This window comes from Actinoplanes siamensis, from assembly GCF_016862395.1.
In the GTDB taxonomy this organism is placed as follows: domain Bacteria; phylum Actinomycetota; class Actinomycetes; order Mycobacteriales; family Micromonosporaceae; genus Actinoplanes; species Actinoplanes siamensis.
The window spans coordinates 1-57,162 of record NZ_BOMW01000005.1; the positions used below are offsets into that span (position 1 = coordinate 1).

51 protein-coding genes (1 of these 51 only partly in view) are annotated in these 57,162 nt (G+C 71.7%); 29 read left to right on the forward strand and 22 right to left on the reverse strand.

Annotation, left to right across the window (positions count from 1 at the left end):
- The coding region (locus tag Asi03nite_RS01510) for a HAMP domain-containing protein (protein WP_203676475.1) at positions 1–704 on the reverse strand (704 nt) is incomplete at its 3' end.
- Positions 705–885: 181 nt separating this feature from the next.
- Between Asi03nite_RS01510 and Asi03nite_RS01515 the strand changes: the two genes are divergently transcribed.
- Together Asi03nite_RS01515 and Asi03nite_RS01525 are read left to right on the forward strand one after the other, a co-directional pair.
- Positions 886–1,314, forward strand: a complete 429-nt coding sequence (locus tag Asi03nite_RS01515; protein WP_203676476.1) for an ATP-binding protein — start codon at positions 886–888, stop codon at positions 1,312–1,314.
- A 292-nt stretch (positions 1,315–1,606) separates the two neighbouring features.
- Entirely contained in the window at positions 1,607–4,546 is a 2,940-nt protein-coding gene (locus Asi03nite_RS01525; protein ID WP_373872074.1) for an FG-GAP-like repeat-containing protein, read from the forward strand.
- 344 nt (positions 4,547–4,890) lie between these two features.
- On the opposite strand, the gene Asi03nite_RS01530 is transcribed toward Asi03nite_RS01525, so the two are convergent.
- Positions 4,891–6,105, reverse strand: a complete 1,215-nt coding sequence (locus Asi03nite_RS01530) for an MFS transporter (protein ID WP_203676480.1) — start codon at positions 6,103–6,105, stop codon at positions 4,891–4,893.
- 65 nt (positions 6,106–6,170) lie between these two features.
- Between Asi03nite_RS01530 and Asi03nite_RS01535 the strand changes: the two genes are divergently transcribed.
- The 3 genes from Asi03nite_RS01535 to Asi03nite_RS01545 all read left to right on the forward strand — a co-directional run bounded on the left by Asi03nite_RS01535 (position 6,171) and on the right by Asi03nite_RS01545 (position 8,751).
- The gene (locus tag Asi03nite_RS01535; protein WP_203676482.1) at positions 6,171–6,602 is read left to right on the forward strand and encodes a MerR family transcriptional regulator; all 432 of its coding nucleotides are present in this window, start codon (positions 6,171–6,173) and stop codon (positions 6,600–6,602) included.
- Between the two features lie 230 nt (positions 6,603–6,832).
- Complete coding sequence (locus Asi03nite_RS01540; protein WP_203676484.1) at positions 6,833–7,978, forward strand: IS701 family transposase; 1,146 nt, start codon at positions 6,833–6,835, stop codon at positions 7,976–7,978.
- Between the two features lie 32 nt (positions 7,979–8,010).
- Complete coding sequence (locus tag Asi03nite_RS01545; RefSeq protein WP_203676486.1) at positions 8,011–8,751, forward strand: response regulator transcription factor; 741 nt, start codon at positions 8,011–8,013, stop codon at positions 8,749–8,751.
- On the opposite strand, the gene Asi03nite_RS01550 is transcribed toward Asi03nite_RS01545, so the two are convergent.
- Entirely contained in the window at positions 8,670–9,437 is a 768-nt protein-coding gene (locus Asi03nite_RS01550) for a maleate cis-trans isomerase family protein (protein ID WP_203676488.1), read from the reverse strand. The genes Asi03nite_RS01545 and Asi03nite_RS01550 overlap by 82 nt on opposite strands.
- 198 nt (positions 9,438–9,635) lie before the next feature.
- Here Asi03nite_RS01550 and Asi03nite_RS01555 point away from each other — a divergent pair, with 198 nt between their 5' ends.
- From Asi03nite_RS01555 to Asi03nite_RS01620, 14 genes are all read left to right on the forward strand, one after another.
- The gene (locus Asi03nite_RS01555) at positions 9,636–10,763 is read left to right on the forward strand and encodes a hydroxymethylglutaryl-CoA lyase-like TIM-barrel protein (RefSeq protein ID WP_275409301.1); all 1,128 of its coding nucleotides are present in this window, start codon (positions 9,636–9,638) and stop codon (positions 10,761–10,763) included.
- Between the two features lie 28 nt (positions 10,764–10,791).
- Positions 10,792–10,977 (forward strand): hypothetical protein, encoded by a 186-nt coding sequence (locus Asi03nite_RS01560; RefSeq protein WP_203676490.1) that lies wholly within the window; start codon positions 10,792–10,794, stop codon positions 10,975–10,977.
- Positions 10,977–11,825 (forward strand): ATP-grasp domain-containing protein, encoded by an 849-nt coding sequence (locus Asi03nite_RS01565; protein ID WP_203676492.1) that lies wholly within the window; start codon positions 10,977–10,979, stop codon positions 11,823–11,825. The genes Asi03nite_RS01560 and Asi03nite_RS01565 overlap by 1 nt, the downstream gene beginning before the upstream one ends.
- Positions 11,822–12,889: an N-acetyl-gamma-glutamyl-phosphate reductase gene (argC, locus tag Asi03nite_RS01570; RefSeq protein WP_203676494.1), complete on the forward strand. Its 1,068-nt coding sequence runs from the start codon at positions 11,822–11,824 to the stop codon at positions 12,887–12,889. The genes Asi03nite_RS01565 and argC overlap by 4 nt, the downstream gene beginning before the upstream one ends.
- Positions 12,886–13,719, forward strand: a complete 834-nt coding sequence (locus Asi03nite_RS01575; RefSeq protein ID WP_203676496.1) for an amino acid kinase family protein — start codon at positions 12,886–12,888, stop codon at positions 13,717–13,719. Before argC ends, Asi03nite_RS01575 begins: the two co-directional genes overlap by 4 nt.
- A complete protein-coding gene (locus Asi03nite_RS01580; RefSeq protein ID WP_203676498.1) occupies positions 13,695–14,258 on the forward strand; it encodes a type 1 glutamine amidotransferase in 564 nt (187 codons plus the stop codon). The genes Asi03nite_RS01575 and Asi03nite_RS01580 overlap by 25 nt, the downstream gene beginning before the upstream one ends.
- 26 nt (positions 14,259–14,284) lie before the next feature.
- A complete protein-coding gene (locus Asi03nite_RS01585) occupies positions 14,285–15,400 on the forward strand; it encodes a Glu/Leu/Phe/Val dehydrogenase dimerization domain-containing protein (protein WP_203676500.1) in 1,116 nt (371 codons plus the stop codon).
- Positions 15,397–17,052, forward strand: coding sequence for an AMP-binding protein (locus Asi03nite_RS01590; protein ID WP_203676508.1), 1,656 nt, complete (start codon positions 15,397–15,399; stop codon positions 17,050–17,052). The genes Asi03nite_RS01585 and Asi03nite_RS01590 overlap by 4 nt, the downstream gene beginning before the upstream one ends.
- Positions 17,053–17,055: 3 nt before the next feature.
- Positions 17,056–18,345, forward strand: a complete 1,290-nt coding sequence (locus tag Asi03nite_RS01595) for a pyridoxal phosphate-dependent aminotransferase (protein WP_203676510.1) — start codon at positions 17,056–17,058, stop codon at positions 18,343–18,345.
- A gap of 13 nt (positions 18,346–18,358) precedes the next feature.
- Positions 18,359–19,231: a hypothetical protein gene (locus Asi03nite_RS01600; RefSeq protein ID WP_203676512.1), complete on the forward strand. Its 873-nt coding sequence runs from the start codon at positions 18,359–18,361 to the stop codon at positions 19,229–19,231.
- Positions 19,232–19,294: 63 nt separating this feature from the next.
- Positions 19,295–20,629, forward strand: a complete 1,335-nt coding sequence (locus Asi03nite_RS01605) for an NtaA/DmoA family FMN-dependent monooxygenase (RefSeq protein WP_203676513.1) — start codon at positions 19,295–19,297, stop codon at positions 20,627–20,629.
- Positions 20,626–21,915: an LLM class flavin-dependent oxidoreductase gene (locus tag Asi03nite_RS01610; protein ID WP_203676515.1), complete on the forward strand. Its 1,290-nt coding sequence runs from the start codon at positions 20,626–20,628 to the stop codon at positions 21,913–21,915. Before Asi03nite_RS01605 ends, Asi03nite_RS01610 begins: the two co-directional genes overlap by 4 nt.
- A gap of 253 nt (positions 21,916–22,168) precedes the next feature.
- A complete protein-coding gene (locus Asi03nite_RS01615; RefSeq protein WP_203676517.1) occupies positions 22,169–22,534 on the forward strand; it encodes a hypothetical protein in 366 nt (121 codons plus the stop codon).
- Between the two features lie 123 nt (positions 22,535–22,657).
- On the forward strand, positions 22,658–23,323 hold the full coding sequence (locus Asi03nite_RS01620) for an HAD family hydrolase (RefSeq protein ID WP_203676519.1): 666 nt from the start codon (positions 22,658–22,660) through the stop codon (positions 23,321–23,323).
- Positions 23,324–23,518: 195 nt separating this feature from the next.
- Here the strand turns inward: Asi03nite_RS01620 and Asi03nite_RS01625 are convergent, their stop codons facing one another.
- The 3 genes from Asi03nite_RS01625 to Asi03nite_RS01635 all read right to left on the reverse strand — a co-directional run bounded on the left by Asi03nite_RS01625 (position 23,519) and on the right by Asi03nite_RS01635 (position 27,443).
- A complete protein-coding gene (locus Asi03nite_RS01625) occupies positions 23,519–24,151 on the reverse strand; it encodes an ATP-binding protein (RefSeq protein ID WP_203676521.1) in 633 nt (210 codons plus the stop codon).
- 255 nt (positions 24,152–24,406) lie between these two features.
- Positions 24,407–26,029, reverse strand: a complete 1,623-nt coding sequence (locus tag Asi03nite_RS01630; protein WP_203676523.1) for an ATP-binding protein — start codon at positions 26,027–26,029, stop codon at positions 24,407–24,409.
- Positions 26,030–26,237: 208 nt separating this feature from the next.
- Positions 26,238–27,443 (reverse strand): MFS transporter, encoded by a 1,206-nt coding sequence (locus Asi03nite_RS01635; RefSeq protein ID WP_203676525.1) that lies wholly within the window; start codon positions 27,441–27,443, stop codon positions 26,238–26,240.
- Positions 27,444–27,610: 167 nt separating this feature from the next.
- Here Asi03nite_RS01635 and Asi03nite_RS01640 point away from each other — a divergent pair, with 167 nt between their 5' ends.
- Entirely contained in the window at positions 27,611–28,510 is a 900-nt protein-coding gene (locus tag Asi03nite_RS01640; RefSeq protein ID WP_203676527.1) for an endonuclease/exonuclease/phosphatase family protein, read from the forward strand.
- Between the two features lie 105 nt (positions 28,511–28,615).
- On the opposite strand, the gene Asi03nite_RS01645 is transcribed toward Asi03nite_RS01640, so the two are convergent.
- Entirely contained in the window at positions 28,616–28,855 is a 240-nt protein-coding gene (locus Asi03nite_RS01645; protein WP_203676529.1) for a PfkB family carbohydrate kinase, read from the reverse strand.
- A 182-nt stretch (positions 28,856–29,037) separates the two neighbouring features.
- Between Asi03nite_RS01645 and Asi03nite_RS01650 the strand changes: the two genes are divergently transcribed.
- Complete coding sequence (locus tag Asi03nite_RS01650) at positions 29,038–30,516, forward strand: methyl-accepting chemotaxis protein (protein WP_203676531.1); 1,479 nt, start codon at positions 29,038–29,040, stop codon at positions 30,514–30,516.
- 123 nt (positions 30,517–30,639) lie between these two features.
- Here Asi03nite_RS01650 and Asi03nite_RS01655 read toward each other — a convergent pair whose 3' ends face one another.
- The 3 genes from Asi03nite_RS01655 to Asi03nite_RS01665 form a co-directional block, all read right to left on the reverse strand.
- The gene (locus Asi03nite_RS01655; protein ID WP_203676532.1) at positions 30,640–32,433 is read right to left on the reverse strand and encodes a glycoside hydrolase family 15 protein; all 1,794 of its coding nucleotides are present in this window, start codon (positions 32,431–32,433) and stop codon (positions 30,640–30,642) included.
- Between the two features lie 7 nt (positions 32,434–32,440).
- Positions 32,441–32,833 (reverse strand): hypothetical protein, encoded by a 393-nt coding sequence (locus Asi03nite_RS01660; protein WP_203676534.1) that lies wholly within the window; start codon positions 32,831–32,833, stop codon positions 32,441–32,443.
- Positions 32,834–32,952: 119 nt separating this feature from the next.
- On the reverse strand, positions 32,953–34,890 hold the full coding sequence (locus Asi03nite_RS01665; RefSeq protein ID WP_203676537.1) for a putative bifunctional diguanylate cyclase/phosphodiesterase: 1,938 nt from the start codon (positions 34,888–34,890) through the stop codon (positions 32,953–32,955).
- Positions 34,891–34,997: 107 nt separating this feature from the next.
- Between Asi03nite_RS01665 and Asi03nite_RS01670 the strand changes: the two genes are divergently transcribed.
- Together Asi03nite_RS01670 and Asi03nite_RS01675 are read left to right on the forward strand one after the other, a co-directional pair.
- On the forward strand, positions 34,998–36,299 hold the full coding sequence (locus Asi03nite_RS01670; RefSeq protein ID WP_239102292.1) for a PP2C family protein-serine/threonine phosphatase: 1,302 nt from the start codon (positions 34,998–35,000) through the stop codon (positions 36,297–36,299).
- Positions 36,300–36,390: 91 nt separating this feature from the next.
- A complete protein-coding gene (locus Asi03nite_RS01675) occupies positions 36,391–37,008 on the forward strand; it encodes an SGNH/GDSL hydrolase family protein (RefSeq protein WP_203676538.1) in 618 nt (205 codons plus the stop codon).
- A gap of 155 nt (positions 37,009–37,163) precedes the next feature.
- On the opposite strand, the gene Asi03nite_RS01680 is transcribed toward Asi03nite_RS01675, so the two are convergent.
- Positions 37,164–37,586 carry an Hsp20/alpha crystallin family protein gene (locus Asi03nite_RS01680; protein ID WP_203676540.1) on the reverse strand — a complete coding sequence of 141 codons (423 nt, stop codon included), beginning with the start codon at positions 37,584–37,586 and terminating at the stop codon, positions 37,164–37,166.
- 219 nt (positions 37,587–37,805) lie between these two features.
- Here Asi03nite_RS01680 and Asi03nite_RS01685 point away from each other — a divergent pair, with 219 nt between their 5' ends.
- On the forward strand, positions 37,806–38,084 hold the full coding sequence (locus Asi03nite_RS01685; RefSeq protein ID WP_203676542.1) for a hypothetical protein: 279 nt from the start codon (positions 37,806–37,808) through the stop codon (positions 38,082–38,084).
- A gap of 120 nt (positions 38,085–38,204) precedes the next feature.
- On the opposite strand, the gene Asi03nite_RS01690 is transcribed toward Asi03nite_RS01685, so the two are convergent.
- Positions 38,205–38,717: a LytR C-terminal domain-containing protein gene (locus Asi03nite_RS01690; protein WP_239102293.1), complete on the reverse strand. Its 513-nt coding sequence runs from the start codon at positions 38,715–38,717 to the stop codon at positions 38,205–38,207.
- 302 nt (positions 38,718–39,019) lie between these two features.
- The gene (locus tag Asi03nite_RS01695) at positions 39,020–40,558 is read right to left on the reverse strand and encodes a DHA2 family efflux MFS transporter permease subunit (protein WP_203676544.1); all 1,539 of its coding nucleotides are present in this window, start codon (positions 40,556–40,558) and stop codon (positions 39,020–39,022) included.
- 257 nt (positions 40,559–40,815) lie between these two features.
- Here Asi03nite_RS01695 and Asi03nite_RS01700 point away from each other — a divergent pair, with 257 nt between their 5' ends.
- Both Asi03nite_RS01700 and Asi03nite_RS01705 read left to right on the forward strand, forming a co-directional pair.
- Positions 40,816–41,172 (forward strand): VOC family protein, encoded by a 357-nt coding sequence (locus Asi03nite_RS01700; protein WP_203676546.1) that lies wholly within the window; start codon positions 40,816–40,818, stop codon positions 41,170–41,172.
- A gap of 275 nt (positions 41,173–41,447) precedes the next feature.
- A complete protein-coding gene (locus tag Asi03nite_RS01705; RefSeq protein ID WP_203676548.1) occupies positions 41,448–42,674 on the forward strand; it encodes a vanadium-dependent haloperoxidase in 1,227 nt (408 codons plus the stop codon).
- Positions 42,675–42,756: 82 nt separating this feature from the next.
- Here Asi03nite_RS01705 and Asi03nite_RS01710 read toward each other — a convergent pair whose 3' ends face one another.
- The 4 genes from Asi03nite_RS01710 to Asi03nite_RS01725 are packed head-to-tail and all read right to left on the reverse strand — an operon-like array spanning position 42,757 to position 49,126.
- Positions 42,757–43,248 carry a MarR family winged helix-turn-helix transcriptional regulator gene (locus Asi03nite_RS01710; protein ID WP_239102294.1) on the reverse strand — a complete coding sequence of 164 codons (492 nt, stop codon included), beginning with the start codon at positions 43,246–43,248 and terminating at the stop codon, positions 42,757–42,759.
- Positions 43,249–43,264: 16 nt separating this feature from the next.
- Positions 43,265–44,374, reverse strand: coding sequence for an enolase C-terminal domain-like protein (locus tag Asi03nite_RS01715; RefSeq protein ID WP_203676550.1), 1,110 nt, complete (start codon positions 44,372–44,374; stop codon positions 43,265–43,267).
- Complete coding sequence (locus tag Asi03nite_RS01720) at positions 44,364–47,357, reverse strand: FAD-binding and (Fe-S)-binding domain-containing protein (RefSeq protein WP_203676552.1); 2,994 nt, start codon at positions 47,355–47,357, stop codon at positions 44,364–44,366. The genes Asi03nite_RS01715 and Asi03nite_RS01720 overlap by 11 nt, the downstream gene beginning before the upstream one ends.
- Positions 47,354–49,126, reverse strand: coding sequence for a thiamine pyrophosphate-dependent enzyme (locus Asi03nite_RS01725; RefSeq protein ID WP_203676554.1), 1,773 nt, complete (start codon positions 49,124–49,126; stop codon positions 47,354–47,356). Before Asi03nite_RS01725 ends, Asi03nite_RS01720 begins: the two co-directional genes overlap by 4 nt.
- Before the next feature lie 234 nt (positions 49,127–49,360).
- On the opposite strand from Asi03nite_RS01725, the gene Asi03nite_RS01730 reads away from it, so the two are divergent.
- The 3 genes from Asi03nite_RS01730 (at position 49,361) to Asi03nite_RS01740 (ending at position 51,756) form a co-directional block, all read left to right on the forward strand.
- Positions 49,361–50,224, forward strand: coding sequence for an LLM class F420-dependent oxidoreductase (locus Asi03nite_RS01730; RefSeq protein ID WP_203676556.1), 864 nt, complete (start codon positions 49,361–49,363; stop codon positions 50,222–50,224).
- A gap of 241 nt (positions 50,225–50,465) precedes the next feature.
- Entirely contained in the window at positions 50,466–51,212 is a 747-nt protein-coding gene (locus Asi03nite_RS01735) for a hypothetical protein (protein WP_203676558.1), read from the forward strand.
- A 253-nt stretch (positions 51,213–51,465) separates the two neighbouring features.
- Positions 51,466–51,756, forward strand: a complete 291-nt coding sequence (locus tag Asi03nite_RS01740; protein WP_203676560.1) for a hypothetical protein — start codon at positions 51,466–51,468, stop codon at positions 51,754–51,756.
- A 44-nt stretch (positions 51,757–51,800) separates the two neighbouring features.
- Here Asi03nite_RS01740 and Asi03nite_RS01745 read toward each other — a convergent pair whose 3' ends face one another.
- The 5 genes from Asi03nite_RS01745 to Asi03nite_RS01765 form a co-directional block, all read right to left on the reverse strand.
- A complete protein-coding gene (locus tag Asi03nite_RS01745; protein ID WP_203676568.1) occupies positions 51,801–53,162 on the reverse strand; it encodes a family 43 glycosylhydrolase in 1,362 nt (453 codons plus the stop codon).
- 241 nt (positions 53,163–53,403) lie between these two features.
- Positions 53,404–54,597, reverse strand: coding sequence for a glycosyltransferase 87 family protein (locus Asi03nite_RS01750; protein WP_203676570.1), 1,194 nt, complete (start codon positions 54,595–54,597; stop codon positions 53,404–53,406).
- A 117-nt stretch (positions 54,598–54,714) separates the two neighbouring features.
- A complete protein-coding gene (locus tag Asi03nite_RS01755) occupies positions 54,715–55,935 on the reverse strand; it encodes an ABC transporter permease (protein WP_203676572.1) in 1,221 nt (406 codons plus the stop codon).
- Entirely contained in the window at positions 55,932–56,639 is a 708-nt protein-coding gene (locus Asi03nite_RS01760) for an ABC transporter ATP-binding protein (RefSeq protein ID WP_203676574.1), read from the reverse strand. The genes Asi03nite_RS01755 and Asi03nite_RS01760 overlap by 4 nt, the downstream gene beginning before the upstream one ends.
- Positions 56,639–57,162: the final stretch of a peptidoglycan-binding protein gene (locus Asi03nite_RS01765; RefSeq protein WP_203676576.1), read on the reverse strand. Its footprint extends 640 nt past the window's final position; the window shows 524 of its 1,164 coding nt (coding positions 641–1,164); the start codon falls outside the window, past its right edge; it ends in the stop codon at positions 56,639–56,641. Before Asi03nite_RS01765 ends, Asi03nite_RS01760 begins: the two co-directional genes overlap by 1 nt.

Sequence of the window (57,162 nt, forward strand, 5' to 3'; positions counted from 1 at the left end):
AGCTCCAGGATCTCACCGCGGGCGTCGACGGTGATCTTCTGCGACAGGTCGCCGCGGGCCACCGCCGTGGTCACCTGCGCGATGTTGCGGACCTGATTCGTCAGGTTGCCGGCCATGAAGTTCACCGAATCGGTCAGGTCACGCCAGGTGCCCGCGACCCCGGGCACCTCCGCCTGCCCGCCGAGCCGGCCCTCGCTGCCGACCTCCCGGGCCACCCGGGTCACCTCGTCGGCGAACGACGACAGCTCGTCGACCATCGTGTTGATGGTGTTCTTCAGCTCAAGGATCTCGCCGCGGACGTCCACGGTGATCTTCTGCGACAGGTCGCCCCGGGCCACCGCCGTGGCCACCTGCGCGATGTCGCGCACCTGGTCGGTGAGGTTGCCGGCCATCGCGTTCACCGAGTCGGTCAGGTCCTTCCACGTGCCGGAGACCGCCGGCACCTCCGCCTGACCGCCCAGTTGGCCCTCCGTGCCCACCTCCCGGGCCACCCGGGTCACCTCCGAGGTGAACAGCGACAGCTGGTCCACCATGCCGTTGAAGACGGTGGCGATCTCCCCGAGCAGGCCGTCGCCGTCCTCGGGCAGCCGGGTGCCGAAGTCGCCGTCGCGCACGGCGGTCAGCCCCGCCAGCAACTGCCGCAGGTCACGATCGGCCACCGCGGCGCCCGCCACGGAATCGGGCAGGGTCAGGTCGTCGCCCACAGAATCTCTCCGCCACTCGTCGCATGCCCACCTCGCCGCTGCCCGGGTGGTGGCCGGCGTAAGTATGCATGCAGCGTTCCGGGTTCGCACAGGCGTTCGCCCACGCCAGGACGCCGAGCATCGGTGGAAGTTCACCGCGGCGGTCCGTGTAGTCTGCGGCCATGAACGCCGGCGAGCACCCGTGAGCGGAGCGGGCCCAGCCACCGAGCTGATCGATCGACGGTTCGCCCGGGATCAGATCACCACGCTGCGCCGCGACGTCACGCTGGCGGCACGGTCCGCCGGGCTCTCCGGTGATCGGCTCAACGGCTTCGTGCTCGCGATCCACGAACTGGTCACCAACGCCGTGCGGCACGGCGGCGGTCACGGCCACCTGATCCTGCGCCGGGAGGCGCACCTCCTGTCGTGCGACGTGACCGACCACGGTCCCGGCCTGGCCGACAGCACCCCCGGCCTGCCCGGCGCCGACTCGCCGGGCGGGCGCGGGCTGTGGCTGGCCGATCAGCTCTCGGACGCGTTGCGCCTGGCGGTGCGCGCCGACGGGCTCACCGCCTCCGTCCTGGCCTACGTCGACACGACCGCCGCGGAACCCGCGCCGGGCGACAGCTGACGGTCGTCCTCGGCCGGCGCCTCTGACGCCGCTCCCCGGAACAGCACCACGACGAGCAGGGCGGTGACCACCCTGGACGGCCTCGCCCGCGCGCTCGACGCCGAGGACATGGTGATCTGCGACGAGACCGACCCGATCTCGCTGGCCGCGGTGACGGGCGGCGAGACCGGCGAGTGGCGGGAGGGCGGCGCTTCAACCAGCGGAGGGGCCCGCGGCTTCTGCCGCGGGCCCCTCCGCGTCAGCGGCCGGTTGCTAATGTCGCCCGGTTCATCAGCCACCGGGGAGATGTCAGATGCGTATTCGTTCGTGGTTGGCCTGCTTGGCGATCACCCTTCTAGGGATCGCCGGGCTCGGCGTCGGCCCCGCCGAGCCCGCTCAGGCGGCGACGTCCGCACCCTTCCGGATCTTGACCTTCAACGTCTGCGGTGGCAACGCGCCGGGTGAGTACACGGGCCCCCGCCAAGAGGGCTGCATGTACCGCACAGGTGGCCTGGCCGACTCCAAGGCGTGGGTCACGCGGCTCAAGACCCAGATCCTCACCGAAGGCGGCGCCACCACTCCGGACGTCATGATGTTCCAGGAGATGTGTGCCGGCCAGCGTGACCTGATCCGCGCCCAGCTCAGCGGCTATCAGGTCGCCTGGCTCAAATTCCGCGACGTCGGCTACGCCTGTCACCACTGGGACGACGCCAACGCGGACAAGAGCTTCGGCACGGCGATCTTCTACAAGGGAAGCGCCGCGACGCCGCTCACCAAGGTGCTGCGAGCCACCCACTATTCGGAATTCAGCGCGGGCGAATGGCACCCGATGGGCGACCTGCGCGGGCTGCTCTGTGTCCCCGCGCCGGTCGGCGGACGCCAGGCTCTGGTCTGCAACGTGCACAACGACTCCGTGCTGGCCGACGAGGGCGCCCATGAGACCGTCGCGCAGATTCAGCGCTGGGCGGCCGGCCGGCCGGTGATCCTCGGCGGCGACTTCAACGCCGACCCCTTCGATCCCCAGCTCAACGCCTATTACGGCATCGGCGGCGGCGACGGCCGGTTCACCGAGGTCGACCAGGCCAATCGCCGGTACTTCACCGACAGCTGTCGCCGGCTCGCGGCGTGCCGGACGGGTGAACCGACCACCGGCGACACCATCCGCAAGTTCGACTACCTGTTCGCGAGCTCGGCCAGCATCTCGTGGAGCGGTCGCCGGGTGATCACGCCCATCGACGGCACTCTCACCCGGATCCCGGATCACCGCGCGTTGCGCGGCGACGGCGTGTGGGTGGACGCGGCCCAGCCGTCCGCGCCGGACGTGCGCCAGGTCCGTCCGCTCGGCTGGTTCGGCACCGCCGACAGCCACGGCTGGCGCGGCGTGCGGGACATGTCGCTCGGGCGCTTCACCGGCAAGGACCAGGTCGCAGACGTGCTGGTCCGGCGCTGGACCGGCGACGTGCAGGTCTACCCCGGACTCGGCGGCGGCCGGCTGGGGCGGCCCGTCACGCTCGTGCCCGCGGATCAGGGCTGGTCGGACGGTTTGAAGATCGTCACCGGCGACTTCGACGGGGACCAGGACGACGACGTTGCCATTCTCTGGAGCTCGGGCACCATTTTCGTGTATCCGGGCGACAACGACGGTCATCTCTCCGACTGGACCATGCTCAAATCCAACAATTTCTTCTCGGACGCCCGGGACCTCGCCGTCGGCGACTTCAACGGCGATGAACGCGACGATCTGCTCGTCGAATGGAGCCGGGGCAGTCTGTACTTCTATCCGGGCCTGGACACCGGGATCGGCCTCGGGGACTCGCTTCCCCTCATGGGTGTCGGCACGCTGTACGACGCGTCCGCCCCCGTCAACGATCCGAAGAACTTCGCGAAGGCCCGGCCGAACGGCCTGCTGGCCGGCGACGTGGACCACGACGGCCGGGACGACATCGTCGTGCGCCACAGCATCGGCGACCTGGTCAGCTACAAGCTGACGGTCAGCCCGCCGACGACGGTCCCGGCGACGCTCACCCTGGGCGAGCCGGTCACGATCCAGCAGCAGCAGACCCCCGCGCCGATCTGGGCGGTCAACGATGTCGTCGGCGACCTCAGCGGCGACGGCCAGGACGACCTCGCGGTCCGCTGGAGCAACATCGACGCCAAGGCCCCGCAGAACGCCGGCCTGCCCGATGCCCGCAAGGACGACCTGTTCATCTACAGCACCCCGGGCGGCGGCATCAACCCCACCAGCCCGTCCGGTTTCATGCGGGTCGACGGGTTCGGCGCCGGCCTGGAGGACACGGCCGACGTCATCGCCGGCGATCTCCTCGGCGACGACGGTCGTGACGACCTGCTGATCCGAAGGGAGTCCAGCACGCTCTCCGCTTATCGCGGCACCGAATCCGGTTTCGCCAGCTCCAGCGTGCAGATCGGGGCCGGCGCTTTCTGGAAGAACGCCCGCGACCTGGTGGCCGGCGACTACAACGGTGACGGCCACGACGACATCGTGGCGCGCTGGGCGGACGGCTCGGTCACGCTGTCGCCTGGTGACGGTGCTGGGCATCTCGGCACGCAGACCGTCATGCGTTCGGCCGCCGAGGGCTGGTCCGACGCGGTGGAGATGGTCGGCGGCGGTGACCTGACCGGCGCGGACGCGAAGGGCAACAAGTACGACGATCTCGTCGTGCGCTGGACCGCGGGCAGCGTCTACCTGTATCCCGGAAACGGCACCGGTGGGCTCGGCAACAGCGTCGTGCTGCGCACCGCTGACGGAGGAGGATGGTCGGATTCGGTCGGGATGACGGTCGGCCGTTTCGCCGGCGATCCCCTCGACGACCTCGCGGTCCGCTGGCGAGCAGGCAGCGCGTTCGTCTACCCGCGCGTCGCGGACGCCACGGTCGGCGGCTCGCAGCCCTATCGGGCCGCCGGGACGCTCACCGCCGCCGAAGGTCTGGCCGCCGGATCCTTCACACAGACCGGCACCGGTCCCCGTGATGTCGTCGCGCTCTGGGACGACCACACCGTGCAGCTCTACCCGGCCGATCCCGCACCGGGTGACGTGCTGTCGCTGCGTTCGACCGGCGGCGCCGTCGACCACTTCGAGTACGCGTTCGACGGCACCACCACCTGGACGAAGGTGGCCGCTGTGCGTGGGGTGGCGAGCGTGAGCCCGCTATCGGGAGCGAAGCAGGTCCAGGTGGTGGCGGTGGACCGGGACGGAAACCGGTCCGCGCCCACCTCCTATCAACTGCCTGCCTGACCCCGTTCACCGATGGCCCCGCCTCGACTGGCGGGGCCATCGGCCGTCCGGGCCACGGACTGCCGGCTCAGCCGCCTACCTGCCGCCACATCACGGACCGGCAGATGGGTGAGTGGACGGCCATCGGTTCGGTCGAAGGGCGGAACTGGCGCCCGCGACGCCGTAAAACTGTTCGATGATGCGACGCGGCCGGGCCTCGCTCCGCCGGTCTCGCGCGGGGCGAGGCCGTGGTGCGTCGGCGGCCGCGGACGATGGTCCGGGCTGAGCCGGCGCGGTACGCAACCGCGCCGGCTCGCTGAGCGCCCCACCGACGCCGGGGTGTCGGGTCGGTGCGGCGTGGCCGCTCAGCTGTTCGGGCGTGCGGCCGGGAAGCCGTGCCGGCGCGCCGCGACGACGATGATCAGGACCGGTGCCAGCAGCAGCAGCACGCTGCCGGGGAACGAGCCGGCGCCGAGGGTGTCGAGCAGGATGCCGCCGATGATCCCGCCGGCGGCCATGGCGACGTTCCAGAGGGTGACGAGCATGGCCTGGGCGGAGTCGGCGGCCTCGCCCCCGGCGTCCGCGGCGGCGGTCTGGAGCAGGGTGGGTACTCCGCCCCAGCCCAGGCCCCACAGCGCGGCCGCCACGTAGACGAGGGCGTCGCTCTCCGCCAGGGTGCCGAGTATCGCCGCGGCGACCCCGATCAGCAGGACGCTGGCGATGCTCAGCGCACGCAGGCGCCGGTCGATGTGGGCGCCGGTGAACCAGATGCTGGCGAGGGACGCGATCCCGAAGGCCAGGAGCACCACGTCCGTGGCGTCGGCCATCCCGACGTGCTGGAGGAACGTGGCGACGTAGGCGTACAGGATGGTGTGTGCCAGCACGAAGACGAGGGTGACGACCAGGACCGGCACGACGCCGGGGACAGAGAGCGCGCGCAGCATCGGTGTCCGTGCGTCGGCGTGCTGGCCCGCGAAGTTGGGAACGGCGACGGTGATCCAGAGCAGCAGGAGCAGGGTGAGTGCGGTCATCGCGAGGAAGGCCGCCCGCCAGCCCAGCGTCTGGCCGATGAAGGTGCCCGCCGGGACGCCCAGGGAGAGAGCGACGGGTATGCCGGCCATGGCGATGGCGACTGCCTTGCCCTGCAGGTTCGGCGGGACGAGGCGGCGGGCGTAGCCGGCGAGCAGGGCCCAGGCGAGCCCGGCGGCCACCCCGGCGACGAACCGGGCGACCATGGTCAGTGGATAGTTGGAGGACACGGCGGTGACCGTGTTGGCGACGGCGAACGCGGCCATCGCGGTGAGCAGCAGGTGCTTGCGGCGCCAGCCGGCGGTGGCGGCGGTCAGCGGTATGGCGGTCGCGGCGGTGCCGAGCGCATAGATCGTCACGGCTTGGCCCGTGGCCGACTCGCTCACGTCGAGGCTGTCGCTCATCGCGGGCAGGACGCCGGCGGGCAGCGTCTCGGTCAGGCTGGTGATGAAGACCGCGGTGGCCAGCGCGAGCAGCGCGGACATCGGGAACGTCCCGGGCCGGGCCGGCGCACGGGACTCGAGTGTCAGGTCGGTGCTTTCCGTTGCCATGCCCGGTATGCTCAAACCTTCACACAAGTGTGAAGGTCAACGCCCCCTGATGCGAGGTGCATCACATGCGAATTGGTGAGCTTTCCGCCCGAACCGGCACCTCGCGGCGCCTGCTTCGCTATTACGAGGAGCAGGGCCTCATTGTTTCGCAACGGTGCGCGAACGGCTACCGCTCTTACGACGAGCGGCTCGCCGACCGTGTGCTGCAGATCCGGGGCCTGCTCGACGCGGGCCTGCCGACCCGGGTGATCAAGCAGATCCTGCCCTGTCTCGACAAGCCGCGAGTCATCGTGTTCTCCGACGCGACCCCGGAGATCATCGACACGCTCGGACAGGAGCTGGACCGGATGAACCGGCGCATCGACGCCCTGGTTCGTAATCGGGACGCCGTGGCGGAGTACCTGGCGGAGGTCCGCTCCCAGGTGCGGCCGACATCGGCCGAGCTGGCGGAGCCGGTGGTCCCGGCCGCCGTTCACGAGACGGTCACCGCGCGTTGACAGTGTCGTCGTTCTGACCGTCCTTGCTGGTCCTCCGCTTGATCAAGCACGACGTTCGCTCTCCCCGACCGGTCCGATAGGGATTGTTTGCCCTGGTGAAGGAGGGACTTCTCGAATCCCGTCACCAGCCCTGGAAATTGACCTTCACAAAGGTATTTTTCTCCAGGGGCGCGCATCGTGCCTTGAAGGTCACTCATGGTGGCGGGGGTGTGGACCGGATGGTTGCCGAGATGCGTGACGGGGAGATCGGCGCCCTCTGGCAGCAGACGTTCCTGGAGGGGGTTTTCCAGCCGCTGCCGCGCGCCGATCAGCGGCACTGGGCCCGCACGTACCTGCGCGGGCTGCTGAGCGCCCCGCACGGAGCGACCCCCCGGCAACTGGCCGCGGCGCAGTCGCTCCCCGCCGCCGCCGCGCACCGGCTGCACCAGTTCGTCAACGTGAGTTCCTGGGCGTGGGAGCCGGTGCGCCAGGCGCTGGCCCGGCAGATCTGCGCCCACACCATGCCCGCCGCGTGGACGGTGACCGAGCTCTTCCTCCCGAGGCAGGGGCCCAGCGTGGTGGGCGTGCACGACACCGTGGACACCGGAACCGGGCGCCCGGTCAGCGGGCAGCGGGCCTTCGGCCTGTTCCTCTCCACCGAGCGGGACAGTTTCCCGGTGAGCTGGCGGCTCCTGCTGGGCGACGCCTGGGTCAAGGACCGGCAGCGTCGGCAGCGGGCCCGCATACCGAAGGACGTGACGGCCCGGGCCCGGTGGGCGTACCTGATGGAGTTCGTCGGCGAGGTCACCCAGGGACAGCTGCCGAATCTGCCGTGGATCTTCGCGGTGCCCCTCGCGCCGCCGGACGTCTCCGGCGTGCTCGCCGCCCTCGCCCACTGCCGTCTGGACGTGGTCTGCGAGGTCACCCCGGAGCAAGAGGTGACCCCGGAGCGGCAGACCCGTTCCGGTGGCGGCAGCGCCGCCGCGGTGCCGGTCGGTGACCTGCTGAGCCGGCGACCCGCTCGCACCGGATCCGGCTCGGTCCCGCCCGCACGCCGGACGCCGCCGGTCTCCGCGACGGTGCGCCTGGGCGGGCCCCGGCAGGCAGACGCCGAATCGCGTACTTATCAGGCGATGGAGTGGGCGGGCCAGGACGGTCGGGGGCCGGTCCGGTACGTATTGACCACCCTCACGCCGCGGCGTGCCGCACGGGCACTCGCCGGCGCCGCCGAGGACACCCGCGCCGCCGCGGCCGCGATGAGCCGCTGCTTCGGGGCCCGGGACTTCCTGGGCCGGTCCTTCCCGGGCTGGCATCACCACATGACGATGGCCTCGGCGGCATACGCGTATCGACGCCTGACGACCGCACCCCCGGAGGCCACCGCGGCCTGCTCCTGAACCGCCCACGTTCCGTCGAGTCCGTCCGCGAGGTGGAAATCGTTGTGTCCGATGCGACGAAAGTGCTCGTGGTTGCGCAGACCGCAGCCGCCGAAGCGTTCGCCAAAAATTTGAACAAACGCCGGTACGCCATTCGCAGCGCCAATAGCGGGGCGGAGGCCCTGCGCATTCATCGGGATGTCGATCTGGTGATTCTGAGTCTCGATCTGCCGGATATGGACGGCCTCGAGGTCTGCCGTTCCATCCGCTCGGAAGGAACCGCCGGCATCATCGCCTTGGCGGAGCAGGGTGACGAGTTGGAGCGCATTCTCGCGCTGCAGGCGGGCGCCGACGACTGTGTACCCCGGGTCTGCGGGTGGCGGGAGCTCATCGCCCGCGTGGAGGCGGTGATGCGCCGGGTCAATCCGCGGCCGGCGGCGCCCGAGACGATCTCCCTGCCACCCCTGTACCTGGATCGCACCACCCGCGACGTGCGGCTGAGCGGACACCGCGTCGACGTCACGTCCAAGGAGTTCGACCTGCTCTACGCCCTGGCCGCGAGAGCCGGGACGGTGGTGTCCCGCAGGGAGCTGATGACCGGGGTCTGGGGTGACCACTGGGCCACCACCAGCCGGACCATCGACACGCACGTCAGTAGTCTGCGCGCGAAACTCGGATGCGGGCAGTGGATCGTCACCGTACGCGGTGTGGGCTACCAGATCGGGCGGGGCTGCGCCGAGCTGGAACCGGCGGCCACCCGGGAGACCGGCGGCAACCGGCGCAGCAGGGGGTGACCGGGCTCCTTGCCGAGCACGCGGGACGTCCACCACGCGCCGGCCAGGTTCGAGCTCAGCAGCACCTGGCCGGTGGTGCGGGCGAGCGCCTCCAGGGCCGGCAGGGTGCCCATTCCGGTGCCCGTGAACAGCAGCGCGGCGTCGTCGCGCAGCCGGTGCCGCCGGATGCGACCGAGGATGTCGGCGGTGGTCACCCGGTACGGGTCGAAGCCGTCGGCGGCCGGCACCGGCACGACGCCCACGACGTCGAGGCCGGCCTGCGTCCAGAACGCCCGCGACGTCTCGGTCAGCCACGGCTCGTACGGTGACACCAGGGTCAGGCGTTCCACCCCCGACGCCTCGCACGCCGCCAGGATGGCCTGGGTCGAGGACTGCACCGGAAAGCCGGCGCTCTGGCTCAGGCGGTCGCAGAACGCGCGGTCGCCGCGCGGCGAGAGCAGGTAGTGCGACGCGCTGCAGGCCACGATCGCGGCGTCCAGGCGCATGCCGCCGAACTGGGCGAGCGTCTGCGGCAGCGCGTCGTTCCACGCCTGCAGGGTCTCTCGGAGGCCGGCTCCGCGGGCGCCGGGGAAACGGGCCGCGTAGACGTTCACGCCGGACCCGAGGAGCTGGTTGAACTCGGGCTCGGCCGTGGGATTCTCCGGCGGCACGACGACGCCGAGTCGCGGCAACGCGACGAGGTCCATTGTCTTCCCCATTCACTGTGATGAGTTCGACGGCCACCGTAACCCGCATTCGCGGCCGTGCCGGATTTTTTGCATTCATTTTCTGCGACTGCGCCTCCCTGAACGTTCTTGACAATCCCTGACGTTCCGCTCGTTGACCCGATGCGGGTGTGCGGGAGAGGCTGAATGCAGTCCGCTGCTCTGGGAGGATAGACAGCAATGTCCGAAAACTTGCCGCACATATCCGATGCCACATTGCGTGATTCCGCGCACATGGCGGGCGTGGAATTCGGCCCGAAGGACGCGGCGTACATCGCGGATCTTCTGGTTCGCACCGGTGTCGAGCTGGTCGAGGTCGGCATGATCTCCGGGCCGTCGTCGAAGGACGCGGACCTCATCACGGCGGTCCACGAGGCGGTGGGACCGGAACGCAGCCTGTCACTGGTCGTGGTCCGGGACCGCCAGCAGGTCGCGACGGCGCTGGACGAGGCCGCGCGGCTCGGCGTGCGATCGGTGATGCTCTCCATCCCGACCTCCGCCCGGCACGCGGAGCTCAAACTGGGCTCACCGAGCCTGAAGCTGCTGACCGCGGTGGCGCGCGCCGCCATCATCGCGGCCAAGGACCGCGGGTTCCACGTCACCTTCAGCGGCGAGGACGGCGCGCGCACACCACGGGAACGGCTGGTTCCCTACGTCACGGCCGGCTTCGCGGCGGGCGCCGACCGGTTCCGGCTCGCCGAGACGGTGGCGTCCCTGTCACCCTGGCAGATGGAAGAGGTGGTCGCGGATCTCACCGCCGTCGAGGGCTCCGAGATCGAGATCCACTCGCATCACATGCTCGGCATGGCGGTGGCCAACTCGCTCGCGGCGTACCGGGCCGGAGCGGCCTGGATCTCCGCGACCGTGGGCGGCATCGGCGAGCGCGGCGGCAACGCTCCCCTGGCCGAACTGCTCACCTCGCTGCGGGTCATCCACGGCGACGAACGCTTCGACCTGTCCCACCTGACCGAGCTGTCGCGGGCGGCGCTGCGGGGCGCGCGGCTGGGTGACGCGTTCCAGCCCGGACCCACCTCCCCGCAGGCGTACGCCTACGAGCTGCCCGGTCAACTCACCCACCCGGACGCGTACGAGACGCTGCCCCCGGACGTGGTGGGCAACAAGCGGGACCTGCGTGTCCGGACTCGCCTCACGCCTCCCCTGGTCCAGTGGGCCCTCGCCGACTCGGGCATCAGCGTCGACGTCGACGCCTTCACCTCCTGGCTGACCGCTCGTCAGGAGCGGGCCGGTGGGCCGGCACTGGACCGGGACGGGGTTCGCAAGGCCGCCGTCGACTTCCAGTCTCTCTGACCACCACAGACAACCGCGGGAGAACACCATGTCCACGATCCTGCTCAACGGCGTGTGCCCGGAGTGCGAGACCGAGCTGAGCACGCCACCGATCGTTCCCGGAGAGACGCTCTCCTGTCCCGAATGCCTGCTCACCCTGCGGGTCGAGGAGATCAGCGACGGCCGTCTGCGGCTGCGGATGGTCGAGGTCCAGCTCCGTGACTGGGGCCAGTGATGCGTGACATAGCCCTCGTCGCCGATCGGATCGGCTGGGAGGAACGCCTGCTGATCGAGGCCGCGGCCGCCCACGGGCTACGGCTGATCTGGGCCGACGACGGAGCGCTGTGCGTGGGTGAGCCGGCGTCGGGGGCGTTGCGGGGCGTCGACGCCGCCCTGATCCGCAGCCGCAGCTACACCCGCGGTGGCCTGATCGCCACCGCGGCCGAGGCGGCGCGGATCCCCGTGCTGAACTCGGCGAGGGCCATCCACGCCTGCGAGAACAAGCTGTCCCTGCGCGTCCTGCTGGGATCGGCGGGCCTGCCGGTACCGGACTACCGCCTCGTGCTGTCCCGCGCCGACTTCACCAAGGCGCTGGCGGCCATGCCGCTGCCCCTGGTGCTCAAGCCCGTGTTCGGCGGGATGGGCAAGCGCGTCACCCTGCTGCGTGACGCCGACACCGCGCAGTCGGTCTACGACTACATCGAGGATCTCGGGCACGGCTTCGAGCAGGCGAGCCTGGTGGAGCCGTTCCTGGACGGCGGGTCGTCGGTGCGCTGTTTCGTCGTCGGGCGCCAGTTGGTCGCCGCGGCGCAGTTCCGCAGCGCCGGCGGGGACTGGCGCAGCAACGCGGCGCTCGGCAACCGCAACCGCCGTGTCGCCCACCGCCCCGAGATCGACAAGGTCGTGGACGGCGTGGTCGATGTGCTCGGCGAGGGCGTCTACGGCATCGACCTGTTCCAGACACCGGACGGCTTCGTCGTCAACGAGGTCAATCACGCACCGGCGTTCCGGGCCATCGCGGCCAGCAGCGAGCTGGACATCCCGGCCGCCATCGCCCGCTACCTGCAGGAGGTGATCGGATGATCAGGGTCGGCGTGATCGGCGCCGCCGGGCTCGCCGGCGGTGAGCTCATCCGCCTGATATCTCAGCACCCGGAACTGGAGCTGACCTTCCTCGGCGGCTCGTCGCACGTCGGACGGCGACCGGCCGAACTGCACCCCGGCCTGCGGTTCGACGTCGGGCTGACGGTCGAATCGGTGTCCGGCGACATCGCCGACGACCTGGCGCGCCGCTGCGACGTGGTCCTGCTGGCGACCCCCGCGCCGGTGTCGGCGGATCTCGCGGCGCGGCTGGCCGACCGCGTGCCGTGCCTGATCGATCTCAGCGGCGCCTTCCGTATCCGCGATCCCGAGCTGCACCGGCGCTGGTACCCCTCCGTGCATCGGCTCGACGGGCTGGCCGACCGGTTCGTGTACGGCGCGCCGGAGCTGATCGGCGACCAGCTGCCGGGCGCCGCGCTGATCTCCCTGCCCGGGTGCTACGCCACCGCGATCACGCTGGGGCTGGCCCCGCTGGTGTTCGGCCTGGGGCTGACCCTGCGCACGGTGGTCGTCGACGGCAAGAGCGGCTCCAGCGGAGGTGGCCTCCAGCTGAGGACCGCCGACCTGCATGCGCTGCGGCACGGAGCCATCGCCCCGTATGCGCCGACCGGGCATCGGCACTCGGCGGAGGTCAGCGACTTCCTGGATCGCGGCAAACCCGGGCGGATCGGCACGTTGGCCATGTCGGCCTACGGGGTGGCCCAGGTTCGGGGACTGCTCGCCAGCTGCTACGTGTTCACCGACGACGACGTGGATACGCGCCTGCTGCAGCGTACGTACGTGCGGTTCTACTCCGGCCACCGTTTCGTCCGCGTCCGCCGCCACACCGAGACGCTGATCCCGGTGCCCGACCCCCAGGCGGTGCTCGGGTCCAACTACTGCGACGTGACCGCGATGCACGACCCGGACGGCGGCCGGATCGTCGTGCTGGCCGCCCTGGACAACCTGGTCAAGGGCGCCGCCGGACAGGCGGTGCAGGCGCTCAACCGGCGCTTCTCCCTGCCGGAGGAGACGGGCCTGACGATGCAACCGGTGATGCCGGCATGATCGGTCCGCGCCCCCTGGTGGTCAAGCTCGGCGGCTCCACCCTGGAGGCGATGCCGGCCCCCTGGTGGGACGACCTCGCCGCGCACGCGGGCGATCATCCGCTCGTCCTCGTGCACGGCTGGTCCAAGCCGCTCAAGCGGCTCCGGCCGGAATACGCCGAGCCGTCGGCGATCCTGCGGGACCGCTACGGCAATCAGAGCCGGTGGACGACGCCGGAGGTGATCGCCGACATCAGGACGGTCAGCACCACACTCGCCGAGCAGGTCGCCGGTCTGCTGACCGCCCGGGGCGTCGCCACCACGCACGTGTTCGGCAGCGACGGCCTGGTCCGCGCCGGTGAGGGCGAACGCTGGTGGTGGCGCGGCAAGCAGCTCGTCGAGCTGAGCAACCTGGTCGGGCCGATCACGGCGGTGGCTCCCGGCACGTTGACGGACCTGCGGCCCGGGCACTGCCACGTGCTGACCCCCCTGGCGCTGAACCCCGCAGGTCAGGAGGTCAACACCGACGCCGATCGGGCCGCCGCGGCGGTCGCCGGAGCGCTCTCGGCGCCGGCGCTCGTGCTGGTCACCGATGTCGCCCACCTGCTGATCGACGGGCGTCCCGTGTCCCGCATCACGGCCGGGGACGCCGCCGCCTTCCGGGACCGCGGCGCCACCGGCGGAATGCGCAAGAAGCTGCGTGCCGCCGGTGAAGCCCTCGACCGCGGCGTCGGCAAGGTCGTCATCGGCAGCGCCTCGGTCTCCGAGCTGCTGGCCGAACGCACCGGCACGGTCATCACCGGCACCGAGCGAGAGGAGCGGGCCTCGTGGCGCCATCCCGAGTTCTCGTGATCAACAACGGCACCCTGTCGCTGCCGCAACTGCGGCGGCGTTTCGAGGCCCTGGGCTCGGAGACGGACACGGTGGACGCGGCGTCGGTGCCGGACCGTCTCGGCTCCCGCTACCAGGCTCTCGTCCTGAGCGGGACGAAGGTCCGTGCCTTCGACCAGGACCATTACCGGCCGCTCGTCGACCTGGTGACGGACGCCGACATCCCAGTCTTCGGCATCTGCGGCGGCATGCAGATCATCGCCGTCGCCCACGGGGCACGGCTGGCGGAGGGGCCGCAACGCGTCGGCGGTTACGAGGTGCAGGTCGATGTCGCGGACCCCTTGTTCGCATACGTCAAGCCGACGGTGACGGTCTTCCACCGGCACACCCTGTACGTGCGGCAGGCGCCTCCCGGGTTCCGCGCCATCGGTCGCTCCGGGCACGCCCCGGTGGAGTTCCTGCGCTCCGACGACGGACGGGTCTACGGATCGCAGGCCCACCTCGAGTTCCGCACCGACGGCATGGAGATCTTGCGGGGCTTTGCCCAGCTTTATCAGTAATCATCGATCGATCGAGAGGTTCTGGCATGAGTTCTCCGGAAAGCGCCGAGCCGGCGTTCGTCGTCACCCTCAACGGCAGCGGCGGTCCGCTGCGCGGCTGGGTCGTGGTCGACACGCTCGTCGACGGGCTGGCCATGGGTGGCGTCCGCATGACCGGCAACGTCACCGAGCAGGAGGTCCGCGGCCTCGCCCACGGCATGACCGAGAAGTTCGTCCTCGCGGGCCTGCGCATCGGCGGCGCCAAGGGCGGCATCGTCTCCACCGGGCAGCACCGCGAGCAGACCTTCCGCACCTTCGGCCGCACCGTGAAACCACTGCTGCACGGCGGCATCCACCTCGGCATCGATCTGGGCGTGACACCCGCGGACCGGGCCGTGTTCTTCGCCGAGGCCGGTTACGACCCGCGCCGCCGAGCCGGCGTCGCGGACATGCCGATGGACTGGCGCACCTACTACGAGCCGCTGGTCGACTGCACCGGTCACGGCGTGGGGGTGGCCGCCGTCACCGCCCTGCGAGCCGCGCAGCACCGCGGCGCGTCCCGGGTCGTCATCCAGGGCTTCGGCACGGTGGGACGGGCGGTGGCCCGGTTCCTGGAGGACCGCGGCCACCACATCGTCGCCGTGGCCGACGTGCACGGCACGGTCAAGGCCGACCGGCTGCCGGTGGCCGACCTGATCGCCGTCACCGACGACCTCGGGCACATCGACCGCTCCCGCCTGCCGCAGCACGTCACCGTCTCCGCCGAGCCGGACGGCTGGCTGGACGTCGACGCCGACCTGCTCGTGCTCGCCGCGAACAAGGACGCCCTGCACGCCGACAACGCGCCCCGTCTGCGGGCCCCGCTGGTGGTCGAGGGCGGCAACCTCTGCTCCACCACCGAGGCCCGGCAGAAGGTGGCCGCGGCCGGCGGGTCCCTCATCCCGGACGTCGTCGCCAATGTCGGCGGGGCGGCGGCCGCGGCTCTGGCCGTGACCCGGACGGTGCCCTTCGAACTGCCCGCCGAGGAACGCAAGCGGTGGGTCTTCGACTGGGTCGCCGACCGCGTCCGGCGCAACACCACGGACCTGCTGGAGATCGCCGCGGCCACCGCCGGGGACCCGCTGCCCGAACTTCTCGCCGTCCGGCGCCAGGAGCTGCGGTGACCGCGCCGGCCGGCGTCCTGCCGGATGCGCCGGGCGCGGACGAGTTCCGCCGGCGCGGCTGGTGGCGCGACACCACCTTCCTCGACGACCTGCGGCGTCAGGTACGCGAGCGGCCACATCGGCTCGCCGTCGCGGGGCGGCGGGTCGCCGCGGCCCGCACCGACACGCTCGACTACGCCGAGCTGGCTCAGCTGACCGAGCGCTTCGCGGAAGCCCTGCACGCGCTGGGCGTCGGGCGCGGCGACGTCGTGGCCGTCCAGCTGCCCAACCGCTGGGAGATGGTCCCGCTGATCTTCGCCAGCGCGCGGGTCGGGGCGGTCATCTGCCCGATCTCGCCGATCTGCCCGCCGGACGAGCTACGGCACCGGCTGGCACTGACCGAAGCCAGGATCTGCATCACGGTGCCGGAGTGGTCGGGTTCGCCGCTGGCGTCGATCGCCCGGGACCTGGCGGCCGACCTCCCCGCACTGGCGCACGTCGTGGTGGTGGACCGGCCCGACCAGGACGGCACCCTGGGCTTCTCCGGCCACTTCGTGGACGTGGCACGGGAACGGGACCCGCGGCTCCCCGCCGACCGGCAACTGACCCCCGACGAGCCGTTCGCCGTGCTGTTCACCTCCGGCACCACCGGCGAGTCCAAGGGGGTGGTGCACAGCCAGAACACCATCCACGCGGCGATCCGCGGCTATGTCGACGCTCTCGGGCTCGCCGACGACTTCGTGGCGGCCGTCTCCACGCCGCTGTGCCACTACTCCGGATTCGCACAGGGCATCCTCGCCGGCGTACTGGTCGGCGGAACCGTCGCCTTCCAGGACGTCCGCCGCAACGAGGTGCTGCTCGACCTGGTCGCGCGGTACGGCGCCACCCTGCTGTACGGCCCGCCGGCGACGGTGTCCGACGTCTGCGCCTCCCAGCGTGACCACCGGCGCGACGTCCGCACGCTGCGGCATGTGGTGGTGGGTTCCGCCCCGGTGCTGCAGCACCTCGTCGACGACGTACGCGAGGCCCTCGGCGCCCGCACCTACTCGCTGTGGGGGATGACCGAGAACGGCCCGGTGACCTTCACCCGGCCGGAGGAGCCGGAGGACCACGCGGCGCACAGCAACGGGCGGCCCATCGACGCGATGCGGACACGGATCGAGCCGCTCGCCGGCGTCGAACCGGGCGTGGGCCGGCTGCGTGTCCGCGGCGCATCCCTGTCGCTGGGCTACCACAGGCGCGCCGACCTGTACGCGGCGGAGTTCAGCCCCGACGGCTGGTTCGACACCGGCGACCTGGCACGCGACGACGGGCACGGCGGCATCCGGATCCTCGGCCGGGCCCGCGACGCCATCGTGCGCGACGGCGCCGTGGCGCCGGTGACCGAACTGGAGGCGGTCATCGGCAGTCACCCCGCGCTCGTCGAGGCGGCGGTGCTGGAGCTGCACGGGGAGCAGGGCGGCGACATCTGCGCGGTGGTGGTCGCGCGTGCTGCGCGACATGTGGAGCTCGACGAGATCCAGGCCCGCGTGGTGCGCGCCGGCCACGACGCCCGCTTCCTGCCGCAGCGGCTGGAACACGTCGACGCCCTGCCGAAGACGCTCACCGGCAAAGTACGCAAGGCCGAGTTGCGGCAGCGCTACTCTGCCCGGCCCGGCGCCTCGGCGGTGTGACCGGTGTCCGAGCGTGCCACGGTCACCATGTCCGCCACCCTGGCCGCGGACGAGGCGCTGGCTCGGCGGCGCAGCGCCGGCGAGCAAGTGATCAGCATGGCCAGCGGCGAGATCGGTCTGCCGGTCCATCCCGCCCTGCAACGGATGCTGGCCGGCGCGGCGCAGCTCAACGCGTACGGCCCGGTGCCGGGCGGCAGCGCGCTGCGCGAGGCCGCTGCCGGCTACTGGCAGCGGCGCGGCCTCGACACCGATCCGGAGCTGGTCGTCGCCGGGCCTGGGAGCAAACCCCTGCTCTTCGGCCTGCTGCTGGCCATCGGCGGGGACCCGGTGGTGCCGGTGCCCGGCTGGGTCAGCTACGTGGCCCAGGCCCGTCTGGCCGGGTCGCAGCCCATCGGTGTCCCGATCCTGCCCGGCGAGGGCGGCGTGCCCGACCCGGCGGCCCTGCGCACGGCGGTCACCCGGGCCAGGGCGGCCGGGCGCGATCCTCGATGCGTGGTCGTCACGGTGCCGGACAACCCGACCGGGACGGTGGCGTCGGGCGATACCCTGCGGCGTCTCGGCGAGACGGCCCGGGACCTCGATCTGGTCATCGTCTCCGACGAGATTTACGGTGACCTGGTCTTCGACGCGGCCGACCCGGCCGTCTCGCCCGCCCGGTACGCGCCGGAGCGGACGGTGACGACCACCGGGCTCACCAAGAACCTCGCCCTCGGCGGCTGGCGGATCGGCGTGGCCCGGTTCCCGGACGGCGACCTCGGCCGCGATCTCCGTACCGCTCTGGTCCGGGTGGCCAGCCAGATCTGGTCCAGCCCGGCGGCGCCCGTGCAGGCGGCGGCCGCGTACGCCCTCGGGGAACCCGCGGAGATCACCGCGCACGTCGCCGCCAGCCGTCGGCTGCACGAGGCGGTGGTCCGCACGGTGGCCGACCGGTTCGGCGCCGTGGGGGCGCTGCTCACCCCGGTCCGCGCCACCTGCTACCTCTACCCGGACCTGGAGCCGTTGCGGGCGCCCATCGGCCGGGGGTACGACCTGCACACCGGCGACGACCTGGTGCGCCTGTTGCTCGATCGCTACGGGATCGGCGTGCTGCCGGCGAGCGCCTTCGGCGAGCCGGCCATCCCGTTGCGCCTTCGGCTGGCGACGAGCCAGCTGTACGGCGAGACCGACGAGCAGCGCTGGGCGGCGCTGGCCGCCGACGACCCGCTGACCCTGCCGTGGATCCGGTCGACAGTGGACCGGATCGAGGAAGTCCTGGCCGACCTCGCCGGGCCGGCCCACCACGTCCATCCCTGAAGGGGGCGAGCGCATGTCCATCCTGTTCCAGTGCGAGTACCGCGGCGGGCACCACGTCGGCTTCGGCATCCCGGCCGAGGGCGACCAGGTCACCCTTCACCGGGTGACGGAGCGGCGGCTGCGGGAGGTGATCCTGGCGGCCGGCGATCTCCTGGACGTTCCGGCGGCGCTCGCCGGGGCGGCGCCGACGGTACGGACGACCTTGGCGGATCCCGATCTGCGTCTTCGCCCGCCGCTGCTGCCCGGCACCGGCGATCAGGCGCTGGTGAGCGGCTTCATGGGGACGCACAAGTCCAAGCCCGCCGAATTCGATCCGCCGAAGTGGTTCTTCAAGGGCCTCGGTTCCTGGCTGCGCCTTCCCGGTGAGCCGCTGGCCGTGCCGGCGGCGCCGGTCGCGCTGATCGAGGAGCCTGAGGTGGTCCTGGTGTACCTGAACGACGCCGAGGGAGTTCCGCGCTACGCCGGATACACGTTCGGCAACGACCTGTGCGATATCGGTCTGCACCGCCGCGACCCGGGCTACAACCCGTACTGCAAACTGTGCGACACGGCGATCGCGCCGTGGCTGTTCCTGGGGGAGCCGCCGCGCACCGCGTCCGGGCGCACGATCATCGAACGCGACGGGGTGTCCGCCTGGGAGGGCGACTTCGACTGCGGCGGCGACGCCCTGCACCACCGCATCGCGGACATGACCGGCCACCTGTTCACCTATCCCGCCCTGCGTCGTCCGGGACTGGTGAACTACCTGCTGCTCGGCGCGGACCAGGCCAGTTTCCACACCGGATTCCGGATCGCCGACGGCGACCGCATCCGCATCGAGGTCAAGACGCACGGCGTCGAGCTGACCAACCGGGTACGCTTCGACACCGCCACCTCGGGAGTTTGAGCGCCACGCGGCCGCCCCGGGGCGCGAGCGCCGGGCGGCCGCCTCGACACAGGAGGACACGCCGTGCACTTGGCAGCGCAACTGCCGGGCATCCACAACGTCACCGTCTGGTCCGACCCACGGTCGCGCAGCCAGATCGGCGTCGACTCGTTCATCCACCTCGCACAGACAGCCGAGCGCGGCAAGTTCGACTTCTTCTTCCTCGCCGAAGGGCTGCGGCTGCGCGAGCACAAGGGCCGGATCTACGAGCTGGACGTCGCCGGGCGGCCCGAGTCGCTGACCGTGCTCTCCGCCCTGGCCGCGGTGACCACGCACCTGGGTCTGGCCGCGACCGTCAACGCCACCTTCAACGAGCCGTACGAGGTCGCGCGCCGCCTCGCCACGCTGGACCTGCTCAGCGGCGGCCGTGCCGCCTGGAACGTGGTCACCAGCTTCGACGCCTTCACCGGCGAGAACTTCCGGCGTGGCGGCTTCCTGGACGAGGCGGACCGGTACGACCGCGCCGCGGAGTTCCTCCAGGTGGCGCGCCGGCTGTGGGACAGCCTGAGCCCGGCGGACATTCCCGCCGATTCCGGGACGGGCGAGTTCATCCGCCCCGGGGCGGGCGCCTTCACGCACGCGGGACGGCACTTCGACATCTCCGGCCGGTTCACCACGCCGTCCGGGCCGCAGGGCCACCCCGTCGTCATCCAGGCGGGCGAGTCCGCCGAGGGGCGCGAGTTCGCCGCCGCGGAGGCCGACGTCATCTTCAGCAAGTACAACCGGTTGCCGCAGGCCCGGGCGTTCTACCAGGACGTCAAGGGGCGGCTGGCCAAGTACGGCCGGAGCCCGGAGGACTTGAAGATCATCCCCACCGCGACCTGCGTCGTCGCCGACACCGACGAGGAGGCGGCCGAGCTGGCAACCGAGATCACCCGGGCCCAGGTCAGCCCGCAGACCGCGATCGCGCACCTGGAGGCGGTGTGGGGACGCGATCTGTCCGCGTACGATCCCGACGGTCCGCTGCCGGAGGTCGAACCGCTCCCGGGCAACCTGCTCCTCAAAGGCCATTCGGTCTTCCGCGGTGACCGGGCCGCGACCGCCCGCCGCTGGCGGGAGATCGCCGAGGCCCGGGGTCTGAGCATCCGCGAACTGGTCATCGCCGTCGGTGACGGGCAGACGTTCGTCGGCAGTCCGGGCACGGTGGCCACCGCGATGGAGCACTTCGTCACGACCGGCGGCGCCGACGGTTTCGTTCTCGTGCCGCACACCACACCCGGCGGCCTCGACGACTTCGTGACCCGGGTGGTGCCGCTGCTGCAGGAGAGAGGTGCCTTCCGCGCCGACTACGAGGGAACCACGTTGCGGGACCATCTCGGCCTCGCGCACCGCCGCACCTCCCGGGAGGCAGTCCGATGATGCACCTCGCGGTAGCCCTCGACGGCGCCGGCTGGCATCCGGCGGCGTGGCGCTCCAGCGGGGCCCGGCCCCGCGGGCTCTTCTCCTCCGGATACTGGTCCGAACTCGTCGTCGAGGCGGAACGGGGCCTGCTCGACTTCGTGACGCTGGAGGACGCTCTCGGCCCGCAGTCCGCCGCGTTCCACCTGCCGGACGAGCGGACCGACCAGGTGCGCGGAAGCCTGGACGCCGTGCTGCTCGCGGCCCGGCTCGCGCCGCTGACCTCGGCCATCGGACTGGTGCCGACGACCGACGTCACCCACACCGAGCCGTTCCACCTGGCCATCGGCATCGCCACGCTCGACCACGTGAGCCGGGGGCGAGCCGGCTGGCGGCCGCGGATCTCGTCGCGCGCCGCCGACGCGCTGCACTTCGGCCGCCGGACGACACCCCAGCTGACCGACGAGGACGTCCGCGATCCGGAGTCGATCGCCCGGCGCCTGCGCCCGTTGTTCGACGAAGCCGCCGACGTGGTCGAGGTCGCGCGCCGCCTCTGGGACAGCTGGGAGGACGACGCGGAGATCCGCGACGCCGCGACCGGCCGGTTCCTCGACGCCGATCGGGTGCACCACATCGACTTCCGGGGCGAGCACTTCGCCGTCAAGGGCCCGTCCATCACCCCCCGGCCGCCGCAGGGCCAGCCCGTTGTCACCAGCCTCGCGCACGCTTCCCGTCCGTACACGTTCGCGGCTCAGGCATCCGACGTCGTCTACCTCACCCCGCACTCCCGCGAAGAGGTCACGGCCGTTCTCGGCCAGGTCAGGGACGCGGCCGCCGCAGCGCGGCGACCGGCCGGGCACCCCCTGCGCACCTTCGCCGACCTGGTGGTGTTCCTCGACGGGGACGCCGGCCGCGCCGGAGCGCGCAAAGCCCGCCTGGACGAACTCGACGGCGCGGCGCTGGCCTCCGACGCGAAGATCTTCACCGGTACGCCCGGAGAACTGGCCGACCTGCTGGACGGCTGGCACAGCGCCGGGCTCGACGGCTTCCGGTTACGGCCGGGGGTGCTCCCGTACGATCTCGGCGCCATCACCCGTGGCCTGGTACCGGAGTTGCAGAGGCGTGGATCGTTCCGCACCGCCTACGAGTCGGCGACGCTGCGCGGGCACCTCGGCCTGCCCCGGCCGTCCAGCCGCTATCGCCGCACCGGCACGGGCGGAGCCAGCGGAACGGCGGCTCCCGCCACTCGCCGAGGCCAAGCGCCGGAGCGCGTGGAACCCGGAGAACGAGCACCCGGCCGCGTCTGAGGATCAGGGGCGGCCATGGCGGGGCAGCTCCCGCCAACCGGCGACGTGCCGCCGCAGCGCCGGGAACGGCGAGGCGGCGGGCGTCGCGGGACTGGCCGCCGGCTGACACACGAGCCAGTACGGATAATCCCGGCTATTGGCATGAATCGGCGGATACCGGGAACTTCTCCATGCTCCCCCGCGACTGTTGCGGTGACACCGACCGCCGGTGTCGCCCGCGCCGGGGGAACGCGAAGGATTTGGAGGGTTCCTGGTGCCACTTCCCGATCTGTCCGAGTACGTGCTGCAGCGCTCGACCGAGAACGCCACCTTCGAGGGCACCGCGGTGCCGGGGCTACGCGCCGACTTCTACCACCGGACCGACGGTGAGCGGGTCGCCTCGGTGGGCCGGTACTCGTACGCCGGCGCCGACCTGCTGATGGCGTGGGGCTACACGGACGAGGAGCACTGCCGGCACAACGCGGTCGTCGACTCCCGCGGCGGCTGGCACCCGGCCGGCGACGGCTGCCCCGCGGTGGAGCTGGTGCGGGCCGCGGGACCCGGCGCGCCGGTGATCGGGCTGCGGGTGCGGGCTCCCGGCGGTACCTGGGTCACCGCCGGCGCCTCGGCGCCCGCCTGAGCCGGTCACCACCCGTGCCGCGGCGCCGCGGCACGATCACGCCGACGGTGGCCGGCGACCGACCGCGAAGGCCGGCGCGCCGCGGCCCGCTTCAGCCGGGCCCCCGGCGGGTACGAGCAGGACGTGGCTGACACTGCGATCTTCGACGTCGACGGCACCCTGGTCGACACCAACTACCAGCACGCCCTGGCCTGGTACCGGGCCTTCCGGCGATTCGATCTGACCCTGCCGGTGTGGCGCCTGCACCGGGCCATCGGCATGGGCGGCGACCGGCTCGTCCCGGCGGTGGCCGGCGACGAGGTGGAGCGCCGCCACGGCGACGCCCTCCGGGAGGCCTGGGCCGAGGAATTCGGTCGGCTGATCGACGAGGTACAGCCGTTCGACGGGGCCCGTGAGCTGATCGAGGAGGTGAAGTCCCGCGGGTTCCGGGTGGTGCTCGCCAGCTCGGGCAAGAAGGACCAGGTGGAGCGGTTCCTCGACCTGGTCGGCGGTCGCCCGGTCACGGACGCCTGGACCACCGCCGACGACGTCGAGAGCAGCAAACCCGCGCCGGACCTGGTCGCGACCGCGCTGGAACGGGTCGGGGGCAGCTCCGGCGTCATGGTCGGGGACTCCACCTGGGACTGTGTCGCCGCGCGGAAGCTGGGAGTGCCCACCATCGCCGTACGCACCGGGGGTTTCTCCGTGGAGGAACTGAAGGACGCCGGCGCCGTACGCGTCTTCGACTCCCTTGTCGAACTGCGGGAGGCTCTCGACGACACCCCGCTCGCGTCCCCCGGCCGGGAGTGACCACCAACCCGGACGGCCGGCCCCGGGTGTCCCCGGACGACCCGGGCCGCCGGTCCGCACGGCCCGAGCACGGTCAGGCCGCGGCGTAGTCGACGCCGCGGCCGCCGGCAGGGGCACCAGCCGCCGGCTCGTCCGCCGAGCGGGACGGCACGGTCGCGGGCCGTAGCACGCCGGCCCGGCCGGCGGTGGGTGGCCTCAGGAGGGCGCCGGGGACGACGGCGGGTCCGGCAGGTTCATCGTCACGGTGACGGCCGTGCCGCCCGGCCCGGCGCTGACACGCAGGCTGTGGGTCATCGCCCGGGCCAGGAACAGCCCCCGGCCGCCCTCCGACTCCGGGGACGGAAGGGTGGCCCACCCGTCCGGATCGCCGTGGACGCCGGGACCACGGTCGGTCACCGTGCACACCAGCACCGCGCCGTCCCGGTGCACCCGTACCCGCCCCCAGCCCCCGCCGTGCCGGATCGCGTTGGTCATCAGCTCCTGCACGGCGAGCACGAACCCGTCCAGATCCTCCTCGGGCATCCCGGCGCTCCGGGCCACCTCGGCGATCCGCTGGCGGGCGGCGCCCAGCCCGCCGATGGTGAACACGCAGGACGCCCGGTCCCGGTGCTGGTACTCGACGCCCAGCGGCAGACGACCCCCGTGCCGGGACGCGACCACGGACATCGTGGCGACACTGGAGGACACCGCGGCCAGCGCCCGCTCGCGCAGCGCGGCCGCGTCGGCGGCCACGGCACGGGCCTGGCGGATCCACACCGTGCGGTCGCGATCCGCGCCGGCGCGGACATCGCCACGCCGGTCCTCGCTCACCGAGGGGCCCGCCGTCACCGCCGGTCACCCCCGCGCCGGTCGCCCGCGGCGCGCGCGCTGCCGCCCGGCCATCTTCCCGGACCTGGAATTCGCCGGCAGCGGAGCGAAGCCTCGTGTGACATCGGCGCTCGATTACCCTGCTTCCGACTCGTCATGCCCAGCGAATTCCGGCCACGGCGCTACGCAGCTCCGCACGCGCGGAAAGCGACGTCCAGCAGCCGGCCGCCGGGCTGGTAGGAGGGCCCGAAGCTCCGGACGCGCGGGAGACGACGGTCAATGACCGGCGCTGCCGGGGGCGGGTTTGACCGGCAGGCGCAGGCGGAAGGTCGTGCCGGGCCCGGCGTGCCGGGCGAGGTCGATGGTGCCGCCGTGGCGTTCCAGGATGGTCCGGGTGATCACCAGGCCCAGGCCGGTGCCGGGGATGCGCTGGTCCAGGGCGGTGGAGGCGCGGTAGAAGCGGCGGAACATCCGGGGCCGGTCGGCCTCCGGGATCCCGATGCCGGTGTCCGCGAACGTCCAGGTGATCCAGCCGTCCTCGTCGACCTCGACGGTGATCGTGACAGTGCCGCCGGCCGGGGTGTACTTGACCGCGTTCGACAGCAGGTTGTCGGCGACTTGGCGCAACCGGTGGGCGTCGGCGTACATCGGCAGGCGGCCGGGCTGGCGGACGTGCATGGTGATGTTCTTGGCGGCCGCCTGCGGCTCGATGGCCCGCACCGCCGCGACGACGATCGCGCTCAGGTCGGTGTCGGTGATGTCGATGGCCAGGTGCCCGGACTCCAGGCGGGCCAGATCGAGCAGGTCGTCGGCGATGACCGACAGCCGCTGCGCGCTGTTGATGATGGTCTTGAGGTACGTCCGCTGGTCCTCGACCGTGAGGGTGCCGAGGTCCTCGTCGAACAACGCGGCGGTTCCGGTGATCACCGCAAGGGGATTGCGCAGCTCATGGGTGACCAGGGCGAGGAACTCGTCCTTGGTGCGGGCCAGTTCCACGGCGAGTTCCTCGGCGCGGCGCCGGTCCAGGTACTGCCCGACCCGGGCGGCGACCGTGCCGAGCAGGGCGACGAGGGTGTCCTCCGGGTCCTCGATCCGGTCGCCGTAGACACACAGCGCGCCCAGGGTGTGTCCGCCGGCCGAGATCGGTATCCCGACGGCCACGTGCAGGCCGGCTCGGGCGGCGAGGCGGCTGCGGGCCGAGGCGCTGTCGGCGGCGAGGTCGGGGATCCACAGCGGCTCGCTCTGCTGGTACACCCGGCCCGGCAGCCACAGCCCGAACTCGATCTCGTCGACGGTGAACCGGTCCAGGCGCCGGGCGTCCCGCAGGTGCCGGCCGGCGCAGGCGAGCAGCCGCCGATCGTCGTCGGCCAGCCACAGCTCGGTCACCGGCCAGCCCATCAGCTCGCCGAGCGCCTCGACCACGTGCTGGGCCGCGACGGCGCTGGACTCCGCCTCGGCCAGCCCCCGGGAGACCGCCCCGTCGACAGCGCTGAACCGGCTCGCCCGGTGCGTGACGGTGACGTCGTGGACGAAGGCGTGGAAGACTGTTCCGCTGGCCTCGTCGGTGACCGTCACGGTCAGCTCGGCCGGGAACTCGTGCCCGTCCCGGTGCCTCAGCCAGGACTGCACCCGCTGCCGCAGCACCGCCGCGTCCCGGCCGGCGAAGAAGCCGGCAAGCTGCGCCAGCGACCGCGCCGGGACGATCAGATCCTGGATCATCCGGCCGCAGGCCTGCTCGAGGCTGTAGCCGAACGTGCTCTGGGCGGCGGGATTCCAGGCCAGCACGCGCCCGGACGCGTCCACCGCGAGGTAGGCCTCGGACACCGCCGCGAGCACGGTCCGCGGGTCCCGGAGCACGTCCTCGCCGCACCACAGCCGTGGCGGATGCGTCTGGCTCATCGAGACCTCCCGACCACACTCACGCTTCCGTGTGCACCGACTGAGGCGTTCGCCCACCGAGGCGTGCACCTGCTCGGGCGTTTCACCGACTGAGGCAGGAGCCGCGATTGGAACAGCATAATCCAGGCGGAATCGGAGCAAGCCGGAAATCCGTGACGCCCGCCGGCCCGGGAGGTCGCCCGGCGCCGCCGCTCCCGAGGTCGTCCGGCTACCCGGCGGCCGCGGCCGCCGGGTCCTGCCGGCCGGCCGGCACCGGCACGATCAGGGCGGCGATCAGCGGGAACGCCGCCACCACGGCGAAACTGGGCGCGAAGCTCACCGCCCCGATCACCGCGGCCAGCACCGGCGGGGTGGCGGCGGTCAGCACGTTCTGGCCCGTGGTCTGGATGCCCAGAGCGCGACCGGCCCAGGCGGAACCCGCGTACTCGGCGACGGCGGTGAAGGACAGGCCGTTGCTGCTCACCGCGACCACCCCCAGGAACAACAGCACGGGCACGGCCAGACCGGACCCGGCCGCGGTGGCGGCGGCCAGTGTCAGCATCCCCACCCCGGTCGTGACCGCGATGATCCGCATGGGTTTCAGCCGGCTGCCGGTCCGGTCGGACCAGTAGCCCGCGGCGAGGCGGCTCAGGGCGCCGCACACCTGCGCGCCGGCCAGCAGGTGACCGGCGGCGAGGGCGGTCCAGCCGCCGACGTCGGTGAGGAACACCAGCGCGAACGTGGTGATGGTGAACTGCGGGATGACCAGGAGCGCGCTCGCGGCGTGAATCCGCCACAGGACGGGGCCCCGGTAGGGCGACGCCGCGGCCGGCTCGAGAACGGGCGACGCCCGGCCGGGTTCCGCGGGGATCGGGGCGGGATCCCGTACCAGCAGGATGGTCGTCCCGGCCGCGGCCAGGAACAACGCCGCCAGGAACAACAGCGGCACGGCGGTGCCGCGGGCGGCCAGCCCGGGCAGTGTGGCCGCGGCCAGGGCGAGGCCCAGGGGCCCGGCGCTCTGCCGGATGCCCATCGCCAGAGCGCGTTCGTGCCGGGCGAACCACCCCAGGATCAGCCGGCCGCTCGCCAGCACCGAGCCGGCGGCCGCCCCGGCGAGCGCCAGACACACCCCCAGCGCCACCGCGCCGTGCGCCCACCGGGCGGCGATCAGCAGGACGCCGGCCAGCCCGAGGCCGGTGGAGAGCACGACCCGCTCCCCCCACCGGTCGGCCGCCGCGCCCCAGGCGATGAGCGTGAGCATCACCCCGGCGGTGGGGCAGGCGACGAGCAGGCCGGTCTGCTCCAGGGACAGGCCCTCGTCGCGGAACGCCGGGATCAGGTAGGCCAGCCCGAACTGGAACGTGCTGCCCGCGGTCATCGCCAGCATGCCGACGACCAGAACCACCCAGCGCATCCGCTCGCTTCGTATCTGCAAGACCCGACAATCCTTTCGGTACGCGACACCGGCCGGCTCGATCAACTTAGATGTACCGCACGGGCGGGAGGGCGAAGCGCGCCGATCACCGGCGTCACGGCGGGGCACCGCCGGACGACGTCAAGATCTAGAGTGGTCACTCCGATCGACTACGTCCGGGAGAACTCTTGAGGAAGCTTCGCGCCGCCCTCACCGGCGCCCTGCTGGTGCTGGCCTCGCTGGCGCCGGCCACCCCGGCCGCGGCCGCCGCGCCCGCCGGGACCAACCTGCAGCTGATGTCGTGGAACATGTGCGACTCCCAGCGGGCCAGCTGGAACTGCGCCGCCTACGGGACGTTCGCCGACAAGCTCGGCGTCGTCAAGTACCACGTCGACAACAACTTCGTTCAGGCCATGCTTCTCCAGGAGATCTGCGAGAACGACCTGACCACCCTGATGAGCCAGCTCGGTTCCGGGTGGAGCAGGAGCTTCGCGCCGTACTACTACTCCAGCGACGGCGTGCTGACCAACAGCCGGTGCGGCGAGGACAACAGCAGCCGGCAGGACCGCTACGGCACCGCCATCGTGATCCACGCCGGCCTGTCGAACCCGCAGATCATCCCGACCACCCAGCCGTGGAACGGGCAGAACACCGTGCAGCAGTGCGCCACGGCGACCTACTTCGACAACATCCGGCTGTGCAACCTGCACATCTCCCGGTACGGCGTCAACCCGGACCACCCGACCTGGGACTACGCCGACGACCAGCTGGCCGAGGTGAAGGCCGCCGTGGACCAGTACGAGCACGTCGCGTTCGGCGGCGACCTCAACGTGGTGCCGCCGGACTGGCCGGGCGACAGCTCCCGGGACTGGGTCTGGCCAGCCGGCCTGTACTGGAACGGCACCACCGGATACCGCGAGTGCGACCAGTCCGACGCCGCGAACCCGCTGCGTACCGGCCGCTCCACCACGGTGTGGAACGTCAAGTTCGACCACGTCTTCAGCACCCGGCCGTGGCGCTGGTGCGCGGTCGGCGACACGGCGTACTCCGATCATGCGGTCGTCATCTACAGCATGAGGATCGCCTAGTCGGGCCGCGTCGCCGGCGCCGACGCCCGCCGGCACCGCGCTCACTCGCCGAGGCGCCGGCGCGGCGCGCCCGCCGGCGGCGGACGAGGCCTCCGCGCCGGGCGGCTAGAACGAATCAGCCTGTGCCTCCAGCACGTCCCCGGCGTCGTCGTCGCCTGCCACGGCGACCAGCCGGGCGCGCACCCCGAGCTGCGCGAGCCCGACGGCCTGGTTGGCGCCCTTCCCGCCGAGTTGCTCGAACCGTGCCGACGCGTCGGCGGCGGTGCCCGCCTCGGGGACGGCGTCGACGCACAGGACAAGATCACGGGCCAGTTGCCCGACTACGGTGGCTACCGGGGCGTTCACGCGGGTCCAGTACCCCGGCGGGGACCCGGCATGCCCCGGACCGCCGGCCTGGTGACTGTCGACGCCATCCGCCCGGCGAAGCGATGAACATCCACCCTCGATACGGGCAAAAACCCGATAGTGTGAACAGACGGACACTCGGCCGATCGTCGCCAGACAAGCCCAGCTCAGGAGGCCGGCTGATGAGCAGGCTCACGTTCGGCGCCAGGATCGCGGGTGGTTTCGCCGTGACCGTGTCGCTGACTTTGATCATGGCGGCCACCTCGGTCGCCGCTCTGACTCTCGTGGTGCGCGCCAACCACACGGCGGTCACCGCGGCCACCGACGAGCTGCTGAGCGCGCAGTGGCTGAACACGGCGATGGAGAGGCGGGTGTCCAGTGCGCGCGCCTACCTGATCACCGGCCGGCAGGCCCAACTGGACCAGGCACAGCAGGACCGCAACGCCTTCCTCGACCAGGCGGCACGGCTGCGGGAGTCCCTGAGCGACGAGTCCGCCCGCCGGCTGCTGGACGACGTGTTGGCCGCGGAGGCGGAATACACCGCGCTGCTGACGCCGCAATTGGAGAAACGCCGGTCGATGCGCGACCTGGCCCAGGTCAGCCGGCTTCTCACGGACCCGCTGCTGGCCGCCCGGCAGGCTGTCCAGGACGCGAACGCCGCCCTGGTCGAACGGGTGCGCGCCGACGTGGAGGCGGACCGCGACCGGGCCGCCCGCCGGGCCACCCAGGCGATCACCACGATCACGGTGCTGGGCCTGCTCACGGTCGCCTGCGGCATCGCGCTCGCCCGGTGGCTCACCCTCGCCCTGCGCCGCCAGGTCGGCGCCGCCGTCGGCCACATCCAGAGCTCGTCGGCGCAGCTGGAGACGGTGGCCGCGCAACAGGTCGACGGCGGCCGCCACCAGTCCACCGTGATGAGCGAGATCACCACGACGATCAGCGAGCTACTGATCACCGCCCGGCAGATAGCCGACAACGCCGAACGGGTGTCCCGGACCGCCGAGGACACCGCGGCCGCCGCCCGCCACGGCGACGCCACCATCGACCAGACCCGCGCCTCGATCGACGTCATCCGCGCCCAGACCGATGCGATCGTGCAGCACATGCTCGATCTCGGCGAGAAGTCCCAGCAGATCGGCACGGTCGTCGGCCTCGTCTCGGAACTGGCCGAGCAGATCAACATCCTGGCCATCAACGCCACCATCGAGGCCACCGGCGGCGGCGAGCAGGCCCGCCGGTTCGCCGTCGTCGCCGACGAGATCCGCAAACTCGCCGACCGCACCGCCGGGTCGGCCAAGGAGATCCGCGCGCTCATCGAGGACGTCCGCGGCGCGGTCAACACCACTGTCGTGGCCACCGAGAGCGGCGTGCAGGCGGTAGCCGTGGGCACCCGCAACTTCGACGACGCCACCGCCGCGTTCCGCACCATCGCCGAACTCGTCAGCACCACCAACGACGCCACCCGGGAGATCGAGCTCTCCACGAAACAGCAGACCACCGCTGTCGAACAGGTGAACGTCGCGGCCACCGACACGGTCCGGGTGTCCCGCGAGACCGAAACCGGCGCCGCGCAGATCAAGCAGACCGCGGCGCACCTGGCGGCCCTCTCCGGCGACCTGCTGGAGCTGGTGGGCACCGGGCGTCGCGGCGCGTCCGGGTGACCGGGACCGTCTCCTCCCGCGGCGAGAGCGCCGGCTCGATGTCGAACTCCGCCCGAGGCGGCATCCGCACCGGCTTGGCAGCCGGCAGTCCCGGGGCCGCCGCCACCGGCGGGCCGGCCCCGGTCAGGAGGACCGGCGCGGGAGGTGGGACCGGCGGACTTCGCCCAGGCCGCAGGCGGCGTTGACCAGCCCGACCAGGCTGAACGCCTGCGGCGTGTTGCCCAGTTGCCGGCCGGTGGCCGGGTCGTACTGCTCGGCGAGCATGCCCACGTCGTTGCGCAGGCCGAGAAGCCGCTCGAACAGCTCGGTGGCCGGCTTCCTGCGGCCGATCCCGTGCAGCGCCTCCACCAGCCAGAACGTGCAGGCCAGGAAGGCGCCCTCGGTGCCGGGCAGACCGTCGACGCCGTCTGCGTCGGGCCGGTAGCGCAGCAGGAACCCGTCCTCGCACAGCTGCTCGGCGACGGCGTTCACCGTGCCGGTGACGCGCGGGTCGTCGTACGGCAGAAATCCGGTTCTCGGGATCAGCAGCAGCGCGGCATCCAGGCCGGTCGAGCCGTAGTACTGGGTGAAGGTGTTGCGGCCGGCGTCGAAACCGCGGGAGCAGACGTCGGCGTGGATGGCGTCGCGGGTGGCCCGCCAGCGATCGGCGGCCCCGTCCAGCCCGTGGCGCTCCACCGCGGTGATCATCCGGTCCAGGCCGGCCCACGCCATCACCTTGGAGTGCACGAAGTGTCGCCGCGGCCCGCGCACCTCCCACAGCCCGTTGTCCGGCCGGCGCCAGTTGCCCTCGAGGAAGTCCAGCAGGGCGCGCTGCACGTCCCAGGCGTCGCCGGTGACCGCGATGCCCGCGTCCCGGCTCGTGTGCAGGCCGTCCAGGACCTCACCCCAGACGTCGAGCTGGAACTGCGCGGCGGCGGCGTTGCCGATGCGCACCGGGGCGGCGCCCTGGTAGCCGGGCAGCCAGTCCAGCGTGTACTCGGGCAGGCGGCGGCTGCCGTCCAGGCCGTACATGATCTGCAGGTCCGCCGGGTCCCCGGCGACCGCGCGCAGCAGCCACTCGCGCCAGGCCCGGGCCTCGGCGACGTGGCCGGCGCCCAGCAGGGCCTGCAGCGTGAAGGTGGCATCCCGCAGCCAGCAGTACCGGTAGTCCCAGTTGCGCGAGCCGCCCGGATGTTCCGGCAGGGAGGTGGTCGCCGCCGCGACGATGCCGCCCGTCGGCGCATAGATGAGAGCCTTCAGGAGCAGGAGACTTCGCCGTACGGCGTCGGCATACGGCCCGTCGTAACGATGCCCGCCGATCCACCGCTGCCAGAAGCGCCGGGTGGCGTGCAGGGCGGACTCCGGGTCGGCGCACACCGGCGCCGGCAGGTGCGAGGGCCGGTGGGTGAGCACGAACGGGACGCGCTGCCCGGCTTCGACGGTGAACTCCGCGGTGGTGGTCAGGTCGTGGTTGTGCAACCGCGCCGGCGTGGTGAGCCAGACGGCGTCCGGCCCGGCGACCGCGCGCAGGCCCGTGCCGGTGCGCCGCACCCACGGCACCACGTGGCCGTAGTCGAACCGCAGGTTCAGGTCGGTGCACACGCGTACCCGCCCGGACACCCCCTGCACGATCCGCACCAGGTCGGCGGCGGCGGCACGCGGCGGCATGAAGTCGGTCAGCCGGACCGTCCCGTCCGGAGTGTCCCACTCGGTCTCCAGCACCAGCGTGTCGCCGGCGTACCGGCGGCGGGTCGCCGGCCCCGCACCGGCCGGCGCGATCCGCCACCGGCCCGCGTTCTCGTCGCCGAGCAGCGCGGCGAAGCAGGCCGGCGAGTCGAACCGGGGCAGGCACAGCCAGTCCACCGACCCGTCCCGTCCGATCAGCGCACCGGTGTGCAGGTCCCCGACCAGCGCGTAGTCCTCGATGCCGGACGCCACCGCGGCCTCACCGGCCGGCCACGGCGTCCAGGGCGACGCGGCGCGGCCCGCCGAGCGCCGTGCCGGCTGCCCGCTGCGCGTCGAAAAAGGCCAGGCGGCAGGTGTCGGCGTCGCGGTGGACCGCCGGCGACTCGGCGATCGCGCTGCCGTCCTCGGCGGTCAGCGTCCACCGGAAGTGGCCGTCGCCGGTCGCGACGACGTTCAGCTCGCCGGCGCCGTCCCGGATCTGCTCCAGCGGCCGCCGCCACGGCTGGTGACGCCGCGAGGCCGGCCGGTTCCCGACCTGTGCCAGCACGTCCGCGCCGGTGGCCGTGCTGCTGACCAACTGCCACCGGCCGGGCGCCGACGTCGCGCGGACCACGGCGATCACCGCCCGGCCCCGGCCGAACCGGTCCGCCACCCGTGACGCTGCCGATTGACGTCCATGTCGTCCTCCTCGTGTTCCCCCTACGAACTCTTCCCCGCTCTCCCGCGCTCAACCATCGTTGCACTGTGCAAAGGCCTTGGCGCCCGCTTCGCTCACAGCGGGAGCGCCGACGCCACGGTCTCCCGGCTGGCGAGCCACTCGTCGAAGACGTCCGCGGGCAGCGGCCGCGACACGTAGTAGCCCTGAATCGCGTCGCAGCCGGCCGCGTCCAGTTGCTGCCAGGTGGCGACGTCCTCGACGCCTTCGGCGATCACCCGCAGCCCCAGGTTGCGGCCCAGTTCCACGGTGGACCGCACGATGACCGCGTCGCGGTCGCTGGTGGTCATGCCGCCCACGAACGACCTGTCGATCTTCAGCTCCTGGACCGGCAGGGTCTTGAGGTACGCCAGGGACGAGTACCCGGTGCCGAAGTCGTCGATGGACAGCTGCACGCCCAGGTCGTGCAGCTCGGTGACGACCCGCATGGCCCGCTCGGGGTCGGTCATGATGGCGGTCTCGGTGATCTCGATGGTCAGCAGGTGCGGCGGGACCCGCCAGTGCCGCAGGCGGTCGGCCACCTCGGCCGGGAACTCCAGGTCGAGCAGCCGGGTGGTGGAGACGTTGACGGCCACGGTGAGCTGGTGACCGGCGTTCAGCCAGGACCGGCACCGGCCCAGCGCGGCGTCCAGCACGAACCGGGTCAGCGGGGTGATCAGGCCGGTGTGCTCGGCCAGCGGGATGAACTCGCCGGGCGGGACCAGCCCGTGCTCCGGGTGCTGCCAGCGGACCAGGGCCTCGGCGCCGAGCACCGTGCCGGTGCGCGCGTCGACCTTGGGCTGGTAGTGCAGCACGAGCTGATCCTGTCCGACGGCGCGCCGCAGCTCGCCGGCCAGGGACAGCTTGCGCGGGTCGGCGCTGTCCTGGCCGTGGTCGAAGACGGCGAAGCCGGTGCGCCGGGTCTTCGCCGTGTACATCGCGATGTCGGCGCGCTGCAGCAGCTCGTCGGCGGTGGCGCCGTGCTGCGGGTACAGGGCCGCGCCGAGGCTGCCGGCGACGGTGAGGCTCAGCCCGTCCAGTTCGAACGGCGTCTGCAGGGCGTCCTGCAGCCGGGCCGCGACCGCGGCGACGTCCTCCGGCCCGGACACCCCGGGCAGCAGGACCGCGAACTCGTCACCGCCGAGCCGCGCCACCGTCTCCCCCACGCGCAGCGTGTCCCGCATCCGCTGAGCGGCCTGGACCAGCAGCCGGTCGCCGTAGTGATGCCCGAGGGCGTCGTTGACCTCCTTGAACCGGTCCAGATCGATCAGCACCAGCCCGACCCCGCCGCCGGGCCCGGCGATCTCGGCACTGATCGCCTCGTGCAGGGCCACCCGGTTGGGCAGCCCGGTCAGCGCGTCGTGCGACGCCTGATGGGTGGCCCGGCTGAGAGCCCCGGTGCGGATGCGGTGGGCCTGCCAGACCAGCCAGCCGATCAGCCCGGCGGCCAGCATGAGGATCAGCACGGTGCCGGTCCGGGCCTGCCGGCCGCTCCGCAGGGCCAGCTTCTCGTAATGCCGGGAGGCGTCGCCGAGGACCGACAGCAGCGCCCGGAACGCGGGTTCCGCCTGGTATTCGTCGACCCGCTCGGCCTGCAGCAGCTCGTCCTGTTCGAGCAGCCCGAACTCCCGGTCCACGGCGTCGTCGTAGGTCAGGAACGCCTCCTGCACGGCGATCGCCCGCGTGTCCCCCGGGTCGCGTTGCTGGAAGCGGCTGCCGATGGCTTCGGCGCTCGCATCGGCCTCGTCGCGGGCCCGGGCGACATCCGGCGTGAGGCCCTTGGCCATCATGGCCCGTGACCGCAGCGCGCTCTGCTGCCACGCCGCGTTCTCCACCTGGGCCAGCAACACGCGCAGCTCACCGTGATGCGCGGCGTTCACCTGCAGCCGGGTGATGGCGACAGCGCTGCCGACCGGCACGGCCAGCGCCGCCACCACCATCAGCCACACCACGCCACGCCGGCGCGGCGGGACACCCGGCCGGTCCGGCCGTCGTACCGACGAAGACACCCCCATGCGCCACCTCATCGGTGCCGCGGCGGCGCGGTTTAGCCAAAGCCGTGCCCCGGCCCCGGCCCCCGGCGCGCGGTGAGCTGCCCAGTAGCCAGGTTAGGCTCGGTGTCGTGGAGCCTGCGAACGCGATGCCCAACTACGAGCGACTGCGTCGCTTCCAGGCGGTCACGGACACCGCGGTGTCCCGGCTGGATGTCGGCGATCTGCTCGACGAGCTGCTGGAGCACGTCCGGGAGCTGCTCGGCGCGGACACCGCGGCGGTTCTGCTGCTCGACCCGCACACCCGGCAGCTGGAGGCGACGGCCGCGAAGGGCCTGGAGGAGGAGGTCCGGCGCGGCTTCCGGCTCTCGGTCGGGCAGGGATTCGCCGGGCGCGTCGCCGAGCAGCGCGAGCCGGTGGTGGTCGCCGACGTCACGTCGGCCGACGTGGTCAATCCGCTGCTGCTGGAGAAGGGCGTGCGGTCGTTGCTCGGCGTGCCGGTCTTCGCCGCCGACGACGTGATCGGCGTCCTGCACATCGGCAGTCTGACGCCCCGCGAGTTCACCACCGAGGAGATCCTGCTGCTGCAGCTGGCCGCCGACCGGGTCAGCGTGGCCGTGCAGTTCCGGGCCCGCAAGCTGGAGCAGGGCGCCGCGATGACGCTGCAGCGCAGCCTGGTCCCGCCGCAGCTGCCCGCGGTCGAGGGCCTGCAACTGGCGGCCCGCTACCTGCCCGGCCACGGGTTCGGCGTCGGCGGCGACTGGTACGACGCGTTCCCGCTGCCCGGCGGCTGGCTCGGGGTGGTCATCGGCGACGTCTCCGGCCACGGCCTGGCCTCGGCGATCGTGATGGGCCGGGTCCGCAGCGCCCTGCGCGCCTACGCGCTGATCGTCGACGATCCGGGTGAGGTGCTCGCCCTGCTCGACCGCAAGGTGCAACACTTCGAGGCCGGCTCCCTGACCACCGCGCTGTACGTGATGATCGCGCCGGACCGGGCCAGCGTGCGGTTGTCCTCGGCGGGACACCTGCGGCCGGTCTCCGCCGTGCCGGGCGGGCCGGCCGGCCTGGTCGACATGCCTGTCGACGCGCCGCTGGGGGTAGGCCTGAGCCACCGCCGCCGGCACACCACCGTGATCGACCTGCCGGCCGGGGCCCTGCTGCTCGGTTACACCGACGGGCTCGTCGAGCGCCGCGGCCAGATCATCGATGTCGGCATCCAGGCTCTCGTCGACCTGGTGAGGCCGGACCATCCGGAAGCGGTGTGCGGCGCGGTGATGGCCCGGATCAGCCGCGAGCAGCCCACCGACGACATCGCCGTGCTCGCCCTGCGCCACGCGAGTGACGGCGACCGCGCGAGCGACGGCGACGTGGGCCGGGCGATCGGTCACAGCTGCGCTACCGGTCCCGGGGCGGTGACCGTGGCGCGCAGCTGATCCACCGGCGCGGCGCGCGGCTCACCGAGCCGGCGCAGCTCGTTCCGGGCGGGGTGGAAACGATCTGACATCTTCCGGTGTTGCAGTTCGGGTGACGCTTTCCTTCGCCGTCCTCGGGGACTCCATCGCTTTCGGCCAGGGTTCGTCGGGCCCGGCGCATACCGTGGGCGCACGGCTCGCGGCCGATCTGCAAGAACAGGGCATCGCGGCAGAGGTACGGATCTTCGCCGTCCCCGGAGCCCGGAGCACCGCCCTCGCGGCGCAGGTCCGCCGGGCCCGGGAGTGGCCGGCCCAGCTCGTGCTGATCATCGTCGGGGCGAACGACCTCACCGGTTTCGTCCCGCCCGGCCAGGCCGCGGCGCAGCTCGGGGACGCCGTCCGGGACCTGCGGGCGGCCGGCGCCGAAGTGGTGGTCGCCCCGGCGCCGGATCTGAGCGTGGTCCCCTGGGTGCCGCCGCAGATGCGGGCGATGGTCCAGGCCGGCAGCCGCACGTTGCACGAGGCCCAGTCGCGGGCGGCGCTGGCCGCCGGGGCCCACGTCGCCGGCATCGGCATGACCTCGGCCGCCGGGTTCGCCGGCGATCCCGGGTTGTTCAGCGCCGACCGCTTCCACCCGTCCAGCGCGGGTTACGCGGTGATCGCGCACGCGTTGACACCCACGGTGCGGGCGGCGGCCGCCGAGGCGCTCGACCGCCGAGCCGCCAGGTAGCCGCCCGCGGCCGGACACCCCCGAGCAGCGGATCCGGCCGACACGACGGAGTGGAAGCGGAGCCGCGGGTCGGACGGCCCCGCGAGGGCGTCGAGCGGGGTGGTGGCCGGATGCCCCGGCGCGGGGATCCGGCCATCGTGACGGCCGGGCGCGGGTCAGCCCTCGATCTGCCGGGGCCCGCTGCCGGCGCCGATGGCGATCTTGCGGGGCCGGGCCTTCTCCACGATCGGGATGCGCAGCGTCAGCACGCCGTTGTCGTACACGGCCTCGAGCTTGTCGGTGTCCAGCGTGTCGCCGAGGAACAACTGCCGGCGGAACACGCCCGTCGGCCGCTCGTTGATCACCGTCTCGACACCGTCCCTCACCCCGCGCCGGCGCTCCGCCGTGACCTGCAGGACGTTGCGCTCGACGGTGAGGTCGACGGATCCCGGGTCGACACCCGGCAGGTCGAAGTGGACCAGGAAGACGTCGCCGTCGCGCTCGGCGTCGACGGGCATCGCGGCGGGCCGGGTGGTGGTGCCCGTCAGCTGCTCGAAGAGGCGGTCGAGGTCGCGGAACGGGTCAGTGCGCATCAGCATGGTCAACTCCTCCTCGGTGATGGATCCTCATCCTCATAGTTGAGCGTTGTCGACTCAACCTGATTCCAGCTTTACAACACATCTGGTGGCAGCGTCAAGACTACCTTCAAAGGGGTCCTCTACCAGGTAACTCGCGGCGAGGTTGACAGGTAGGCGCTCAAGTTTTATGAGTGATTCGGGAAGTGTTTCGCCGGCCCGTCGCCCAGGAGGTGACCCGTCATGATCGACGAATGGATGCTGCACGTCGCGGCCACCCCGCACGAGGTCGAGGACGTCCTCGCGGACCTGTGCCTGCACAAGCGGGCGCGCCCGGTCGCCGACCGGGACTACCCCACCTGCCTGGCCGGCGGGGGCAGCCCGGACGAGCCGCCGGCCTGGCTCTGCTTCGTCCGCGCCGAACTGGAGCAGCGCGGTCACCGGACCCGGTGGTGCACCCCCTGGTGCGCCCACGACGGCGTGACCCCCGGACGGCGTACGGCGCCGCGCCGGGCCGCCTGAGCGTTTCCTCCCGCGCCGGAATGCGCCGGCGGCCCGGTTGCCGTTCCGGTCATCGAGGTCGCTGGGGCGAGAGCCGGTCTTGGTGTCACCAGGCCGTCGCAGCCACCCGGCCCACGGGGATCAAGCCGCGCAGGTGCCCGGCGGCGGGGTGGGCGGCCCGAGCTGCGCCAGCGACTGGTTGACCTCGGTAGGCGTGGCGAGCTGCCGGTAGCGCGATCCGATCACGACGTCGATCACGTCGGTGGCCCGCTTCGCGTCGAACCGGGGCTCGGCCTCGCCCAGGAAGAACGCCCTGATCCACTGGGCGGCGCCGACCGACTTCGGCCCGAACTCGATGACGGCGACCCGGTCGGGCGCGGTGCTGCTCCTGGCCGCCGGTTTCGTCGCGAAGCCGCGGTTGGCGAAGTCCTGGCTGACCCGCTCGGCGAGGCCGGTGGTCCGGGTACCGTTGAGAACCCGCAGTGTGACCTGTTCCGCCCGGTCCGGGAACGTGACGTCGACCTTGGTGCCGCAACTCTCGCTCGCCATCGCGGCGGACTGGGTGTCGCGGACCACCGCGAGCACGGAGACGGCGGCCGCACCCGCCGCCATGGCGCCGATGACGCGGTACGCCCGCGCACGCGTGTCCTTCATGCCGCCTCTGATGCCCATCGACCGGGCCCGCCGAACCTCGGATCTCGCGGGGTGCGACGGCCGGCCCGGTGATCTGGATCTCAGCGTCACTCCGCCGGGCGAGGACGGCGATCGCCGCGCCGAGCTGCGCGCCGGCGTACGTGGCCAGGTCGGCTCCTTCGCCGTTCGGCGGCTGGAGGTGGGCGGCCGCAACGCGCAAGCCGGCGACCTGGGGCGTACCGGGAAGCCGGCATCCGTGAAGGCAACCCGGAAGCCGCATTTCCGAACGCAACCCGGAAGGCTGATGCCGCCGGCGGCGGACCTCACACCGCGGCCGGTTCGGCCGGCCGGGCGGCCGGGATGAGCAGGGTCGCCAGCAGGCCGGCCAGGAGCAGGCCCGCGGCCAGGTACGAGACGAGCGCGATGCCGTTGGCCATGGCGCCCCGGGCCGCGTCGGCCACGCCGGCGGTGGCCGGGTTCGCGGCAAGCGGGGTGATCGCCGCGCCGGCGCTGTCGGTGACCGCGGCCGCGAACCCGTCGACCCGGCCGTCCGGGATCCGGCCGTCGCGCAGCGCGTCCTTCACGTCGTGGCGCAGCGTGGAGAAGAAGACGGTGGTCAGCACCGCGATGCCGAGCGCCGAGCCGAGCTGCCGGAAGGTGGACTGGATCCCCGATCCCTGACCGGCCTCGGTGGCCGGCACGTCGGCCAGCACCACATTGGTGACCTGCGCGGTTGCGAACCCGACGCCCACGCCGTAGAGGAACATCGGGAGGGTGATCGACCACCACGGCGCCGCGGTGACCGCCGCCACCGCGCCGAGGCAGGCCATCGCGACGGCCTCCAGAGCCAGGCCGAGCCGCACGAAGCTGAGCGCGGACAGGTTGCCGGCCATGCCGAAGCTGATCCCGTTGGACACGAAACTGCCGATCGCCAGGGGCAGCAGCGCGATGCCGGCCTGCAGCGACGAGTAGCCCAGGGTGAACTGCAGCCAGAGCGGGAGCACGGCGACGATGCCGAACTCGCCGAGCCCGATGATCACGGTGGCGACGTTGCCGTTGCGGAACGACGGGATGCGGAACAGCCGGGTGTCCATCAGCGGGTGCCGGGTCCGCCGCTGGCGCCACACGAACAGGGCCAGCAGGATCGCGGCGGCCACCAGCGCGACGAACACCGGGGAGAGCCCGCCGTCCGCGCCGTGCCTGGTCACCCAGCCGTAGGTGCGGCCCTCGACCAGGCCGAACGCCAGCGCGCCCAGCCCCGCGGCGGACAGCAGCGAACCGGGGACGTCGACCCGCCCGGTGGATCGCGACGACGGCGCGACGAACGCCACGACCAGCCCGAAGATCAGCACCACCAGCGGCACGTTGATCCCGAACGCCCACCGCCAGCTGGCGTGCTCGGCGAACCAGCCGCCGATCACCGGGCCGATCGCGGTGGCGACGCCGATCGTCGAGCCCCACACGGCGTACGCCTGGCCTCGCTCCTTGCCGTGGAACGCCTGGTTGAGCAGCGAGAGCGAGGTGGGCAGCAACATCGCCCCGGCCCCGCCCTGCAGGAACCGGGCCAGGATCAGCACGCCGCCGCTGGGCGCCAGCCCGGCGAGCAGGCTGGTGACGCCGAAGAGCACGACGCCCACCACGAACACCCGGCGCGCGCCGGCCAGATCGGCGACGCGGCCGAACACCAGCAACAGGGCCGCGAAGACGATCGCGTACGACTCCTGGACCCACTGGGCCTGCGAGGAGTTGATGCCCAGGTCCTCGATGACGGCGGGCGTGATCACGTTCACGATCGTCGTGTCGACGACGATCATCGCGACCCCGAGGGCGATCCCGACCAGGCCCCACCACTTCCGAGGCATCGTGCCCCTTCCACCTCTGCCGCCCGACCGCATCGTCCGACCGTGACGTCGCCGGGGAACCGCCCCTCGGCGAGAGGACCGTGCCCGACGTCTCCGCGGCCGCCCGGCGCGACCGGCTGCTCGAAGAGCCGCGACACCATGCCATCACCTATCGCGTCCCCGGGCGGCGGTTTGGCGTTGCCACCGGCCGCACCCGCCGGCGCGACAGCGACCCGCCGGCGCGGCGGACGGGGACGCCAGTCAATATCATGCTCGGCATGGCCATCGCCCACTCGCCGCTCGTCGTCATCGACTGTCCCGACCCGGGAGCGCTCGCCAGGTTCTACGGCGCGATGCTGGATTGGCGGGTGGAGGTCTCCACCGAGCGTGCCTCGGCCTGCGCCGGAGACGGCCGATGTCTCTCCTTCCACCGGGTGGACGACTACTGTCCGCCCGCATGGCCGACCCAGGAGCGGCCTCAGCAGATGCACCTCGACATGCTGGTCGACGACCTCGACGCGGCCGAGGCGGCGGTGCTCGAACTCGGCGCGACCAGGCATCCGGAGCAGCCCGGCACGTCCTTCCGGGTCTTCCTGGACCCGGCGGGTCACCCCTTCTGTCTCTGCCTGAACTGATCCTTCTCGCGCCCGCGGCCGAGGCAGAGGCACGCGTGGGCAGGTCCGGCGAACCGCCGGCCCGGTCACCGGCATCACCACGTCGGTGCCAAGAACGTTGGATGGATGTCGACGCCGGCCGGCTCGGGCCGGCGTCCGTCCCGTCACCGGTGCACCGGACGGCCGACGCCGAGCCGGAAATACTCGATACAGCCTTTTGACATCCATTGACCAGCGAAGCGTGTCGATGCAGATTCAGGTAACCCAGTTTTCCTATCTGATTATGGGGTTGCTGCATGCCTCTCCTCGCCACGGCACGCTCACGGGCCGGCGCCACCCTGCTCGGCGTCCTCACCGGCGCGGCGCTCGGGGTGGCCGCGCCGGCCGCCGCCCAGCCGGCCGCCGCCGACTCCGTCCTGGTCTGGTACGACGCGACGGCCGCCGCGATCGCCGCCGGCGGCGCGCCCACCCAGGTCACGAACAACCGTACGTGGGCGATCGCCTGGCTCGCCGCCGCCCGCGCCCAGGCCGGCACGCACTCGGCCGCCGGCCGGCGCGCCGCGCTCGCCGGCGCGGTCCACCAGACGCTGACCACGCTGATCCCCGGCCAGCAGAGCCCGGCCGACGCGACACTCGCCGCCGAGCTCGCGGCCCTGCCCGACCGGCAGGAGGTCCGCGACAGCGTGACGGCCGGCCGGGCGGCCGCGCGGCGAGTGCTCACCGAGCGCTCCGGCGACGGGCTCGACCCGGCGTCGGTGAACATTCCGTTCCCGGTGCCGGCGCCCGCGCCCGGGGTCTGGCAGCCGACGCCGCCGCAGTACGCCCCGGCCACCCAGTACGGCAACCGGGCCGCACGCCCGTTCGTCCTGCGCTCCGCCGCCCAGTTCCGCCCGCCCGCGCCCCCGGCGCCCGGCTCCGCACGCTACGAGGCCGATCTGGCCGAGGTCGCGGCGTACGGCTCGGCGACCAGCACGGTACGCACCCAGGCCCAGACCGACACGGCGACGTTCTGGCTCGGCTCGTCGCTGACGCTCTACACACCCATCCTGCGCGCCGCCGTCGCCCAGTCGCACGCTTCGATCGCGGACCGCATCCGCCTGGTGGCGCTGTTCCACGTCGCCGCCGTGGACACCCAGATCGCCACCTCCGACGCCAAGTACGCCTACCAGCGCTGGCGCCCGGTGACCGCGATCCGCGCCGGCGGCGACACCACGTGGCTCCCGCTGCACGACACCCCGGCCCACCCGGACTACCCGAGCGGCCACAACACCTACTCGGGCTCCGCCGAAGGAGTGCTCACCGGACTGGCCGGGCCGCGCGCCCGCGAGCCGTACACCATCAGCAGTCCCACCGCGCCCGGCGTGACCCGCACCTACACCGACTGGCATCGGCCGAGCCTGGAGAACGTCGACGCCCGGGTCTGGTCGGGCATCCACACCCGCAACGCCGACCTGGCCGGCATCCGCCTCGGCGACGACGTCGCCCGTTACGTGCTCGGCCACGCGCAGGCCGTGCTGCGCTGAGCACCGGCCGCCGGATCGGGGCGGCCACATCGAGCGGCCCGCCGCCGGGGATGCCGGGGCGGGCTGTTCCAGGCCCGCCGCCTCAGCCCTCGTCGTCCTGATGTTCGGTCCAGCCCAGCCACCAGTCCCGCTCGGAGACCTCCCCGGCCGCCTCGGCGAACGCCGTCAGCGCCCGGGTGACCTCCGGCCGCCACAGCTCCGCGGTGGCCTCGACCAGCCGCTCCAGCTCCTCCCGGCGGCGCGTCAGCACCTGGTCGACAAGCTCCTGCCCGGCCGGCGTCAGCCGCAACCGCACCACCCGCCGGTCGCTGGCCGACCGGGTCCGGCGGACCAGGCCCTTGCGCGCCAGCCGGTCCAGCATGCGCGTTCCGGTGGACGGGTTGATCCGCAGCTCCTCGGCGATGTCCACGCCGCGCTGCGGGCCGCGCACGGCGAGCACCACCAGGGTGCGGAACTGCGGCAGGGTGACCTCCTCCTCGGCGGCGGCCAGCGAGCGCGCGGTCATCCCCACGAAGGCGCGGCTGGCCAGGATCAGCGCCTGCACGACAGCCGCCCGGTCGGTGGAAGGTTGCATGGGGACATGTTTGCATTCAGGCGATCCGGTACCGGGAGGCGGCGTCGTCACGGAACTCGAGTCCGTGCCCGAGCCGGCCGGGATCGGGCCGCAGGACGCCGCCGGGTTCCGGGGCGGCGACCGGATGGAACAGCATTTCCTCGATGCGGACATGGTCGTGGAACCACTCCAGGTGGCGCAAATTCGGGGTGGCCGCGGCGGCATCCAGGTGCAGGTGCGGCGCGCAGTGCCCGGAGATCTGCAGGTTCGCCGCGGCGGCCACGGCGGCGACGCGCTGCCACTCGGTGATGCCGCCGCACCGGGACAGATCGGCCTGCAGGCAGTCCACCGCGTCGGCCCGCACCATCCGGGCGAAGTACGGCAGGTCGTAACCGTACTCGCCGGCCGCGACGTCGGCGGTGACGCTGTCGCGGACCTCCCGCAGACCGGCCAGGTCGTCGGAGGAGACCGGCTCCTCGAACCAGCGCACGTCCTGGTCGGCGGCCGCCCGGGCGACCCGGATCGCCTGCTTGCGGCCGTATCCGCCGTTGGCGTCGACGTACAGCTCGGTGTCCGGGCCGACGATCCGGCGGGCCTGGGCGATGCGGGCCAGATCACGGTTCTCGGCGGCGCCCCGGTCCTCGGCGATCTTCATCTTGACGCGGGGGATGCCCTGCTCCCGGACCCAGTGCGTGAACTGGGCGGTGAGCTGCTCGTCGCGGTAACTGGTGAAGCCGCCGCTGCCGTAGATCGGGACGGTGTCGCGGGCGCGGCCCAACAGCCGGGCCAGCCGGATGTCCAGCAGCCGCGCCTTGAGATCCCAGAGCGCGACGTCGACGGCGGAGATCGCGCAGGCGGCGATCCCGGGCCGGCCGGCGTTCCGGGTGGCGCGGGCCATCGCGTCGTAGCAGGCGGGCACGTCCATGGCGTCCCGGCCGGTGACCACGCCGGCCAGCTGATCGCCGACCAGGACGCCGGCCGCGGCGGCGCCGTAGGTCCAGCCGGTGCCGGTCCGTCCGGCGGCCCGCGCCCGGACCAGGACCAGTGTGGTCTCGGTCCAGGCGGTGGTGCCGTCGGCTTCCGGGCTGTCGGTGGGTATCCGGTACGCGGACGCGGTCACCACCTCGACCGGCACGTCAACGTCCACGTCGTACCTCCGGGCGTACCGAGATCTGCCGTTCCGGCAGTGTCCCGACCCGCACGCCGCGCAGCGCGGCGTTGACCACCTCGGCGGTGTGCACCGGCTGCCGGCCGGTGCGGGCCTCCTGGATCTGGGTGCGGCAGGAGAATCCGTCGGCCAGCACCAGGGTGGTGTCGTCCGCCGCCCGTACGGCCGGCAGCAGCACCTGCTCCCCCACGGCCAGCGAGACGTCGCGGTGCTCGCGCGTCATCCCGAAGTCGCCGGCCAGCCCGCAGCATCCGGACGCGAGTCTCTCGTTGTCCAGACCGGCCCGGCGCAGCAGCTCCTGGTCGGCGTCGTAGCCGAGGACCGCGTGGTGGTGGCAGTGCGCCTGGCTGATCGCGTGCGGCCGGTCGCCGCCGGCCGAGGTCAGCGGCGGCAGACCGACATCGTGGTCGGTGACCAGCAGTTCCGCGAAGGTGCGGGTCTGCCGCTTCAGCCGTTGCACGTCCTGGCCGGGGCCGAGCAGGTCGGCGGCGTCGGAGCGCAGCACCGCAGTGCAGGACGGTTCGAGGCCGACCACCGGGACGCCCTGGCGCAGCCGGGGCGCGAGGACCTCGACGGTACGGCGCAGCACCCGCCGGGCGACGCCGAGCTGGCCGGTGGAGATCCAGGTGAGGCCGCAGCACACCTGCTGCCGGGGCAGCTCGACCCGGAATCCGAGCTGTTCGAGGGCGCCCACCGCGGACGCGGCGATGCCCGGGGCCAGGTAGGTGGTGAACGTGTCCGGCCACAGCAGCACGGTGCCGCGTGCGCCGTCGCCGCGCGGCGTCCGGTGGCGGAACCAGCGCTTGAAGCCGGCGCGGGCGAAGCGCGGGACGTCCCGCGCCGGGTCGATGCCGCCGAGCCGCTTGACCAGCGCGCCGAGCACCGGCGCGTGGGTGGCCGCGTTGGTCAGGCCGGGCGCGCACGCGGCGACGCGGGCGGCTACCGGCAGCCAGCCCAGCGAGTAGTGCGGGACCGGGCGGATCCGGCCGTGGTACCGGTGGGCCAGGAACTCCGCCTTGTAGGTGGCCATGTCGACGTGCATGGGACAGTCCCGTTTGCACCCCTTGCAGGCCAGGCAGAGGTCGAGGGCGTCGGCGACAGCGGGTTCGTGCCAGCCGTCGATGGTCTCGCCGCGCAGCATCTCGAACAGCAGCCGGGCCCGGCCACGGGTGGAGTGCTGTTCGTCGCGGGTGACCTGGTAGCTGGGGCACATCACCCCGTCGCCGGGCTCGTGGTGACGGCACAGGCCCACGCCGGCGCAGCGCAGCGCGGCCCTGGCGAAACTGCCGTCGTCGTCGGCGTACCGGAAGTAGGTGGCCGGTTCGGCCGGGGCGTAGTCGGCGCCCAGGCGCAACTGGCCGTCGATCGGGTTGGCGTGCACCACCTTGCCGGGGTTCATCCGGTTGTCCGGGTCGAAGATCGCTTTGAACTCCTCGAACGCGCGGACCACCTCCGGCCCGTACATCCTGGTCAGCAGCCGGCCCCGGGCCTGGCCGTCGCCGTGCTCGCCGGAGTAGCTGCCGCCGTATTGGCCGACCAGGTCGGCGGCGTCGTCGACGAAGGACCGGAAGGCGCGTACGCCGTCCGCGGTGACCAGGTCGAACGGGATCGAGGTGTGCAGGCAGCCGTCGCCGAAGTGACCGTAGAGGCTGGCCACGTCGTAGTCGTAGCGGTGCAGCAGTTCGCGGAAGTCGCGCAGGTAGTCGCCGAGGCGGTCCGGCGGCACGGCCGAATCCTCCCAGCCCGGCCAGGTGTCCGGGCCGCCGCCGGGGGTCCGGGCGGTCGCGCCCAGCCCGGCCTCGCGTACCCCCCACATCTGCTCGCGGTGCTCCGGGTCGTCGAAGATCCTCGCCTCGTCGTGACCGAGCTCGGCGAGCATGTCGTGGATGGTGGCGGTCGCCTCGCCGGCGGTGTCGGCCCCGAAGTCGGCCATCAGCCACGCGCCGCCCTCGGGCAGCAGCCTCAACGCCTCCGGGCGCATGTGCTCCTCGCCCTCGTAGCGCACGAGCTTGTCGTCCAGTCCTTCCAGGGCCACCGGCCGGTACCGGTTCACCGTCGGGACCGCGTCGCCGGCGGTCGCGATGTCCGGGAACGCCATCAGCACCAACACCCGTTCGGCCGGCTCCGGCACCAGCCGCAGTTGGGCACGCAGCACTGTGACACAGGTGGACTCGGTGCCGGCCAGGGCCTGGGCCAGGTCGAAACCGTTCTCCGGCAGCAGGGCCGGCAGGTTGTAGCCGGAGATCCGGCGCGGCAGCCGCGGGAACGCCCGGATCCGGTCGGCGTACCGGTCGCGCAGCTCGCGGACCCGGCGGTGGATCTCGGCGCGGCGGCCGCCAACGCGCAGGATCGCGGCGTACTCCTCGTCGGTGACCGGGCCGACCCACATACGCTCACCGTCGTAGGTGAGGACCTCCAGACGGCATACGTTCGCGGCGGTGGTGCCACTCCACTGTGCGGTCGACCCGCACGAGTTGTTGCCGATCATCCCGCCGATCGTGCAGTGATCGTGGGTGGACGGTTTCGGACCGAAGATCAGCCGGTGGTACGGGCCGGTCTGCTTGTTCAGCTCGTCGAGCACCAGGCCTGGTTGTACCGTGGCGCGGCGCCGGTCCGGGTCGAACGACTCGACAGCGGTCAGGTGCTTGGAGAAGTCCATCACCACGGCGACGTTGCAGCACTCGCCGGCCAGACTGGTGCCCCCACCACGGGACAGCACCGGCGCGCCGAACTCCCGGCAGGTGGCGACCGTGGCGATCACGTCGTCCAGCGTGCGCGGCACCACTACGCCGATCGGGACCTGCCGGTAGTTGGAGGCGTCCGTGGCGTACATCGCCCGGGTGCCCGGGTCGAAGCGCACCCCGCCGCGGACCCGCCGGCGCAGCGTCCGGGCGAGCCCGGCGGCGTCGACCGGCGCGCTGCCGGCGAGGCGCACCGGCGAGGCGGGGTCCACCTTGGTCATGAGTCACCCCGCAACTGGGCGATCTTGTCCTTGAACAGGGTGGTGGCGATCGCCGCGCGGTGCGGCTGCCCATGCAGGAAGGCGGTGGCGAACTTCTTCGCCTGCTGATAGTTGACCTTGCCGGGCATCGGCGGCTCGTTCGGGTCGACGGCGACGTCCAGCAGGGCCGGACCCGGATGGGCCAGCGCCTCCGCCAGCGCCTGCCGCAGGTCCCCCGGCGCGGTGATCCGCGCGCCGAAGCCGCCGCTGGCCCGCGCCCAGGCCGCGTAGTCGGGCTGCGGCTCGCCGAACCGGACCCCGTGCTCGGGGTAGCCGAGCACCATCTGCTCCCAGAGGATCTGGCCCAGCGAGTTGTTGTTGTTGATCACGACGGTGATCGGCAGCTGGTACCGGCAGGCGGTGGAGAACTCGGCCATCAGCATGGCGAAGCCGCCGTCACCCTGCAGGGCGATCACCTGGCGGTGCGGGAAGGCGTGCTGGATGGCGATCGCGTACGGCAGGCCGGGCGCCATCGTGGCCAGGTTCCCGGACAGATAGAACTCCCGCTCGCCGCGGATGGTGAAGTGCCGGGCCGCCCAGGTCGCGATGGTGCCGGAGTCGCAGCACAGCACCGCGTCGTCGGAGGCCAGCCCGTCGATGCAGGCGGCCAGGTATTGCGGGGCGATCGGGTCCCGGTCCGGGTCCTGCAGGGCTGTCATCTTCGCCCGCCAGTCGCGCATCGCGGCCTGGTACTTCTCCAGATGCCCGCGGTCGGCGTGCCGGCGCAGCCGCGGCAGCAGCGCCTCGAGAGTGGCCGCGACGTCGCCGACGAGCGGGACATCGGTGGGCAGCCGGGTGCCGACCCGGGCCGGTTCCAGGTCGATCTGCAACACCTTCACCTTGCCCGGCTCGGGCAGGTGCTTGGTGTACGGGAAGTTCGTACCCAGCATGACCAGGGTGTCGATGTCGCCCATCAGCTCCTCGCTGGGCGCCGTGCCGAGCAGGCCGAGCCCGCCGGTGGTGTACGGCGAGTCGTCGGGCAGCACCATCTTGCCGGGCAGCGTCTTGACCACCGGGGCGCCGAGGGTTTCGGCGAGAACCTCGACCAGGGTTCCGGCGCCCCGGGCGCCGACGCCGGCCAGGATCGCCGTCCGCCCGGCGCCGTCGAGCAGGTGCACGGCCCGGTCCAGGTCCTCGTCGCGCGGCCGCACCGGCGGATCCAGGTAGATCGGCGCGGTGTGCGGCGGGTTCGCCGGGGCCACGTGCTGGTAGGGATCCTCGCCGGCCGCGGCGACCTGGATGTCGTTGGGCACGCACAGATGCGCGACGCCACGACCGGCGTACGCGTGCCGGATGGCCAGGTCGACCAGCCCCGGCAGCTGCTGCGGGTTGACCACCAGCTGGTTGTAGACCGCCACGTCCGCGTACAGCTTCGTCAGGTCCACCTCCTGCTGGTAGCCGGTGCCCAGCACCGAGGTCTCCTGCATGCCGGTGATGGCCAGCACCGGCGCGTGGTCCAGGGCCGCGTCGTACAGCCCGTTGGCCAGGTGGATGCCGCCGGGGCCGGAGGTGGCCAGGCAGACCCCGATCTTCCCGGTGGCCTTCGCGTGGGCGCTCGCCATGAACGCCGCTGCCTCCTCGTGGTGCACCAGCACGAACCGCACCCGGTCCGCGTTACGGCGCAGGCCCTCCATCAGCCCGTTGATGCCGTCGCCGGGCAGGCCGAACACCGTGTCGACGCCCCAGTCGGCGAGTCGCGAGATCAGAACTTGCGAGGTTGTCGTCTCCATGCCTCCCGCTTACCCGCCATGCAGCACGCAAACATTGCACAATGCAAGAATGGTCTGAGGTATGAAGCCGGCGGGCCACTTCCGTTACTGACCGGAACCCGGCCCGCAGCCGCCCGTCGTGCCGCGGGTGGCGGCGCCGGGGCCCGGCTTCGCACCGCCCGCCACCCTCGCGTCCGCCGGCCGCGAATCAGGCAGAAAAGCCGGCGGCCAATCGTGAGGCCGTATTGTTCCGGTATGACGCAACGAAAAGTAAGCGTATGGCAACCATTCTTCCTCGGCACTGAAAGCTCGCGGGCCGCAGTCGACGCCGCGAACGAGCTGGAGCGGCTCGGCTACTCCCGGATCTGGTTCTCGGCCGGATTCGACCACAAGCTGCCGCCGCGCTTCCGCGAGCTGCTGGACGGCACCGAGCGCATCGGGGTCGCCTCCGGGATCGCGTCCATCTGGCACACGTCGCCGGAGGACACGGCCGCGTTCACCGCGGACGCCGAACGGGCGCACCCCGGACGGTTCCTGCTCGGCCTCGGCGCCAGTCACTCCGTGCTGGTCGAACGCGACGGCACCGACTACCGCAGGCCCTACTCGAAGATGGTGGAGTACCTCGACGCCCTGGACGCCGCCGGGCTCGCCCCCGAGCGGCGGGTCCTGGCCGCCCTCGGCCCGCGCATGCTGGAGCTCTCCCGGGACCGTTCGGCCGGCGCGCACCCGTACTTCACCACCGCCGAGCACACCGCCGAGGCCCGCACGACGATCGGGCCCGACAAACTGCTCGCGCCCGAGGTGGCCGTGGTCCTCGAAACGGACCCGGAGGTAGCGCGCGCCACCGCCCGGCAGTACACCACCGGATACCTCGCCCTGCCCAACTACACCAACAACCTGCGCCGGCTCGGCTGGACCGACGAGGACCTGGCCGGCGGCGGCAGCGACCGCCTGGTCGACGCCCTCATCCCGTGGGGTACGGCCGAGCGGGTCGCCGCCGGCATCGAGAAGCACTACCAGGCCGGTGCGGACGAGGTGGCGATCCAGGTCCTCAACGGCGGCGACGACCGAGCGTTCCCCGCCGAGGCGTTCCGCGCCCTCGCCGGGATCCTGATCTGAGGGGCCCGCGGCGGCACGGGCCGGCTCGGCCCGTGCCGCCGGGCGATCTCCCGTCGGTGGCCCGCTCGCCCCGGAAATGCCCGGGTGCCCGGAACGGAATACCGTTTCCCATGTGCACGCCGGTGCGGTGACTTCTTATTTCCGGCCGGCGAAAACGACTGACAATCGACAATTAACGGCGGCCCGGCCGCGTTCCCGATTCCCTCCTGGCCCGGATGCCCACCCGATTATGGTGAGCGTCATGAAGACATTCTCAGGAAAACTCACCGCCGGTTTCCCGGCCCTGCTCGCCGTTTCTCTCGGAATCGGTCTGTCCGCTGTGGTGGTGGACGCCGCCGGGGCCGCTGGCCCGGCCGCGGCCGCCGTCGCGCGACCCGCGACTGTCGATCCGGAGCAGTTGAAGGACGCCCTGCTGGCGGAGGACGACCTGCCGGTCGGATACCGGCAGTTCGATCTTTCGGCCGTGGCGCTCGACATGATGGCCGGCGCGGGCGCCCCGGACGAGGCGATGATGACGGCCTCCCGACTGGCCGGGCCGCGATCCGTGCAACCGGTCGGCCGGCACTACAGCGAGCTGGCCGCCGACCGCGACACCACCCCGATGGAGATCGCCGCGTTCCGCCAGGGCGAGGACGGGCCGTTGCTGGTGCAGAAGCTCGTCGGCACCGGTGAGGACGTCGCCCAGGATCTGGTCGGCACCGTCGAGAACATGCTCGACTGTTGTCCGGTGATCACCTCGGAGGACATGCGGATCACCTTGTCCGAGCTGCCGCGGATGCCCAGCCTGGGCGACGAGTCGGTCGCCACGGAGATGACCTTCTCCTTCCAGGGCGAGGATTCCGACGTCACCCTGCACGGCAACGCGCTGGTGCTGGCCTACGGCGACGTGTTCGAGGAGATCGTGCTGGTCGGTACGCCGGAGTCGATGGACGACGCCCAGTTCACCGAGATCGCCAAGAACGCCTTCCACAAGCTGGCCTACGCCTGACCGCCGCCAACCGGGGCCCGGAGCGGCCGGAGCCGGGAAGTGATCCCGCTCGGGCCGCTCCGGGACCCCGTTTCCAGCGACGACCGCCTCCGCCACCGGCAGTTGACCAGCGGGCGGGAGGCCGTCCCCGGTGGAACCGAGGTCCGCTGAGGTACCTCAGCGTCGTCCGCCAACCCCTGTTCTGTACCGCCGGTACGCTTCGCCCCATGGATCCAGCACCGCGGTGACTGTGGACGGGAGCGGGAGCAAGGCCATGCGATTCGCCCTGGTGGACCACGTCCGGGTAGCGCAGACCTTCGCCGCGGACGCCGACGAGTTGGTCGAGAAGGTGCGGGCCCGGTCGTTGAGTCCGCTTGCCGGCCTGTCCGACCGGGCTTTCCGGGAAGGACTGTCGGCGCTGCGTCGCGATGCCCGGGCAGGCTACATCGCCGGGCCGATCGTCGACCGGCTGGATCTCGTGGTGTTCCGTGCGCCTTCCGGCTCTTCGGGCGGAGCGGGTCGGCACCCGCTCGGCCGTACATCGCCGGCGTCGGGGGCGGCCTGAGCGGCGGGCCACCCCCGGGCAGCCGGTGGGTGCGCGAGGCTCGATCAGGCGATGTCGATGGCGTCGAGCTCGGTGAAGTTCGCGCCCTTGCCGTACGAGATCGTGTTGGTCCCGGCCCGCAAGGTGACGGCGCGCTCGCTGGTCTGCCAGTTGTCCCAGCCGGTGAACGGGTAGTCCACCGTGCCCGCGGCCGCGCCGTTGACGAACAGCTTGTGGCTGGCCGCGCCCGCGTCGGAGCCGTTGGCGTACCGCGTGTACAGCCGGTAGCCGCCGGCCCGGGGCACGTGCACGGTGAAGGTCACCCGGCTGTCGTCGAAGTCGATGCCACCGACGACGACGCCGTTGCTGGCGCCGCCTGCCGCGTACCGGGCGTTGGCGCGGGTGAAGGTGGCGTCCTCGGCCTCGTACCGCACCTTGGCGCCCTCGACGACCGGCCGGTTGCCCTGCCAGTCCAGTCGCCGCGAGTACACCGCCCGGTAGGTGAAGTCCGGGTTCCAGCCGTGGAAGATGATCCGGTCGCGGCCGTCCGGTCCGGTCACGATGTCCTGGCCGCCCGGGCCGCGCACCGAGCCGGCGAACGCGTCGGTGGTCATCAGCGGCGCCGCCGCCTTGGTGTACGGGCCCCGCAGGCTGGTCGAGGTGGCGTAGCTGCTCACGTAGCTGCCGTTGCCGAAGAAGTTGGCGGAGTAGAACAGCACGTACGTGCCGCCGTGCTTCCACAGCGTCGGGGCCTCGACCAGGGTGCCCTCGAACGGCTTGTTCTGCTTGATCAGCTGGGTCTCGGCGCCGGTGCGGCGCAGCCCGTCGGTGCTGACCTGCTGCAGATGCAGCCAGGTGTCCTGGGCGCAGCAGTTGCCGTCGTTTTTCCAGAGGATGTACCGGCGCCCGTTCTCGGTGAACGAGGAGGCGTCGATCGATCCGCCGGTCTCCGGCGTGCAGACCAGGCTGGTGTCGCGGGGGACGAACGGGCCGCCGGGCGTGCCGGCGGTCGCCGCCCCGATGCACTGCTTGCCGGAGGCCCGGTCGTGCGCGGTGTACCACATCACGTAGCTGCTGGGCCCGGCGGCGAACACCTCCGGCGCCCAGACACCGTGGTCGCCGGAGCCACCGGGCGGGAACGACCAGTCGGAGTCGGCCCAGGCGCCCAACGTGGGCAGCGCGTCGCCGGGCTGCACGGTCCAGTGCACCAGGTCGGTGGAGGTGGCCCACTTGATGTGCCGGCCGTCGCTGTTGGTGGCGTAGGCGTAGTAGGTGCCACCGGCCTTCATGACGTCCGGGTCGGCGAAGTTCTCGTCGATCACCGGGCCGGACGCGACAGCGGCCGCGGGTGTGGCCGAGGCCGTGAGCAGGCCGGCGACCAGCAGCAGGGCGGTGGCAGCCGCGGTCGCCAGGCGGAATCTTGGCATGGGTTCTCCACGGGAGGGTCGGTGGGTGTCAGTTCATGGTCGTTTCCATTCGTTCATGTCGAGAGATGTTCGTCAATCACCGTCGCCGCGTGCCGGCACGCGGATCCCGCACCGACGAGTCACGGTCACCATCCGGGCCCGGCCATGACCACCACTCCCTCACCGGTGACCAGGTGTCTCCGGGCGATCCGGCGCGGTCGCCTCACCGCATGGCTGTGGGCGGCGTGCGCGACCACCCGGATTACCGCTTCAAGGCCGCATGACGGGCACCAGGTAGGCGGATTGACTTGTCTTTTTCCAGGGAGGAGTGGACAGGAAGGTATCCCAGAGCACAGGCGGCGGCTACCGCCGCGATCGCTCGAACATTGACCACCAGGAAGCTGAATGGCTGGGCGAGTTCCTCGCCGAGGGAAATAAAGGATACCGTCATAACGGTGCATAAAAGCGCGGCGGTCACGATAGCAGCGCGCGTCCCGTTGGTAACAATCGCTGCGCAGGCAATGACGGTCCAGAACTGATGGTGGGTCCATGACACTGGAGAGACAGCGATGCTGACAGCGCCAACGGTGCAGGCCGCCGACAGTAACCGGCCGTTAGTCGCGGCGTAGCGCGCACCGACCAAACCAGCGATGGCTACCGCGACACCGAGGGAAAGCCACATTATCGTTCGCGCCTGACCGTCGAGGCCTAGACGAAGCAGGGTTCCGTTGATCGATTGGTTGCCACCGAGCGAGAGGTCACCAATGCGCCTGGTGTTTTCCAGTTCGATGAGCCAGAACCTGCGAGAGTCGCTTGGCAGTATGACGAGAGCGAGCAGGGTCGCGATGGTGAATGCGGCCAAACACATGTATGCCGCACGCCGCCGGCCGGAAATCCACAAGTAGGGAAGGAAGACCAAGGGGGTGAGCTTGACAGCGGCCGCTATTCCTACGCCAGTCCCCGCGAGCCGTGTCGGCAGCATGCCCATACAGTCGACCAGCACGATGAGGACGAGAAAAACCGAAATTTGACCAAATCTGATGTCGCTGGAGCCGGGAGACGATAACAACATCAGCACCAGCACGGCTGGTAGTGGAAGTTCGACGGCCGGGTTTTGTTGCCGCACGGCCCGGACGACGACCTGCGCGAGGAGGAGAATCGCTGTGATAACGGCTGCTGACCAGATGACGCGGACGGCCGGCTCCGGCAGCAGAGCGGTCGGTAGCAAAAGGATCCCGGCGAACGGCGGGTAGGTGAACGGGTCACCGTTGGCTGCTGTGTAGTCATACAAGCTGTGCCCGTGCAGCAGTGACTGGACGGAGCCGATGTATACGTGAAGATCTGCGAGCCTGTCATAAGTAGGCCGCCGCAAAGCTGCGAACACCTCAAAAACGGCCACACCTGCGGCGATGACCCACAATAGCGGCAAACGAAGCCTCTTGATCGTGTCGGTCAAGGTGCGACACCTGCGGCGGGGCGCACGAGGAGAAGATTGATGTTCACGATCCGTCACCTTGCTTTCTCGCTCGGGTCAGTGCGGCCACCTGAAGACACCACGTGTCGGTGACCTCGCCTACTGTTGCAGTGCGGCGACAGGCTGGATGCGGGTGGCCTTCGCGGCGGGAATCAGCCCTGCGGCCATACCGAAGGTCGCGCTCGCCAATGCCGCGATCGCAGCGACACGCAGGTCGATGACCGGACTCCACCGTAGGACCAGAGAGAGGATCGAAACCGTGGTCAGACCCACAGCGACGCCGATGACCCCGCCGAATAGGCCTAGCGCCGTTGATTCACCTGTCAACTGGGCGAAGATGTGGATCGACCGCGCTCCGATGGCGCGGCGAAGGCCGATCTCTGCCGTCCTTGAGGCGACCGACGCGGTCGTGGCGTTGGCGATGGATACTGCCCCGACAATGAGTGCGACCAGGCTCAGGCTCAGGCTCAGGCGCTGCACGTTGCCCTCGACTTCGCGTCTGAATTCGCGCGGGTCGGGTGGGGCGACGACTTTAAGGCGCCGAAACGCTTCGGGCAACAAAGCCAGGGCTGCCTGCTCCCCGATGAGCTGAGCGGAGCCGGGTTGAGTGGCCACCAGCACGTCGAATTCCGGGTTGTCAGATGATGTGGTCAGGGTGCTTGTAGTCGATGCCGGTACTACCACGGCCAGGAGTGTCTCCGGCCGACGGATCACGTCATCGAAAATTCCAAGTACCGAGAATCCGCGATCGCCGATGAATACCGCCGTGCCGGGGCGGGTGATGCCGAGGTTCTGGGCGACTGATTTGGGCAACAGCACCACGGGTGTCTTACGCGACTCGTGGAAAGAGTCGAAGGTCCTGCCGATGGTGATGTGCGGGCTGATGACGGACAATGCCCCGGCGTCGACGCCGATGACCTGCACCGCTGACGGCTCGGAGGACAACGTTCGCCGTAATGGGCGCTCGCCCAGCGTTACTCTGGCGCCCGCGGCCTTTACGCCGTTGAGGGCCCGAAGGCGATCCAAGCGGGGCTGACCGTGCCAGTCGGCGGCGCCGTCGTTTTTGTCGACGGCGCTGACCCGGACTTCTGTGGCCCGTCGTACGTCGAACGAGTTGCTGACCTGTTCACCGATGGTGGTGCCGATGCCGAGCGTAGCTACGAAGGCGGCCGCGCCCAGAATTGTCCCGATCGTGGTCAGCAGTGACCGTCCGGGGTGGCGGGTCAGCGACACAGCCGATTCCCGTAACCAGTCGGCGACCTGCATCCTGGCCGGTTGAATCCCGAGGATGTTGCGGGCGTGTTGCTCTGCCGCCGTCATCGTTGCCCTCCCGAGGCGAGCACAGCATGGGCCGGCCGGGCGGCTGTGGATTCTGTGACGACACCGTCAGCGACGGTCAAGATTCGGGAACCGAGGCTGGCCACGTCGGGGTCGTGGGTCACTACGATAACGGTCAGTCCGGAGCGGTGCAGGTCCTGGATCAGTTCCAGAATCCGTTGCGTGTTGACGGAGTCGAGGTTGCCGGTCGGCTCATCACAGAAAAGAACCCTGGGGGATCCGGCGATGGCGCGCGCTATGGCGACGCGTTGCTTCTCGCCGCCGGACAACGTCCGGGTGTCGGCGTCGATCCGCGCGCCAAGGCCGACGCTATCCAAGACCTCGCGCGCGATCTTGCGGCGACGGCGACGATCGACGCGGCTGTAGACCATTCCCAGCTCGACGTTCTCCAAGGCAGTGCGTCCGGCGATGAGGTGGAAGGCCTGGAAGACGAATCCAAAAAGTTGTGACCTGATGTCACCAAGTGTCACTGGGCTGAGGTTGCCGGTTTCGACGCCGAGAATTTCGTATGCGCCGCTGTCCGGACGGTCTAGCAGGCCGAGAATGTTCAGCAGCGTCGACTTTCCCGATCCTGAGGGACCTGAGATGGTGACCAAGTCGCCTTGCTGGATGCTGAGGGTGGCATCGATGAGAGCGCGGACCTGTTCGTGGCCGTAGGTACGGTTGACCTTGTGCAGTCGCAGCATTACTGCTGCCCGACGACGACGACGGTGCCTTCGGTGACCTTGTCGTCGACCGACGAGGCGATCTCGACCCACCCGCCGGCTTGCTGCCCGGCGACGACGGTGACCTCGCTCGCGGGCTTCGCGTCGGCTGTAGGAAGCAGAACGAACGTAGTTCCGTCGGCTCGTGCGTACAGTGCGCTCACAGGAGCGGCGAGAACCGCCTTCACGTTGCCCGACGGATTGATATCGACACGAAATGTCCGATCCTCGGCAATGAGTACTCGACCACGGAACTGAAGGTCAACGGCGAACCCGAGTGCCCCGGTGACCGAGTCCGTCTTTGCCTTATCACTGACAGTGACAATCACCGCGGTCGCGCTATCAGTCGATCCCTCGTCGGTCACGGTGCCGGTTTGGCCCTTTTTCAGCAGCTGGACCTTGTCCTGGGCGACCATCACCCGCAAAAATGGCGCCTTTCCGTTCAGCTCGACAAGCACGCTCTCCGCGGTGAGCACATCACCGACCTTGACATGCACCGCAGTGA

What these genes read in the sequence shown, in the direction of transcription:
- Asi03nite_RS01535 (WP_203676482.1), top strand. Translation starts at nt 6,171, where the DNA reads ATGCGAATTGGTGAGCTTTCCGCCCGAACCGGCACCTCGCGGCGCCTG.
- Asi03nite_RS01560 (WP_203676490.1), top strand. Translation starts at nt 10,792, where the DNA reads ATGTCCACGATCCTGCTCAACGGCGTGTGCCCGGAGTGCGAGACCGAG.
- Asi03nite_RS01720 (WP_203676552.1), bottom strand. Translation starts at nt 47,357, where the DNA reads ATGACCAAGGTGGACCCCGCCTCGCCGGTGCGCCTCGCCGGCAGCGCG.
- Asi03nite_RS01650 (WP_203676531.1), top strand. Translation starts at nt 29,038, where the DNA reads ATGAGCAGGCTCACGTTCGGCGCCAGGATCGCGGGTGGTTTCGCCGTG.
- Asi03nite_RS01525 (WP_373872074.1), top strand. Translation starts at nt 1,607, where the DNA reads ATGCGTATTCGTTCGTGGTTGGCCTGCTTGGCGATCACCCTTCTAGGG.
- Asi03nite_RS01680 (WP_203676540.1), bottom strand. Translation starts at nt 37,586, where the DNA reads ATGCTGATGCGCACTGACCCGTTCCGCGACCTCGACCGCCTCTTCGAG.
- Asi03nite_RS01555 (WP_275409301.1), top strand. Translation starts at nt 9,636, where the DNA reads ATGTCCGAAAACTTGCCGCACATATCCGATGCCACATTGCGTGATTCC.
- Asi03nite_RS01530 (WP_203676480.1), bottom strand. Translation starts at nt 6,105, where the DNA reads ATGGCAACGGAAAGCACCGACCTGACACTCGAGTCCCGTGCGCCGGCC.
- Asi03nite_RS01585 (WP_203676500.1), top strand. Translation starts at nt 14,285, where the DNA reads ATGAGTTCTCCGGAAAGCGCCGAGCCGGCGTTCGTCGTCACCCTCAAC.
- argC (WP_203676494.1), top strand. Translation starts at nt 11,822, where the DNA reads ATGATCAGGGTCGGCGTGATCGGCGCCGCCGGGCTCGCCGGCGGTGAG.
- Asi03nite_RS01600 (WP_203676512.1), top strand. Translation starts at nt 18,359, where the DNA reads ATGTCCATCCTGTTCCAGTGCGAGTACCGCGGCGGGCACCACGTCGGC.
- Asi03nite_RS01695 (WP_203676544.1), bottom strand. Translation starts at nt 40,558, where the DNA reads ATGCCTCGGAAGTGGTGGGGCCTGGTCGGGATCGCCCTCGGGGTCGCG.
- Asi03nite_RS01685 (WP_203676542.1), top strand. Translation starts at nt 37,806, where the DNA reads ATGATCGACGAATGGATGCTGCACGTCGCGGCCACCCCGCACGAGGTC.
- Asi03nite_RS01735 (WP_203676558.1), top strand. Translation starts at nt 50,466, where the DNA reads ATGAAGACATTCTCAGGAAAACTCACCGCCGGTTTCCCGGCCCTGCTC.
- Asi03nite_RS01760 (WP_203676574.1), bottom strand. Translation starts at nt 56,639, where the DNA reads ATGCTGCGACTGCACAAGGTCAACCGTACCTACGGCCACGAACAGGTC.
- Asi03nite_RS01665 (WP_203676537.1), bottom strand. Translation starts at nt 34,890, where the DNA reads ATGGGGGTGTCTTCGTCGGTACGACGGCCGGACCGGCCGGGTGTCCCG.
- Asi03nite_RS01690 (WP_239102293.1), bottom strand. Translation starts at nt 38,717, where the DNA reads ATGAAGGACACGCGTGCGCGGGCGTACCGCGTCATCGGCGCCATGGCG.
- Asi03nite_RS01745 (WP_203676568.1), bottom strand. Translation starts at nt 53,162, where the DNA reads ATGCCAAGATTCCGCCTGGCGACCGCGGCTGCCACCGCCCTGCTGCTG.
- Asi03nite_RS01710 (WP_239102294.1), bottom strand. Translation starts at nt 43,248, where the DNA reads ATGCAACCTTCCACCGACCGGGCGGCTGTCGTGCAGGCGCTGATCCTG.
- Asi03nite_RS01565 (WP_203676492.1), top strand. Translation starts at nt 10,977, where the DNA reads ATGCGTGACATAGCCCTCGTCGCCGATCGGATCGGCTGGGAGGAACGC.
- Asi03nite_RS01700 (WP_203676546.1), top strand. Translation starts at nt 40,816, where the DNA reads ATGGCCATCGCCCACTCGCCGCTCGTCGTCATCGACTGTCCCGACCCG.
- Asi03nite_RS01550 (WP_203676488.1), bottom strand. Translation starts at nt 9,437, where the DNA reads ATGGACCTCGTCGCGTTGCCGCGACTCGGCGTCGTCGTGCCGCCGGAG.
- Asi03nite_RS01630 (WP_203676523.1), bottom strand. Translation starts at nt 26,029, where the DNA reads ATGAGCCAGACGCATCCGCCACGGCTGTGGTGCGGCGAGGACGTGCTC.
- Asi03nite_RS01725 (WP_203676554.1), bottom strand. Translation starts at nt 49,126, where the DNA reads ATGGAGACGACAACCTCGCAAGTTCTGATCTCGCGACTCGCCGACTGG.
- Asi03nite_RS01705 (WP_203676548.1), top strand. Translation starts at nt 41,448, where the DNA reads ATGCCTCTCCTCGCCACGGCACGCTCACGGGCCGGCGCCACCCTGCTC.
- Asi03nite_RS01575 (WP_203676496.1), top strand. Translation starts at nt 12,886, where the DNA reads ATGATCGGTCCGCGCCCCCTGGTGGTCAAGCTCGGCGGCTCCACCCTG.
- Asi03nite_RS01755 (WP_203676572.1), bottom strand. Translation starts at nt 55,935, where the DNA reads ATGACGGCGGCAGAGCAACACGCCCGCAACATCCTCGGGATTCAACCG.
- Asi03nite_RS01730 (WP_203676556.1), top strand. Translation starts at nt 49,361, where the DNA reads ATGACGCAACGAAAAGTAAGCGTATGGCAACCATTCTTCCTCGGCACT.
- Asi03nite_RS01540 (WP_203676484.1), top strand. Translation starts at nt 6,833, where the DNA reads ATGCGTGACGGGGAGATCGGCGCCCTCTGGCAGCAGACGTTCCTGGAG.
- Asi03nite_RS01610 (WP_203676515.1), top strand. Translation starts at nt 20,626, where the DNA reads ATGATGCACCTCGCGGTAGCCCTCGACGGCGCCGGCTGGCATCCGGCG.
- Asi03nite_RS01740 (WP_203676560.1), top strand. Translation starts at nt 51,466, where the DNA reads ATGCGATTCGCCCTGGTGGACCACGTCCGGGTAGCGCAGACCTTCGCC.